Origin of the sequence: Psychrobacillus sp. OK028, from assembly GCF_900103605.1 — a bacterium.
Classification (GTDB): Bacteria; Bacillota; Bacilli; order Bacillales_A; family Planococcaceae; genus Psychrobacillus.
This window is the reverse complement of sequence record NZ_FNHY01000005.1, coordinates 115,343-173,013: the sequence shown is the minus strand read 5'-3', so window position 1 is coordinate 173,013 and position 57,671 is coordinate 115,343. Positions and strand designations below refer to the sequence as shown.

60 protein-coding genes (2 of these 60 running past the window's edge) are annotated in these 57,671 nt (G+C 37.0%); 38 read left to right on the top strand and 22 right to left on the bottom strand.

Features of this window, described 5'->3' with window-relative positions:
• From BLR36_RS10540 to BLR36_RS10515, 6 genes are all read left to right on the top strand, one after another.
• Nucleotides 1–979, top strand: partial view of a CocE/NonD family hydrolase gene (locus BLR36_RS10540; protein ID WP_093061705.1) — the final stretch only. 1,067 nt of this gene lie to the left of the window's left edge; the window shows 979 of its 2,046 coding nt (coding positions 1,068–2,046); its start codon lies off the left edge, out of view; it ends in the stop codon at nt 977–979.
• A gap of 30 nt (nt 980–1,009) precedes the next feature.
• Nucleotides 1,010–1,522, top strand: a complete 513-nt coding sequence (locus tag BLR36_RS10535; protein WP_093061704.1) for a DUF2179 domain-containing protein — start codon at nt 1,010–1,012, stop codon at nt 1,520–1,522.
• A 91-nt stretch (nt 1,523–1,613) separates the two neighbouring features.
• On the top strand, nt 1,614–2,039 hold the full coding sequence (locus BLR36_RS10530; protein ID WP_093061703.1) for a DUF1801 domain-containing protein: 426 nt from the start codon (nt 1,614–1,616) through the stop codon (nt 2,037–2,039).
• A gap of 103 nt (nt 2,040–2,142) precedes the next feature.
• A complete protein-coding gene (locus BLR36_RS10525) occupies nt 2,143–2,859 on the top strand; it encodes a YebC/PmpR family DNA-binding transcriptional regulator (protein WP_093061702.1) in 717 nt (238 codons plus the stop codon).
• Nucleotides 2,860–2,980: 121 nt separating this feature from the next.
• Complete coding sequence (locus BLR36_RS18825; protein WP_175454040.1) at nt 2,981–3,502, top strand: hypothetical protein; 522 nt, start codon at nt 2,981–2,983, stop codon at nt 3,500–3,502.
• Entirely contained in the window at nt 3,432–3,848 is a 417-nt protein-coding gene (locus BLR36_RS10515) for a hypothetical protein (RefSeq protein ID WP_254771370.1), read from the top strand. The genes BLR36_RS18825 and BLR36_RS10515 overlap by 71 nt, the downstream gene beginning before the upstream one ends.
• A 35-nt stretch (nt 3,849–3,883) precedes the next feature.
• On the opposite strand, the gene BLR36_RS10510 is transcribed toward BLR36_RS10515, so the two are convergent.
• Both BLR36_RS10510 and abc-f read right to left on the bottom strand, forming a co-directional pair.
• Nucleotides 3,884–4,306 (bottom strand): DUF4395 domain-containing protein, encoded by a 423-nt coding sequence (locus BLR36_RS10510; RefSeq protein ID WP_093061701.1) that lies wholly within the window; start codon nt 4,304–4,306, stop codon nt 3,884–3,886.
• Nucleotides 4,307–4,484: 178 nt separating this feature from the next.
• On the bottom strand, nt 4,485–6,140 hold the full coding sequence (abc-f, locus tag BLR36_RS10505) for a ribosomal protection-like ABC-F family protein (RefSeq protein WP_093061700.1): 1,656 nt from the start codon (nt 6,138–6,140) through the stop codon (nt 4,485–4,487).
• A 431-nt stretch (nt 6,141–6,571) separates the two neighbouring features.
• On the opposite strand from abc-f, the gene dapD reads away from it, so the two are divergent.
• Both dapD and BLR36_RS10495 read left to right on the top strand, forming a co-directional pair.
• Entirely contained in the window at nt 6,572–7,285 is a 714-nt protein-coding gene (gene dapD / locus BLR36_RS10500; RefSeq protein WP_093061699.1) for a 2,3,4,5-tetrahydropyridine-2,6-dicarboxylate N-acetyltransferase, read from the top strand.
• 11 nt (nt 7,286–7,296) lie between these two features.
• Nucleotides 7,297–8,421, top strand: coding sequence for an N-acetyldiaminopimelate deacetylase (locus BLR36_RS10495; protein ID WP_093061698.1), 1,125 nt, complete (start codon nt 7,297–7,299; stop codon nt 8,419–8,421).
• Nucleotides 8,422–8,589: 168 nt separating this feature from the next.
• Here BLR36_RS10495 and asnB read toward each other — a convergent pair whose 3' ends face one another.
• The 3 genes from asnB to BLR36_RS10480 form a co-directional block, all read right to left on the bottom strand.
• On the bottom strand, nt 8,590–10,434 hold the full coding sequence (gene asnB / locus BLR36_RS10490) for an asparagine synthase (glutamine-hydrolyzing) (protein WP_093061697.1): 1,845 nt from the start codon (nt 10,432–10,434) through the stop codon (nt 8,590–8,592).
• 107 nt (nt 10,435–10,541) lie between these two features.
• Nucleotides 10,542–11,777 (bottom strand): ABC transporter permease, encoded by a 1,236-nt coding sequence (locus BLR36_RS10485; protein ID WP_093061696.1) that lies wholly within the window; start codon nt 11,775–11,777, stop codon nt 10,542–10,544.
• A complete protein-coding gene (locus BLR36_RS10480) occupies nt 11,770–12,669 on the bottom strand; it encodes an ABC transporter ATP-binding protein (protein WP_093061695.1) in 900 nt (299 codons plus the stop codon). Before BLR36_RS10480 ends, BLR36_RS10485 begins: the two co-directional genes overlap by 8 nt.
• A gap of 130 nt (nt 12,670–12,799) precedes the next feature.
• Between BLR36_RS10480 and BLR36_RS10475 the strand changes: the two genes are divergently transcribed.
• Nucleotides 12,800–13,687, top strand: coding sequence for a stalk domain-containing protein (locus BLR36_RS10475; RefSeq protein WP_175454039.1), 888 nt, complete (start codon nt 12,800–12,802; stop codon nt 13,685–13,687).
• A gap of 80 nt (nt 13,688–13,767) precedes the next feature.
• Here BLR36_RS10475 and BLR36_RS10470 read toward each other — a convergent pair whose 3' ends face one another.
• Both BLR36_RS10470 and aroD read right to left on the bottom strand, forming a co-directional pair.
• Nucleotides 13,768–14,682, bottom strand: coding sequence for a DNA-3-methyladenine glycosylase family protein (locus tag BLR36_RS10470; protein WP_139185086.1), 915 nt, complete (start codon nt 14,680–14,682; stop codon nt 13,768–13,770).
• Nucleotides 14,683–14,878: 196 nt separating this feature from the next.
• Nucleotides 14,879–15,631, bottom strand: a complete 753-nt coding sequence (aroD, locus tag BLR36_RS10465) for a type I 3-dehydroquinate dehydratase (protein ID WP_093061693.1) — start codon at nt 15,629–15,631, stop codon at nt 14,879–14,881.
• 66 nt (nt 15,632–15,697) lie between these two features.
• Here aroD and BLR36_RS10460 point away from each other — a divergent pair, with 66 nt between their 5' ends.
• Both BLR36_RS10460 and BLR36_RS10455 read left to right on the top strand, forming a co-directional pair.
• Nucleotides 15,698–16,549 (top strand): GNAT family N-acetyltransferase, encoded by an 852-nt coding sequence (locus BLR36_RS10460; protein WP_093061692.1) that lies wholly within the window; start codon nt 15,698–15,700, stop codon nt 16,547–16,549.
• Nucleotides 16,550–16,616: 67 nt separating this feature from the next.
• The gene (locus BLR36_RS10455) at nt 16,617–17,636 is read left to right on the top strand and encodes an STAS domain-containing protein (protein ID WP_093061691.1); all 1,020 of its coding nucleotides are present in this window, start codon (nt 16,617–16,619) and stop codon (nt 17,634–17,636) included.
• A gap of 78 nt (nt 17,637–17,714) precedes the next feature.
• On the opposite strand, the gene BLR36_RS10450 is transcribed toward BLR36_RS10455, so the two are convergent.
• Nucleotides 17,715–18,287 (bottom strand): hypothetical protein, encoded by a 573-nt coding sequence (locus tag BLR36_RS10450; RefSeq protein WP_093061690.1) that lies wholly within the window; start codon nt 18,285–18,287, stop codon nt 17,715–17,717.
• A gap of 202 nt (nt 18,288–18,489) precedes the next feature.
• Entirely contained in the window at nt 18,490–19,338 is an 849-nt protein-coding gene (locus tag BLR36_RS10445) for a TetR/AcrR family transcriptional regulator (protein ID WP_093061689.1), read from the bottom strand.
• A gap of 99 nt (nt 19,339–19,437) precedes the next feature.
• Here BLR36_RS10445 and BLR36_RS10440 point away from each other — a divergent pair, with 99 nt between their 5' ends.
• The gene (locus tag BLR36_RS10440) at nt 19,438–22,527 is read left to right on the top strand and encodes an efflux RND transporter permease subunit (RefSeq protein WP_093061688.1); all 3,090 of its coding nucleotides are present in this window, start codon (nt 19,438–19,440) and stop codon (nt 22,525–22,527) included.
• 750 nt (nt 22,528–23,277) lie between these two features.
• Here BLR36_RS10440 and BLR36_RS10430 read toward each other — a convergent pair.
• Nucleotides 23,278–24,324 carry a DUF4097 family beta strand repeat-containing protein gene (locus tag BLR36_RS10430; protein ID WP_093061686.1) on the bottom strand — a complete coding sequence of 349 codons (1,047 nt, stop codon included), beginning with the start codon at nt 24,322–24,324 and terminating at the stop codon, nt 23,278–23,280.
• A complete protein-coding gene (locus tag BLR36_RS10425) occupies nt 24,317–24,640 on the bottom strand; it encodes a PadR family transcriptional regulator (protein WP_093061685.1) in 324 nt (107 codons plus the stop codon). Before BLR36_RS10425 ends, BLR36_RS10430 begins: the two co-directional genes overlap by 8 nt.
• A 151-nt stretch (nt 24,641–24,791) precedes the next feature.
• Here BLR36_RS10425 and BLR36_RS10420 point away from each other — a divergent pair, with 151 nt between their 5' ends.
• Both BLR36_RS10420 and BLR36_RS10415 read left to right on the top strand, forming a co-directional pair.
• On the top strand, nt 24,792–25,121 hold the full coding sequence (locus BLR36_RS10420; RefSeq protein ID WP_093061684.1) for an MGMT family protein: 330 nt from the start codon (nt 24,792–24,794) through the stop codon (nt 25,119–25,121).
• A gap of 19 nt (nt 25,122–25,140) precedes the next feature.
• The gene (locus BLR36_RS10415; RefSeq protein WP_093061683.1) at nt 25,141–25,569 is read left to right on the top strand and encodes an NUDIX hydrolase; all 429 of its coding nucleotides are present in this window, start codon (nt 25,141–25,143) and stop codon (nt 25,567–25,569) included.
• A 152-nt stretch (nt 25,570–25,721) separates the two neighbouring features.
• Here BLR36_RS10415 and BLR36_RS10410 read toward each other — a convergent pair whose 3' ends face one another.
• Nucleotides 25,722–26,480: a MerR family transcriptional regulator gene (locus BLR36_RS10410; RefSeq protein WP_093061682.1), complete on the bottom strand. Its 759-nt coding sequence runs from the start codon at nt 26,478–26,480 to the stop codon at nt 25,722–25,724.
• 116 nt (nt 26,481–26,596) lie between these two features.
• On the opposite strand from BLR36_RS10410, the gene BLR36_RS10405 reads away from it, so the two are divergent.
• Both BLR36_RS10405 and BLR36_RS10400 read left to right on the top strand, forming a co-directional pair.
• Nucleotides 26,597–27,187 (top strand): histidine phosphatase family protein, encoded by a 591-nt coding sequence (locus BLR36_RS10405; protein WP_093061681.1) that lies wholly within the window; start codon nt 26,597–26,599, stop codon nt 27,185–27,187.
• Nucleotides 27,184–27,678 carry a cupin domain-containing protein gene (locus BLR36_RS10400; RefSeq protein ID WP_093061680.1) on the top strand — a complete coding sequence of 165 codons (495 nt, stop codon included), beginning with the start codon at nt 27,184–27,186 and terminating at the stop codon, nt 27,676–27,678. Before BLR36_RS10405 ends, BLR36_RS10400 begins: the two co-directional genes overlap by 4 nt.
• Nucleotides 27,679–27,792: 114 nt before the next feature.
• Here the strand turns inward: BLR36_RS10400 and BLR36_RS18820 are convergent, their stop codons facing one another.
• The gene (locus BLR36_RS18820; protein WP_175454038.1) at nt 27,793–27,948 is read right to left on the bottom strand and encodes a hypothetical protein; all 156 of its coding nucleotides are present in this window, start codon (nt 27,946–27,948) and stop codon (nt 27,793–27,795) included.
• Nucleotides 27,949–28,117: 169 nt separating this feature from the next.
• Between BLR36_RS18820 and nagZ the strand changes: the two genes are divergently transcribed.
• Nucleotides 28,118–29,752: a beta-N-acetylhexosaminidase gene (nagZ, locus tag BLR36_RS10395; RefSeq protein WP_254771369.1), complete on the top strand. Its 1,635-nt coding sequence runs from the start codon at nt 28,118–28,120 to the stop codon at nt 29,750–29,752.
• Between the two features lie 4 nt (nt 29,753–29,756).
• Nucleotides 29,757–30,533 (top strand): alpha/beta fold hydrolase, encoded by a 777-nt coding sequence (locus BLR36_RS10390; RefSeq protein WP_093061678.1) that lies wholly within the window; start codon nt 29,757–29,759, stop codon nt 30,531–30,533.
• 56 nt (nt 30,534–30,589) lie between these two features.
• On the opposite strand, the gene BLR36_RS10385 is transcribed toward BLR36_RS10390, so the two are convergent.
• Nucleotides 30,590–31,297 (bottom strand): YetF domain-containing protein, encoded by a 708-nt coding sequence (locus BLR36_RS10385; RefSeq protein ID WP_093061677.1) that lies wholly within the window; start codon nt 31,295–31,297, stop codon nt 30,590–30,592.
• A gap of 219 nt (nt 31,298–31,516) precedes the next feature.
• On the opposite strand from BLR36_RS10385, the gene BLR36_RS10380 reads away from it, so the two are divergent.
• A complete protein-coding gene (locus BLR36_RS10380) occupies nt 31,517–32,731 on the top strand; it encodes an MFS transporter (protein WP_093061676.1) in 1,215 nt (404 codons plus the stop codon).
• A 42-nt stretch (nt 32,732–32,773) separates the two neighbouring features.
• Here the strand turns inward: BLR36_RS10380 and BLR36_RS10375 are convergent, their stop codons facing one another.
• Entirely contained in the window at nt 32,774–33,454 is a 681-nt protein-coding gene (locus tag BLR36_RS10375; protein WP_093061675.1) for an adenine nucleotide alpha hydrolase family protein, read from the bottom strand.
• Nucleotides 33,455–33,798: 344 nt separating this feature from the next.
• On the opposite strand from BLR36_RS10375, the gene BLR36_RS10370 reads away from it, so the two are divergent.
• From BLR36_RS10370 to brnQ, 8 genes are all read left to right on the top strand, one after another.
• Complete coding sequence (locus BLR36_RS10370; RefSeq protein WP_093061674.1) at nt 33,799–36,213, top strand: Na+/H+ antiporter subunit A; 2,415 nt, start codon at nt 33,799–33,801, stop codon at nt 36,211–36,213.
• The gene (locus tag BLR36_RS10365) at nt 36,200–36,625 is read left to right on the top strand and encodes a Na(+)/H(+) antiporter subunit B (protein WP_093061673.1); all 426 of its coding nucleotides are present in this window, start codon (nt 36,200–36,202) and stop codon (nt 36,623–36,625) included. Before BLR36_RS10370 ends, BLR36_RS10365 begins: the two co-directional genes overlap by 14 nt.
• A 2-nt stretch (nt 36,626–36,627) precedes the next feature.
• Entirely contained in the window at nt 36,628–36,966 is a 339-nt protein-coding gene (locus BLR36_RS10360) for a Na(+)/H(+) antiporter subunit C (RefSeq protein WP_093061672.1), read from the top strand.
• Nucleotides 36,959–38,443 carry a Na+/H+ antiporter subunit D gene (locus tag BLR36_RS10355; RefSeq protein WP_093061671.1) on the top strand — a complete coding sequence of 495 codons (1,485 nt, stop codon included), beginning with the start codon at nt 36,959–36,961 and terminating at the stop codon, nt 38,441–38,443. The genes BLR36_RS10360 and BLR36_RS10355 overlap by 8 nt, the downstream gene beginning before the upstream one ends.
• A 15-nt stretch (nt 38,444–38,458) precedes the next feature.
• Entirely contained in the window at nt 38,459–38,941 is a 483-nt protein-coding gene (locus BLR36_RS10350; RefSeq protein WP_093061670.1) for a Na+/H+ antiporter subunit E, read from the top strand.
• Entirely contained in the window at nt 38,941–39,225 is a 285-nt protein-coding gene (locus BLR36_RS10345) for a Na(+)/H(+) antiporter subunit F1 (RefSeq protein ID WP_093061669.1), read from the top strand. The genes BLR36_RS10350 and BLR36_RS10345 overlap by 1 nt, the downstream gene beginning before the upstream one ends.
• Complete coding sequence (locus BLR36_RS10340; protein WP_093061668.1) at nt 39,203–39,562, top strand: Na+/H+ antiporter subunit G; 360 nt, start codon at nt 39,203–39,205, stop codon at nt 39,560–39,562. The genes BLR36_RS10345 and BLR36_RS10340 overlap by 23 nt, the downstream gene beginning before the upstream one ends.
• Before the next feature lie 576 nt (nt 39,563–40,138).
• A complete protein-coding gene (gene brnQ / locus BLR36_RS10335; protein ID WP_093061667.1) occupies nt 40,139–41,497 on the top strand; it encodes a branched-chain amino acid transport system II carrier protein in 1,359 nt (452 codons plus the stop codon).
• A 70-nt stretch (nt 41,498–41,567) separates the two neighbouring features.
• On the opposite strand, the gene BLR36_RS10330 is transcribed toward brnQ, so the two are convergent.
• Nucleotides 41,568–42,212 carry a GntR family transcriptional regulator gene (locus BLR36_RS10330; RefSeq protein ID WP_093061666.1) on the bottom strand — a complete coding sequence of 215 codons (645 nt, stop codon included), beginning with the start codon at nt 42,210–42,212 and terminating at the stop codon, nt 41,568–41,570.
• 84 nt (nt 42,213–42,296) lie between these two features.
• On the bottom strand, nt 42,297–42,923 hold the full coding sequence (locus BLR36_RS10325; protein ID WP_093061665.1) for a YfbR-like 5'-deoxynucleotidase: 627 nt from the start codon (nt 42,921–42,923) through the stop codon (nt 42,297–42,299).
• Between the two features lie 191 nt (nt 42,924–43,114).
• Here BLR36_RS10325 and BLR36_RS10320 point away from each other — a divergent pair, with 191 nt between their 5' ends.
• From BLR36_RS10320 to BLR36_RS10310, 3 genes are all read left to right on the top strand, one after another.
• Entirely contained in the window at nt 43,115–43,600 is a 486-nt protein-coding gene (locus tag BLR36_RS10320) for a TraR/DksA C4-type zinc finger protein (protein ID WP_093061664.1), read from the top strand.
• 431 nt (nt 43,601–44,031) lie between these two features.
• Complete coding sequence (locus BLR36_RS10315) at nt 44,032–44,421, top strand: thiol-disulfide oxidoreductase DCC family protein (RefSeq protein WP_093061663.1); 390 nt, start codon at nt 44,032–44,034, stop codon at nt 44,419–44,421.
• 23 nt (nt 44,422–44,444) lie between these two features.
• Nucleotides 44,445–45,434 carry an NAD(P)/FAD-dependent oxidoreductase gene (locus tag BLR36_RS10310; protein ID WP_093061662.1) on the top strand — a complete coding sequence of 330 codons (990 nt, stop codon included), beginning with the start codon at nt 44,445–44,447 and terminating at the stop codon, nt 45,432–45,434.
• Nucleotides 45,435–45,538: 104 nt separating this feature from the next.
• Here the strand turns inward: BLR36_RS10310 and BLR36_RS10305 are convergent, their stop codons facing one another.
• Nucleotides 45,539–45,913, bottom strand: a complete 375-nt coding sequence (locus BLR36_RS10305; protein ID WP_093061661.1) for a nucleotide excision repair endonuclease — start codon at nt 45,911–45,913, stop codon at nt 45,539–45,541.
• A 134-nt stretch (nt 45,914–46,047) separates the two neighbouring features.
• Between BLR36_RS10305 and BLR36_RS10300 the strand changes: the two genes are divergently transcribed.
• The 5 genes from BLR36_RS10300 (at nt 46,048) to BLR36_RS10280 (ending at nt 49,836) form a co-directional block, all read left to right on the top strand.
• On the top strand, nt 46,048–46,548 hold the full coding sequence (locus tag BLR36_RS10300; protein ID WP_093061660.1) for a DinB family protein: 501 nt from the start codon (nt 46,048–46,050) through the stop codon (nt 46,546–46,548).
• 33 nt (nt 46,549–46,581) lie between these two features.
• Complete coding sequence (locus BLR36_RS10295) at nt 46,582–47,526, top strand: dipeptidase (protein ID WP_093061659.1); 945 nt, start codon at nt 46,582–46,584, stop codon at nt 47,524–47,526.
• A 145-nt stretch (nt 47,527–47,671) separates the two neighbouring features.
• Nucleotides 47,672–48,145 (top strand): hypothetical protein, encoded by a 474-nt coding sequence (locus BLR36_RS10290; protein ID WP_093061658.1) that lies wholly within the window; start codon nt 47,672–47,674, stop codon nt 48,143–48,145.
• Nucleotides 48,146–48,158: 13 nt separating this feature from the next.
• Nucleotides 48,159–48,536, top strand: coding sequence for a DUF3221 domain-containing protein (locus BLR36_RS10285; RefSeq protein WP_093061657.1), 378 nt, complete (start codon nt 48,159–48,161; stop codon nt 48,534–48,536).
• 127 nt (nt 48,537–48,663) lie between these two features.
• The gene (locus BLR36_RS10280; RefSeq protein ID WP_093061656.1) at nt 48,664–49,836 is read left to right on the top strand and encodes an MFS transporter; all 1,173 of its coding nucleotides are present in this window, start codon (nt 48,664–48,666) and stop codon (nt 49,834–49,836) included.
• 52 nt (nt 49,837–49,888) lie between these two features.
• On the opposite strand, the gene ade is transcribed toward BLR36_RS10280, so the two are convergent.
• Nucleotides 49,889–51,640 carry an adenine deaminase gene (gene ade / locus BLR36_RS10275; RefSeq protein ID WP_093061655.1) on the bottom strand — a complete coding sequence of 584 codons (1,752 nt, stop codon included), beginning with the start codon at nt 51,638–51,640 and terminating at the stop codon, nt 49,889–49,891.
• A gap of 100 nt (nt 51,641–51,740) precedes the next feature.
• Between ade and BLR36_RS10270 the strand changes: the two genes are divergently transcribed.
• Nucleotides 51,741–52,820: a hypothetical protein gene (locus tag BLR36_RS10270; protein WP_093061654.1), complete on the top strand. Its 1,080-nt coding sequence runs from the start codon at nt 51,741–51,743 to the stop codon at nt 52,818–52,820.
• 18 nt (nt 52,821–52,838) lie between these two features.
• Nucleotides 52,839–53,444: an alpha/beta hydrolase gene (locus BLR36_RS10265; RefSeq protein WP_093061653.1), complete on the top strand. Its 606-nt coding sequence runs from the start codon at nt 52,839–52,841 to the stop codon at nt 53,442–53,444.
• A gap of 100 nt (nt 53,445–53,544) precedes the next feature.
• On the opposite strand, the gene BLR36_RS10260 is transcribed toward BLR36_RS10265, so the two are convergent.
• Nucleotides 53,545–55,674, bottom strand: a complete 2,130-nt coding sequence (locus BLR36_RS10260) for an MMPL family transporter (RefSeq protein ID WP_093061652.1) — start codon at nt 55,672–55,674, stop codon at nt 53,545–53,547.
• Between the two features lie 105 nt (nt 55,675–55,779).
• On the opposite strand from BLR36_RS10260, the gene BLR36_RS10255 reads away from it, so the two are divergent.
• Nucleotides 55,780–56,412, top strand: a complete 633-nt coding sequence (locus BLR36_RS10255) for a pentapeptide repeat-containing protein (RefSeq protein WP_093061651.1) — start codon at nt 55,780–55,782, stop codon at nt 56,410–56,412.
• A gap of 167 nt (nt 56,413–56,579) precedes the next feature.
• On the opposite strand, the gene BLR36_RS10250 is transcribed toward BLR36_RS10255, so the two are convergent.
• On the bottom strand, nt 56,580–57,578 hold the full coding sequence (locus BLR36_RS10250; protein ID WP_093061650.1) for an inorganic phosphate transporter: 999 nt from the start codon (nt 57,576–57,578) through the stop codon (nt 56,580–56,582).
• Between the two features lie 12 nt (nt 57,579–57,590).
• Nucleotides 57,591–57,671 carry the end of a DUF47 domain-containing protein gene (locus tag BLR36_RS10245; RefSeq protein ID WP_093061649.1) on the bottom strand. Its footprint extends 540 nt past the window's final position, so only the last 81 of its 621 coding nucleotides appear in the window; its start codon lies off the right edge, out of view; its stop codon occupies nt 57,591–57,593.

Below are 57,671 nucleotides of genomic sequence, written 5' to 3'. Positions count from 1 at the left end.
AACCTATTATTTTGGAAATCAGCATTTAGTTGAAACACCAAATACCGGAGTAGAACTGTTAAAAACACAACAACAGCATGGTCTGTATGCGGGAGTCTTTTGTCCATTTGGTCAGGAGGGAGATATGGCATCGGACCAAAGTATAGAAAATGGATTATCTACAACATTTACAAGCGTTGAACTGACAAATGAACTTTCCATTTTAGGATTTCCGAAGGTTCAAGTTAAACTAAAATGTGATAAAAAACAAGCAAATATTGCTGTGCGCCTAAGTGATCTTTCACCTGAAGGAACTTCTAAATTGATCACCTGGGGTCAGTTAAACTTAACTCACCGAAATAGCCATGAGTTTCCAGAAGATGTACCCACTAACGAAGCGTTTACGGTAACGATTGAGTTGGATGCAATAGGTTATAAGTTGCCTGTTGGACATAAGCTTCAAGTGTCCCTTTCTCCAACTAGTTGGCCACATGTATGGCCGTCTGCTGAAGAGGCTACGATTGAAGTAATTAAAGATGAAGACTCAAAACTTATTTTACCTGTGTATAGTAAACCAAATGACATACAAGATATAATTCCTTTTGAACAACCTGAAACTGCAGAAGTAATGGAACGTGAAATCTTAAGAGAATCAAGCAGGACGAGAGAAATTAGACATAATACGATTACGAATGAGTGGATATTAGATGATTTTTCTGATGAAGGCTGTCGACGACTTCCATACAATGGCCTTGAATACGGAAGTGAAAATCGTAATGTTTATAAAATTGTCGAAGGGGATCCCTTATCTGCGTTTATTCAATGTGATTGGAAACTAAATGTGGGTAGAGAAGAATGGCAAACCCGCCTGGAATCAACAAGTACGATGAAGGCTGATAAGAATAAGTTTTATATTACAAATCACTTAATAGCTTATGAGGGAGAAAAAGCTATTTATGACGAGCTTAAAACATTCGAGGTGGAACGTGATTTTGTGTAATGAATACATTTAAAGAAAGCTGGAAAAAATGTGGATTCAATTGTACTGCTCATTATTGTTATTAATGTAACTTATATGACTCTTACTACGTTGAGATTAATTTTAGTTATAAAGGGTTATAGGGTAATAGCTTCATTTTTATCAATGGCAGAGGTATTTGTTTATTTGATGGGTTTAACGATGGTTCTAGATAATTTAGATAAGCCATTAAATATTATTGCTTATTGTATTGGGTGGGGTCTTGGTGTATATCTTGGCAGTATTATTGAAAACAGACTTGCTTTAGGGTATGTAGTATTTGAGGTTATTGTTGATTCCATAGAAATTGAACTTGCTAGTAGGATAAGATCCAAAGGTTATGGAGTAACATCCTGGGTTGCTGACGGCATGGGTGGGAAGAGACTTTGTATGAAGGTTTTAGCAAAAAGAAAAAACGAACAAAAGTTAAAAAACTATATAATGTCAATATCACCAAAGGCATTTATCATTTCATATGAACCCACTAGATTTAATGGTGGGTTCCTTGTGAAATTAACTGAATAAAAATTGTGAGTCATTATTCCTTAAGTGGAATAGGCTCTTTTTTTATTGTATGGTATTCTATTGTTAAAATTAGTAATGATGGGGTGGTAAGGTGGCAAAATACGAAGCGAAGACAAAAGAGACAGATGTGGATGTTATTGAATTTATCGAGGCGGTGGATAGTCCAAAGAAACGGGAAGATGCACACAAACTATTAGAAATTTTTGAGCAGACGTCCGGTTATCAAGCTAAAATGTGGGGACCGAGCATTATCGGATTTGGGAGTTATCATTATAAATACGCTTCTGGTCATGAGGGCGATGCTCCTTTAGTAGGTTTTTCACCGAGAAAAGCAAAAATCAGTTTGTATTTTGCAACAGGTGATACAACGCGAGAAGAGACACTCAAACGCTTCGGAAAATATACGACGGGAAAATCATGCGTATATATAAACAAAGTCGATGATATAGATGTAGATGTTCTAAAGGAAATGATTACCCAATCTATAGCATTTCTACAAGAATTATATCCGAATTAATAGCATTGTACTGGAAGTTAATGTATTTATTTTGCTAGTTTATATGGGTTTCATGTATAATATTACAGTATAAAATTTAGCTATGCGAAAGAGAGTGGGACTTATGGGTCGTAAGTGGAATAATATTAAAGAAAAGAAAGCTTCCAAAGACGCTAATACTAGTCGTATTTATGCGAAATTTGGTCGTGAAATATATGTTGCTGCAAGACAAGGTGAGCCTGATCCTACTTCTAACCAAGCATTAAAAGTAGTACTAGAACGAGCAAAAACATACAGTGTGCCTAAGCATATTATTGATAAAGCGATTGAAAAAGCAAAAGGTGGATCCGAAGAAAGCTTTGATGAGCTTCGCTACGAAGGGTTTGGACCAAGCGGTTCTATGGTCATCGTTGATGCACTAACAAACAACGTAAACCGTACTGCATCCGATGTACGTGCTGCATTTGGTAAAAATGGCGGTAATATGGGTGTTAGTGGTTCGGTTGCTTATATGTTTGATGCAACTGCAGTTATTGGTTTAGAAGGTAAAACTGCTGATGATGTACTAGAGATCTTGATGGAGGCAGACGTTGACGCTCGTGATATTTTAGAAGAGGAAGATGCAGTAATTGTCTACGCAGAGCCGGATCAATTCCATGCTGTGCAGGAGGCATTAAGAGCTGCAGGTGTGACAGACTTTACAGTTGCAGAGTTAACAATGCTTGCTCAAAACGATATTGCATTAGATGCAGACGCTCAAGCACAATTCGAAAAAATGATTGATGCAATTGAAGATTTAGAAGATGTTCAACAAGTTTATCACAATGTGGATTTAGGATAATCAAAGAAAATTAGGCTGTTTCAAAGTAATATTCTACTTTGAAACAGCCTTTTTATTGAACAATTATAATGAAACAGAAATAGAGCTAGAACGTCCAATGTTTTTAAGGAGTGTTTATTATTTGAATAGTAGAAAAATATTTAAACTTGGTATTGTCTTTGTTCTTACTGCATCTTTTTTATTTCCATTGAAGTCATTAGCTGATTGGGCATATGCATTTGTCGTATGGGATGACTACGTATATGTAATCACGACTGAACAGGTCAATGAGGTCGTTAAAAAAGTTGGTCATGTAACGAAGTATTCCGACAGAGAAGGAACCTACTCTGGTAATTTCTCAAATGCCTATCCGAAAGGAACTAAGTATTATTCCATCCAAGGGATAAGCACGGATGAAGCTATTGCTATACTGAAGGATGATGGAACATTTATTAAGGCGACGAGAGACGGGGAGTACGCTGGCGATAAATATGGAATAGACAATCTGAGTTCACCATTTTTTATTGGATTGTTTTTAATTGCACTCTTTATTGCTTTTATAAGCATTAATTTTAGTAGAAAGGGAGGACGAGATGAAAAAATTAATCGTTCTATTTATGATACTGTCCATCGTTTTGTTAGTGGGATGTTCGGAAGAAAATGAAACAATAGAAAAGTTGACAAGAGTAGACGTTTTTAAAGTAACTGAAGATGGTAATTATGCAGATGAAATAATTATCGCTGATCTGAATAAAGTCGAACAGTTAAGCCAAGCATTCGAACAGATTGAATGGGAAAGAAATGTAGTGCCACAAATGGCGAGAAAAGAGGATGTTAAAGCAGTTCTTTTTCTGGAAGATGACGTTAATATGCCTGAACGTTTAGTGGAGTATTATATTTGGTTTGAAGTTAACGGAACTTCTACGATTATTGAAGGCGACTCCTATGGGAGATTAGACGAAGAAGGAACAAGTAATTTAAAAAGTATCTTCGAATTTGAAGAGAAATAAACAGCCTTTCCTGTTTGTTGGAAAGGCTGTTTTATCTAATTTACTGCTGAATTTTTTCTGCGATAGTTCCATTGTTGAAATTGGAATCGGACGAAGCAACCGATGCAAAATCCTGCTATTGCGATGGATGCAGCTAGGCCGACCATGATAGTTGCGAAATTGAATAATAACAACCAGCTTAGGAAAAAGCTAATGCTAGCGACGAGTAAAAAGCCTACTGCCAACCACTGATTAAATCTAAGTTGTACATAGTCTTCTTGTATATATTGATTGGCAGGTTTAGATAAAAACCTTTTAGCCAAAATTAGTATTGGGTGAAAACCTATTAATAAACTCGATAAATTTGCGACTAACGGGATAAGTAAGGTCCACGCAGATTGAGTTATTAACGCAATGAGTACAGATAAAACAATTGTCCATTGATGGACCATTACAAGTGGTTTGGGAATTGTTTTCATTTTAAAACCTACTTTTCTTATTGGATTTACTTTATTATATGTCCAATTCAACAGAAAGTAAATAAAAGAACACACATCCAGACATATTTCCCGGGAAATCGACACAACATGATTGGAAACTACATTCTTAGAAGACCGCACAATAAAAGCAGCTCTTGGGGAAGAACTGCTTTCGAGGTTATTTGTTTTTTAATTCATTTATCTTCTTCGTTAATTCATTAAATTGTATATCTAACTTACTATATCTAGGGTCATTACTCTTTAAAAAACTAAGTTCTCCAAGCACGGCCTGTCGTTCTGTTTCTAGTGTTAATAGTTCTTTTTCAAGTAATGATTCATTGTTTTTATACATCCATTCGCTATAGTTCATTTCCACTTTTCGAATCGATTTATCTTCAAAAATAAGCAATTTGTTCGTTAACTTTTCTAGGAAATATCGATCATGTGTTACAAGTAAAATGGTTCCTGGAAAAGTAGATAGTGTCTTTTCTAATTGCTCACGGGAAGGAAGATCTAAATGGTTAGTCGGTTCATCTAACAGTAATACATCCTTTTGGTCGAGCATGAACTCCATTAACTTCAGCTTCACTCGTTCTCCCATGCTCATTGTTGAAATAGGTCGTGACCAGTGTTCTTTGGAAAAACCTAAGTTCGTCATGAGTGTTTGGATAAGTCCTCTAATCTCAAAATCAGTTGGTCCAAAAAATTCAAATGGCGTTTGTTCTTCAGGTAAGTCAAAAACAGTTTGACGTAAATAGCCAATATTCATAGATTCTGATTTCCAAAGGTCTCCTTGGAAGCTTTCTTCCCCTAAAAGCATACGGAAAAAGGTCGATTTTCCGCTACCGTTAGAACCTAATAATCCCACACGTTCCTTTGACTGAATGGTGAAAGAAGCGTTCTGTAAGAGTATTGTTTTACCGAACTCTTTTCTCAGATTTTTAGCTTCTATGACACGTTTACCTTTTTTCTTGTTTCCTTCTATGGAAAATGATACATCTTTTTCTTCGTCTGGTTTTTCTACAGTATTTTTGGTAAGTTCCAATTCTAGTCGTTTCTTTTTGGACCGTATCTGGACGTCCATTTTTTTCGCTTTAACCCTGTAATACTCTTTGTTGAATTCATGCTTAGTCGAGTCTGCATGAGCTTTTGATGACCAGTTTTTCAACTCAGTAATTTGTTTCTCGACCTGCTGTATTTTTGATTGTTGGGCGTCGTATAACCTTTGTTGGGTTAGGATTTTCTCGGCTTTTTTATCTCTATACGTCGAATAATTTCCAACGTATATCGTCAATTTTTTATTTTCAACTTCCCAAATATAATCAGCTACCTCATCTAAGAAGTAACGATCATGTGAAACTAAAAGGATTGTGCCATTGTAGGAAAGAATCTGTTTCTTTAAGAAGGCTAAGCTTTCTTGATCTAAATGATTAGTAGGTTCATCTAGCAATAAAACCTGAGAGTTCTCCGCAAATACACGAGACAGTCTTCTTTTCATCTTTTCCCCGCCACTTAGGTGGGCATATTCTCTTCCTTCTGGCACAGTCCATTTACTGAAGTAGGTCCATTCATCGTGCTCATATTCTGTTTGACTAAAGTGCTCATCTTCCTGTTGAAAGTAACTTATTGAGGGGGAATTCCCAATCCACTCTACCTTCCCACTAGCAGGAATTGCTTTATTGGAAAGAACGGAGAGTAACGAAGATTTACCTTCACCGTTTCCACCAACAATTCCAATCACAGCATCTGATGGAATATCTCCTTTTGCGTTCTGTAGTACTTCGTCGTCTCCAAAAATAATGCTTATATCATTTATTTTTCCTAATAATGTCATACTAACCACTCCTCTTGGAGGAATAAAAAAATCCCTCCGAATAATACGGAAGGATGTTGCTGACCATAAAAAATATACGAAAAAACGCTACACATTCATTAGTGTAGAGAAAATCAATCGTATCGTACTGAAAAATGGGCAGACTAATCCTATTTCCGTTTGCGCTTAAAATATTTTGTTCTGCACGAAGCAGCAAATATTATGCGAGAAATAAGATTATATAATCATTGTCCACCCATCGTCCCTTCAAATTTGTTAATTGGATTATAGCATATTATATATTTAATTGTCTCAGAGTATGAAAAGATAACGTAGTTTGTAAGTTATCCGAAAATATGAATTTTCAATTTTATTTTGAAGTATGTATTTAAATTCGTGATTTTTAATAAAAATTCCTGTAGAATAATTACATATTTGAGGAGGTAGGAAAAATGAAACATCTAGATGCACATGAAATTATTTCATATATTCAACACGCAAAGAAATCAACACAAGTGAAAGTATACATAAAAGGAAATGAGATAGATCAGATTTCCTTCGGGGAAAATACAAAGGTGTTTGGTGAAGGAAATTCCCTAGTATTATTTGGAGAATGGTCTGAAATTGAAACCGTTATAAATGAAAATAAAAATCAAATTGAAGATATTGTAGTAGAAAATGAAAGTCGTAACTCTGCTATTCCACTTTTAGATTTGAAGGGAATAAATGCTCGAATTGAGCCGGGCGCAGTTATTCGAGATCAGGTTAGTATTGGAGATAATAGCGTTATTATGATGGGCGCACTTATTAATATTGGTGCAGTAATCGGAGAAGGAACGATGATCGATATGGGTGCTGTTCTTGGTGGGCGTGCAACCGTAGGGAAAAACTGTCATATTGGCGCCGGTGCAGTGCTAGCGGGAGTAATCGAGCCACCTTCTGCAACTCCGGTTATTATTGAAGATGATGTATTAATTGGCGCAAATGTTGTAGTTTTAGAAGGGTGTAGAGTTGGTAAAGGTGCAGTTGTAGCAGCTGGTGCCATTGTTACTAAGGACATCCCGCCATATACAGTAGCTGTTGGAGCACCTGCTAAAGTGATTAAAGAAATTGATGATCAAACAAAATCGAAAACGGAAATTATGCAAGAATTGCGTCAGTTGTAAGTTGGTGGATGATGAAAACCTTACAAGATATTCGGAGAGATTTACATCGCATACCTGAATTAGGTTTTGAAGAAGTAAAAACACAAAGCTATTTACTGGAACAGATCCGTTCACTTCCACAGGATAGACTGTCCATTACTATTTGGAAAACAGGTATCGTTGTGAAAATAGAGGGCACTAAACCTTCACAAACGATTGGTTGGAGAACGGACATTGACGGACTTCCGATAATAGAGGTGACTGGACTGCCATTCGAATCCAGTCATCCTGGGAAAATGCACGCCTGTGGTCATGATGTGCATATGACTGTGGCATTAGGTTTACTAAGAAAATTAGTAGAAACCCCTATAAAAGATCATGTAGTTATTCTATTTCAACCAGCAGAGGAAAGTCCGGGTGGCGCACTACCTATGCGAGAATGGTTGAAAAAAGAGCAACCGGCATTAATGCCTGATAAAATATTTGCTTTCCATATAGCACCAGAATACTCTGTTGGAACTGTGGCTACTCGTCCAGGTTTACTATTTGCCAATACTTCTGAATTGTTCATTGACGTAGTTGGCAGGGAAGGGCATGCGGCATTTCCTCATCAAGCTCGAGATATGTCTGTCGCAGCAGCTACTCTATTATTACAACTACAGACAATCGTAAGTCGTTCTGTTAATCCGATGAATCCTGCAGTTCTTACGATAGGAAAGTTCACCTCAGGAACTGTGCAAAATATCATTTCTGGTCATGCTCGGTTAGAGGGCACTATTCGTACAATGGATGCAGAAACGATGACGATTATTAAAGAAAAAATTCAGTCGTTCTGTCGAGCAGCAGAAGTTGCTTTTGAATGTGCCATTCATATAGACTACGGTTCATCCTATTATCAGGTGAAAAATGATGCTTTGCTTGCGGATGAATTTTTAGCATTTGCAGAACGAGACCCAGCTACTAACGCGATTTTATGTGATGCAGCCATGACTGGCGAAGATTTTGGTTATTTTCTACAAGAAATACCAGGTATGTTGTTTTGGGCTGGTGTTAACTCACCTTATGGGTTGCATCATCCAAAGCTAAGTCCTGATGAAGCGGTCATAGACTATCTCGTGCCGTTTATAGATGCTTATTTTCGTGAGATTTCAAGCTAATACAAAAGGATTTACTCTGTTTGGAGCAGAGTAAATCCTTTTTTTATTGTTTACTTTCTCTGGCGTTTCAATTACTCGGGATCAACCAGCATTTACTCGCTCTCGCCGATTGATTACTCACTCTCGGTAGTGATTTACTCTTATCCATTTTCTGTTTGATGAATACTTTCAATCCACCAGTTGTACATCATAATCCTTAAACCAAATATGCATCTGCACTAAATAGGCAAGAAGCTGTGGACCAGACATTAACTGACCAAACCATGGTACTTTAAATGCTTCTCCATTTGATTCGACTAAATCTTTCAACCGTTGCTTTTGAAAGAGTTCATGAAGAATGGAGTTTTTATCCTCCAATTGCTCTTTTAACATAGTACTCACAATACCGGTATAAACAGGATTATGTGTTTTTGGATAGGGACTTTTTTTGCGATAAAGTACATCAAATGGCAGACTGCCTTCAAATGCCTTTCTCAGAATTCCTTTTTCCTGATTGCCAACCATTTTGTATTCCCAAGGAATATTCCATGCATATTCAACTAGCCGATGATCGGCAAATGGGACGCGTACCTCTAGACTAGCCCCCATACTCATCCGATCTTTTCTAACTAAAAGAGTTGTCATAAACCACGTCATGTTCATATAAAATAGCTCACGTCTTTTTGCTTCTATTGTTGTTTCTCCTTCTAAGAGCGGAGTTTCAGATAAAGTTGTTTTATATGCATTTTGAACGTATTCTTCTATTTGTAATTTACCTTGCCAACTATCGTTCAATAATTGTACACGTTCCGTGCTAGATCGTATCCAAGGAAATCCTTTTTCCGAATTTCCTACCTGGTGGAACCAAGGATAGCCACCGAATATTTCGTCTGCACATTCTCCAGATAGGCCCACAGTAAAGTCGTGCTTTATTTCTCTGCAAAACCATAGTAAAGAAGAATCGATATCTGCCATTCCGGGAAGGTCTCTCACGTGAACAGCTTCTCTTAAATGTTCTGCCAGTTTTTGCTGACTAATAATGGAGAAATGATGTTTCGTATCGAGATGGTTTGTTACCTTTTGGATCCAAGGGAGGTCGTTTGAAGGTTGAAAGGTGTTGCCTTGGAAATGCTTGTCATTGTCTTGATAGTCAATGGAGTAAGTGTGCAGTGGGGATATAGAATCCTCTGAATAGGATTTGGCAGCAATGGACGTAATAATACTAGAATCCAAACCACCAGAAAGGAAAGTGCAAAGAGGTACGTCTGATACAAGCTGCCTTTCTACAGCATCGGTTACTAGGAAGCGAACTTTTTCGATTGTTTCATCTAAAGAATCTGTATGTTCTTTGCTTTCTACATTCCAGTAACGCCAAGTCCGGAGCCCGTTCCGAGTTAAGCTTAATGCATGGGCTGGGCGCAATTCTTTTATGTCCTTGTACACACCCGAACCAGGGGTATACGATGGACCTAATCCAATAATCTCAGCAAGACCATCTCTATTAAGAATTGGAGAAATAGCAGGGTGTGCAAAAAGCGATTTTTGCTCAGAACCAAAAAGGAATCCTCCATTTTTCTCGGTATAAAAAAGTGGTTTAACTCCTAGACGATCTCGTGCAATAAACACTTTTTGTTCCAACTGATCCCAAATAGCAAATGCAAATATACCGTTTAAATAGTTAAGACATTTTTCCTTCCATTCGATATAAGAGGTCAATAAAACCTCGGTATCTGAATGACCAGAGAAAGTATGCCCACGTTTCAATAATTCTTTTCGGAGATCCTCCGTATTATATAATTCTCCATTATACGTTAGTGTATATTCATTTGATTGATAATTTTTGGTCATTGGTTGCTTTCCACCAACAGGATCTACTACTGTGAGTCGACGATGTCCAAACGCGGCGTGCGGAGAACTCCATATATTATCGTCATCTGGACCCCGTTTCTTTAAGGTTCCTGTCATTTTTACAACTGCTGACAATTCGTTTCTCAAATCCCTTTGAAAATGAATCCAACCAGTAATTCCACACATACATGCATCCCTTCTTTCATCCATTATTTTATGCAAGTGATCAAGAATTGTATAAAAAAACAATCGCAAAGATACATTCGCGATTGTTTTAATGAAATGAAGTTTTGTTAAGTCGTAACCTTTAGCACGGTTTTGATTTTTTGGATTATTCCTCCGCTACTATAAGTTAATACACTTCGTTTATAGAAGGATAAGCTTACTAAGAACAGAAGAATTACAGTGCCGATTAATATAGACATGGAAAGAATTGGTTCGAATGAAGAAATATCCGTTGCCCCAATCCGAAGTGGCATGACCATACCAGATGTGAAAGGGATGTAAGAGAATACTTTAATGAGCATCGTGTCGGGGCTTGCCATCCCAGATATTAGGACATAGAATCCGATAACTCCAACCATCATCGCAGGCATCATAGCCTGACTCGATTCCTCCACCTTAGAGACTAAAGAACCTAATAATGCACCTAGAATTAAATATAAAATAATTGTTATCAATAAAAACGCTACGGAGTATCCGATAAATGAGTAGGATAATTCGTTGACCAGTTCTTGCACAACCTCCCATTTCGAGCCTCCGTCAATCAGTGCAAATAACAAACCTTGAACGACTAATAATGTTGCAATTTGGGTTAATGCTAAAAGAAATGTCCCAGTTAATTTTGCCATAAAGTGTGTAGATGGTTTTACGCTCGCAAGTAAAACTTCTAAAACACGAGAACCTTTTTCAGAAGCAACATCCGTTGTAATCATCGATAAAAATGTCATAACAAATGAATAAATTAAAAATCCTACTAAAAAAGAAGCTCCTATTCCCGCAGCCTTCTCATCCTCACTTTTACCTGAGGTAGATTCATCAAGGCTTTTCATCGTGATGTTAGTTTCGGATTGAAGGATTTTGTTAGCTTGCTCCGCAGTTAAATTCAGCTGCTGCACTTCATAAATTTTCCCTGCGTATTGTAAAGTAGCAGAAAGGCTTTGCTGATCATTAAACGTCAGTGGTTCGAAGGTGGCGATTTCTGCTGTAAGTGAATTATCTTGATCCTCCACGAAAATTACAGCCGCAAAGTCCCCGTCTATTACTTGTTCTTCTACCTTTTCTACTTCGTCTGTAGGGAAGGTAAATTGGATATCACTAGTCGATTCAAACAAAGCTTCGATTTCTACATCTGTCTCGTTGATTAAAGCAATTTTTAGAGCATCTTCCTGGAAAAACGCTTCTTTAATATCGGACCAAAACATAACACCACTAATGACAGCAACATATAATACGATAGAAAATATAAATGATTTCGCTTTAACTTTTTGAACATAAAGCTGCTTCACTAATAACCAAAACTTAGACATGCGTAGCACCTACCTTATCCTTGAAAATTTCATCTAATGATAAATAATCCAAACTAAATTTCTCTATATACTTTCCACTAGATACATAGTCAAAGATTGATTGTGCATACGATTCATCCTCAAGTGTTAATGTATAATGGTCTCTACCAACTTGAATATCCCTTACGCCGTGTAATCCAGCTAAAACCTCTTTAGGTACATCTGTACGAATAGCCAGTTTTGTTTTTCCGTATTGTTTCTTTAAATCAAGTAACCTACCTGAAAACAGAGATACTCCACGCTTTAAAAGGCATAAATGGTCACAAAGCTCTTCCACATTATCCATCTGATGACTAGAAAACAATATGGTAGTTCCTTTATGCTTCAAGTCGAGAATAGCTTGTTTTAGCAAATCCATATTAACAGGATCCAATCCGCTAAATGGCTCGTCTAATATAAGGAACTCTGGCTCATGTATAAAGCTTGCGATTAATTGAACCTTTTGTTGGTTTCCTTTGGATAAGGTCTCTGCTTTTGCTTTTCGTTTATCTTCTAATTCAAAACGATTAATCCAATAATCTACCTCTTTCTTTAAGTCTTTTCTATGCTTACCCCTAAGCTCTCCAAAGAAGTATAATTGGTCCTCTACTGTCATGGCAGGGAAGATGCCGCGCTCTTCAGGTAAATAACCTAGAATATCCCGATTAATCGAATTTATAGGCTGCCCATTCCATGTAATACTTCCTTCTGTTGTTTCCTGTAAGTCTAAAATCATACGGAATGTCGTTGTTTTACCAGCACCATTCTGACCGATTAATCCAAAAATTTCTCCTTTTTCAATTGTAAAGGACAAACCGTTAACAGCGACAAAGTCTTGATATCTCTTAGTTACTTGATTAATTGATAATGTCATATTCAAACTCCTAACTATTTTTCTCTTTTCATCTTATACGAATCAATAGTAAGAATGTTTCATTTAAATTGTAACGTTTTTGTAAATGAGACCGTCAAATGGAAAGAGAAACAAAAAAAGGAGTGGTTTGATGAAGAAAATTTGTGGAGTTATCGTACTGATATTAACGTTAGGGCTTATATGGAGCCAAGGAGTGTATGCACAAAGTGGGGATGCAAAAGTAGAAGCAACTAATTTTGTAAAAGCATCTGGAGTTATTACAAGTGTAGAAACTAAAGAGGATACTGTCACATTGACGGTAGAAACAATTAGCAATGAGCCGCAGATAACTTTTTTTAACGTAACGGACGAATCGCTTGTATTCAATAGTGGATCCACGAAAAAGATTGAGAAATCAGCATTCCAAAAAGGACAGCAAATAGATGCTTACTATGACAAAGATAAACCGATGATTATGATATATCCAGCGCAAATATCTCCAGAATTAGTGATTGTACATGATGAAAAAACATTCGGTTCCGTTAAAGTAGGGAAATTCGATGAAGAACTACGTAGTTTAGATAATGAATTGAATTTGAAAGTGGATAATAAAACTATCCTGGAAAATACTGCAGGAGAAAAGTTAGAACTTCCAGATTTAAGTGGTAAGGAACTTATTGTATTCTATACGATGGCTACAAAAAGCATTCCAGCCCAAGCAATTCCAACGAAGGTTGTCGCTTTAAACTATATTTCACCCGAACTGAAACAAATTATTATTAATGATTATTTTATACAAGATGGGATAAAAATGATTCCTCTTCGTAAAGTAGCTGAACATCTAGGGTATGAAGTGAAAAGTTATTCTACCTCTACACAAAAAAAAGTAACCCTTACAAAAGGGAACAGTTCTATCCAAATAATTCGTGATATGAAAGTCTACAGCTACAATAAAAGTTTGCAATTATTTTTAGCACAACCAGTGTTAAAAGATAAGAAAACATATGTATCTGATGAAATCCTAGATATATTAAAATAAGCAAAAGCATAAACCCATCCTTTTATGAATGAAGAAGGATGGGTTATTTTTAGATTGAGAGTAAGGTTAGTTTTGCGTTATTAGTAAAGCAATCTCCATAAATAAAAGGTTGCATATGCTTCCCAACCTTTCCAGTTCTGAGCTAGCAGCATGATTTCGCTTTTAGTAGGCTTGGTTTGGGAACCATTTGCCTGTTTAATAGCATTATGTAGTCCCACATCATCAATTGGAAAAGCGGAAGTAAATCTTAAACAACGCATTAATACGTAATTAGCGGTCCACGGGCCAATCCCACGGATTTGAGTAAGAATCTTTTCTGCTTTTTTTACATCATTTGTTTCAAGGAGCATTTGCTTTGTAAGGACACCGTTATGGATTAAGTTTGCCACTTCTATTAAATACTCACACTTTTTTACGGTCATCTTTAACCCACTTAAATCCTGTACGGTCAGGTTCGCAATAGCATCGGGTGTTGGAAATAACCAATAGTCGTGGCCTTCAAAACGAACAGTGCGACCGAAAGTTTCAACTAAACGGCGCTTTAATGTATAAGCATATGTTAGATTGATCTGCTGACCGAGTATCCCCCATGCCATTGCTTCGAACAAATCAGGAATGCCCATAATGCGTAATCCTTCAAATTTTTTTATCGCGTGTGACAATATAGGATCACCGGAAGCTAATTGATAAAATTCCCGCAAATCGACATTTAGATCAAACCACTCAATTATATAGGCTACGAGCTCTTCGCGACTGCTTTTATTTTCTGGACGTGTATGATTTAAAAATTCAATTGTTAGTATTTGATCTTCGCACTCGCTGATCTCTATTAATGGAGTGCAGGTTTCTAGTGATACTGCTTTTCGGATTTTGTTGTCCTGAATAAGAAACAAGCATTCGTTGGTTGATCTGGAGAGATAATGAAGATTCTTAGAAAAGCTAAATCCAGACGGGGTATGCAATAGTATTTTGTCCTCTATTTCTTCCCAATACAAATTTATTACACCTCATTAATTTTGCAATTAGAGTATTTACAAGTTGGAGGAGGGTACCAGATAGTCTAACGACGTCCGACCAACATCCCAAAAATCACTTGGCAATAATAGAGCAACAAGTGTGTCTAAAAAAGCCCTTCGAAAACGATAGAAATAGGTTAGACCTTGAAGGATTAGTCATTTTTCGACCTGTTTTTTATTTTGTATGTAGTAATTCTAAAATATGTTTAAGGTCATTTGCTGGAATTTGACCAGGAGCAGAGGCCTCTACACCAGCACCGAATGTTGCGGAAGAGCCGAAAACCTCTCCAGCTAATCGACTGATTGCTCCAGTAGAAGCCATAGACATGGTGATCATCGGACGGTCTGCATATAATGACTGCATTGTGTAAGTTGCATCTAGCAGTGTCAGAACATCTGCTGGATTGTTTGGCATTACGGCAATTTTAGTTATCTGTGCATCTAACTCCTGCATTCTTTTAAGTCTCCACATGATTTCTTCCTTGGCTGGAGTCTTTACGAAGTCATGATTAGACATAATGATAGTAACATTTTCTTCTTTTGCAGCTTCCATAATTTCTGTCACTTTAGGCGAGAATAACTCTACATCTAGCAAATCTATTTCTTTCGTTTTCATCATTTCTATTAGAAGTGTCTCGTAGTACGAGTCTTCTATGGCTTTGTTCCCACCTTCACGATGTGTTCTAAAAGTGAACAGAAGTGGGATAGGATATAGTTCTTCTCGAATGACAGCAAGTGTTTGTTTTACTTTAGCTATATCTTCAATATCCTCAAGTAAATCTGCTCTCCATTCAACTATATCCAAATTTATTTGTTTAATTGTTTTTATTTCCAAAAGGAGCTCATCTAGAGTTCTTCCCATTAGTGGAACAATGACTTTTGGTGCACCTTTTCCTATGTGAATATCTCTAATCGAAACAACTTTCATAAAAGTATCCCCTCCGGCAGTGTTTTAGGTTATATTAACATACAAAGAGAAATGGAGGTCATTTATATGAATTTTCAGCATTATGAAAAAGTAGACAAATTTGCAAGTAGAGTTACACCTTTTTTGGAGAAAAACCAAGATAAATTCAGCTTATTTCTAGGTGTTCTAGAAAGTATAAAAGCCGGGGTATACGATAATCCGTACATGGCTACTATTGAAGAAAATGGTCAAATATTAGCAATTTTTCAAATGACACCTCCACATCCTTTAAATATTATTTTTGTTGATGAAAATCAAATCTCTACTTCCACTAACATATGTATAAACGAATTAATCACTCATGCTGTACCAGTAGAATCAATAATCAGTGTGAAGGAGTGGGCTGTTCTATTTGCTAACAAGTGGCAAGAAAAAACAGGGGGAAGCTACTCTTTATTGATGGATCAAGGGCTTTATCGACTAGACCAGGTAGAGGAAACACTAGAAATGAGTTCAGGCATGTGGCGTTATGCAACGGAAAATGATGCACTGCTTATAGAGAAATGGTACGCACAATTTGAGCAGGATGCTGGCTTATCCTCATCAGCTCCAGTAGAAATAAAAAAACGTGTGAAATCTATGTTAGAGCGACAGGAAGTCTTCCTCTGGGAAGACCATGGAGAAGTTGTTTCCATGATGAAAAAGGCAAGGCCAACTGCAAATGGAATTACAGTTTCTCTTGTTTTTACTCCCCCCGAAAAACGAAGAAAAGGGTATGGTCGAACTATGGTTGCTGCAGTAAGTAAAGAGTTACTGAAGGAATTTGAGTTTTGTGTGTTATATACAGATATGCTCAATCCAACATCCAATAAAATCTATCAGGAAATAGGCTATAAGAAGCTTGTAGATTCAGTTCATTTAAAATTAGAAGCAATATAAATAGTGTCCTTTCCCTGTTAGAGTAGTAGACTAAGTATAAGACTTTAACATGGAAGGGGATTTTACATTGGACAAGCAAGCTGGGATTGATATAGGTGGCATTCATTTTAATTGGGATTTAGAAAAAGGAGAATTTCTCTTTGAACAGCAGGATGCTGTTCTTTTTTGGGTTACCTCTGCGATGAAGTCCTTCTTTGATACTATAGAAGAGATTTCGGGAGATGAAGCATCTGCTTTAGTTTTTGAGGCTACCGGATTTCGTCAAGGCATATTAGTCGGAGAGTATTTTCAGGATATGAAAAATGTTAGTGTTCAAGAAGCTGTTGATCTAATAACAAATACATATGCATCCGCTGGCTGGGGATTAGCAAAAGTAGAAAACCTGAATATCGAAGAAAAGACTTTCACGGCTAAATTTAAAAATAGCTGGGAATATAAAATAAATATAGCGCAGGAAAAATCAGAGGGAGGAAAGTATATGCCAGCGCACTATGCCGGTATATTCTCCGGACTTCTGAATGAAAAGATTTGGTACGAGGTAGTAAAAGATCAATTGCAGGGTGAGGAATTTACTGAAGTAAAATACTTCCCATCTACAATTACAGTAAATAGTAATATTCGTCAGCTTGCTCGAAAAACAGAAATGAATGAAATTCTTCATCTAGAAGCAGTAGTGGAAGATAAAGTAAGAGACTTAACTGAATTAGTGGAAGAACTGTCCTCACCAATTATCCCAGTTTTGGATGGGATAGTCGTAGTACCGTTGATAGGTAAGTATGACGAAGATCGTTCAGAGGCATTATTAGAGAAAACATTAACTAATTTACCTTCATACAGAGCGAATTATCTAGTACTTGATTTAACAGGACTTAATGAAGATATTAGTCTGCATACAGCGAGCTTTATCGAAAGAATTGGCTCAGCCTCTTCCTTAATAGGGGTTAAGACTGTACTTGTAGGAATTTCAGCACAGCTAGGTATTATTATTGCTCAGTCAAACGTTTCGTTATCCCAATTTGACTGCTTTCAGACATTGCAACATGGTATTCACTATGCATTAGGGCAAATGGGCAGAAAAATAATTTAATTTAAGATTCAATACTTAAGAGGCTAGGAGAAGGACAGGGAAAAGTCGTCCTCTCCAACTCATTTTAGCGTTTCTCTATTATCTTTCTTCTTTTTTCTTATCCTCTATTTCTTCCATAGTTTCTTGGTATTCCTCTTCAATATCGGTTGTTTTGTATATAAAAGGTTCGTGGTTGTAATCGGTCCGTTTTCCGTATCGAAGCATTTCATAAATAATCATGCCGTTATTTGGCATGCCATTTACTGTTCTCATCGGAATAATATCAAACAAAACATAATAAAATCCATAAAATATGAAACGATTCCAAAACGTTTTATGTTCTTCTAACAGACCGTTTGCTAATAGTGCATTTAAAAGAAGAGCAACCGAAAGATTCATGAGTATAGGACCTGCGTAAATACATACATAGGCTAGCTTACTTTCCCTTCTTAAAGCATCATAGGAAAACCAACTAAATAAATGGTAATATTTTCTGATATCAATTATCCAAAACTTGAAAACACGAGGGCCAGAGCCAATAGTCAGCCTTGGGTTCTTTACACCGAAAATCTCACTAACTATCAAGTAACCTGCTTCTCGCAGGAATACAACAACGGGTAAGATGATAAAAGCTGAAATTACTAAAGACAGTAAATCTGAAAATCCAAACATTTTATCGCAACTCTCTATTAAAAGTGATGTAGTGTATAAGTACCCGAATAGAGCAAGACCGAACCTTGAAATAATCTCCAGCTAGCAATTACTGTTTAAAGGTTAATTTAAATATTGCAGGCCTCGAAAGTTCACGCTTCTTCATAAACATATAAAGCCCCTGTAAAAGTTACACGAAGGATAAACTTTCCAAGGGCCTTCACTATTTATTTTCGGTAAATTCAAGTGCAAAATAATTCCGAAGTAAATAAGCAATCCATTTGCAATTAGGGTATCCTTGAATATTTTTTAAAAGACCTTCTATGAGAACTTGACTTAGAGAAGGCTCTAGCAAGTGTTGTTTTAACAAGCTAAGCGATTCTTGTTCAAGCAGTTCTTCTGCTTCGCTTAAACTTTGCTCTAAAATTTCGAGTAGTTGATCTTTAGTTACTTCTTCATGGGACAACCGCTTTAGTTGGAATATTTCCTTGGTGACAAAAGGAGTTGTAATCTGTGTAGCAAGTAAGTTTGTTTTTTCTACTAATGAATGTGCGAGCTGTTCTAAATTTACCGGGACATTATTGAATAATATCAATTCCGAATAAATACTAATGAAACCTTTAATACAATAGACTAAGTCATGTTTCGTGTTTTCAATCTTTTCCCCAAATAACCCTTCCATCATGGTGAGGATAGTTTTTTCTAGTAACCGATCATAATGGTGAAATTTACTAACAAGTTCCTTATTAAATGATTGAGACTGTTCTTTCATCAAAATTTTAGCGAAATTAGAGTGCTTTTGAGAGGATTTGAACATCGTAAAGTAAAATTCATATAATGTTTTCTCATCATTTTGGTTTTTTGTGACCTGATAGTCAGTATCTGAAATCATTTGACTCATAAATTGATCTATTAATGCTATTATCAATTCATCTTTAGACTTGAATGACAAATAGAACGCGCCTTTAGAAATGCCGCAGTGTTCTGTAATTTGTTGAACAGAGGTTAATTCAAAACCTTGTTGTGCAAAAAGTTCTACTGCTTTTTCCATGATTAACTGTTTTTTACCCATTTAAAACTATCGCTCCTAGTTCATATTGTTGACAACTGACTAATTAGTCATTATTATAAGTAATTGAGAAATAAAAGTCAATTAGGGGTAGGTGTAAGAGTGAAAGGTTTAGTCAATTTTGTTCTTCATAATAAATTAGCAGTATGGTTACTTACAATTATTATCACTGTGTCCGGTATTTATTCTGGAACACGTATGAACATGGAAACAATTCCGGATATTTCTATTCCGTATTTAATGGTAATGGATGTATATCCAGGTGCAACACCTGAACAAGTTATGGAAGATGTATCTATGCCCTTAGAGAAAGCAATTGAAAACCTTGCAGGAGTCAAATCCGTATATTCCAATTCCAATTCGAATATGGCCAGTATTCAAGTGGAATATGATTATGGAGAAGATATGGCAGAAGCAAATCGTGCGTTAAAATCTGCATTAGAGGCTGTAAAATTACCTGAAGGAGCCCAGGAACCAATTGTTACCGCTATTAGCATGAATATGATGCCTGTAGTGGCGTTGAGTGTTAGTAGTACGACAGAGGATATTGTGGAGTTAACATCTACAGTTTCCGAGCTTCTAGTTCCAAAAATCGAGAAAATCAATGGTGTAGCTTCTGCAACTATTGCAGGACAGCACATTGAGGAAGTCAATCTTACGTATAACGAAGAAAAAATGACTGAACTTGGCTTAAAAACTGATGACGTAAAACAAATGATTCAAGCAAGTGATCTAGCAGTATCATTGGGTCTATATGAATTTGAAGAAGGCGAAGAAGCTGTTTCTGTAGATGGTAAGTTCATGACTTCTGACGAGTTAAAGGAAATGTTAATCCCTGTTACACCATCTGCAACGAATTCATCTCCATTTGTGAAACTTAGTGAAATTGCTACTATTGAAGAAGTAGGTAGAGTTCAATCAGTGTCACGTACAAATGGTGAGGATGCAATTTCTATTCAAATTGTTAAAGGACAGCAAGCAAATACAGTTGATGTTGTTAATAGTGTGAAAGAACTGATTAAAGAAGAGCAGCAAAATATCGATGGTCTTGTTATTGATGTGTCTCTTGACCAAGGTGAACCAATTGAAGAGTCAGTAAACACCATGATTGAAAAAGCGCTATTTGGTGGATTAATTGCCGTTTTAATTATATTACTGTTCTTACGAGATTTTAAATCAACGATAATTTCAATTGTATCTATTCCAGTGTCTATTTTTATGGCGTTACTATTATTAAACTGGATGGATATTACGTTGAATATTATGACACTTGGGGCTATTACAGTTGCCATAGGACGGGTAATAGATGACTCCATTGTAGTAGTAGAAAATATTTATCGTCGTATTCATTTAAAAGATGAGAAATTATCAGGACGTGCGCTTGTACGTGAAGCGACAATTGAGATGTTCAAACCTATTCTTTCCTCAACTCTAGTTACCGTTGCAGTATTTGCACCATTACTATTTGTCGGTGGAATGGTCGGTGAATTGTTCTTACCATTCGCATTAACAATGACGTTTGCACTTGGAGCATCCTTAATCGTGGCTATTACGATCGTTCCGGCATTGTCTCATTTCCTATTTAAAAAGAAGTTATATGGTGAAAAGAAAGAAAGTAATCATAAAGAAGCTGGTAAACTAGCTAATGGTTATAAACGTATATTGGAATGGACGCTTAATCATAAAATAATTACTTCTATCGTTTCCATTGTTTTATTGGTTGGTAGTTTAGCTTTAACTCCGTTAATCGGCTTCAGCTTCTTAGGTAGTGAAGAAGAAAAAGTTATGTATTTAACGTATACACCAGAAGCTGGTGAGTTAAAAGACGAAACGTTAGCTAATGTTGCTAAAGTAGAAGAAGAGCTATTAAAACGTAAAGATATTGATATTCTTCAATTATCCGTAACGGATAGTGATAGTGTAGATCCATCTGCTGCAATGATGGGTGGCGGAGCAGGTGGTGCACTAATGTACCTTATCTTCGATCCAGAGATGGAAGACTTCCCGGCAGCACGTGAAGAAGTAGAAGAGTATGTATTTAATATTGGGCAAACAGGTGAGTGGAAGACCCAAAACTTCTCCGCTATGTCGATGTCTTCAAATGAAGTTAGTTATACATTCTACAGTGAAGATTTAGATAAACTAAATGATGCTGTAAAAATGGTAGAAGAAGTAATGAATGACAATGATGGCTTGGAAGACGTTTCTTCTAGCACTGAGGATGCATTCGTAGAGCATACATTTAAAGTAGAGCAGGATGAATTACTAAAATACGGTTTAACAACAGGTCAGATTGTCATGATGTTAAATCCTTTAGCTACACAAGAAGTATTGACGACAGTTGAAAAGGACGGCAATACATTAGATGTGATTGTTCAAACAGAAAAAGCAGAACAACCGAAGTCTATCGATGATATTTTAGCGACAGAAGTTCCTACAGCATTAGGAACGACAATGCCTCTTTCGGAGCTGGTAACAGTGGAAGAAGGAACGACACTAAATACTCTTGCACGCAGTAAAGGGGAGTACTATGCAACTGTTTCTGGAACAATCCTCGGAGACGATATTTCAGTTGCGACATCTGAAGTAGATAAAGCAATTGATAAATTAGACTTACCTAAAGGGGTTACAGTTGGTGTGGCTGGCGTAGCAGCTGATATGACCGAGACATTTACACAGCTTGGAATAGCAATGCTTGCGGCTATCGCAATCGTTTACTTTATTTTAGTTGTAACATTCCGTGAGGGTGTAGCGCCATTTGCTATACTTTTCTCCTTACCATTCGCAGTAATTGGTTCATTCGTTGGTTTACTAATAGCAGGAGAAACCATATCTGTATCGGTAATGATGGGGATGCTCATGTTAATTGGTATTGTCGTAACAAATGCGATTGTACTTGTGGATCGAGTTATTCATATGGAACGTGATGGCATGACTATGCGCGAAGCTATTTTAGAAGCTGGAGCAACTCGTCTTCGTCCAATACTAATGACGGCAATAGCAACGATTGGTGCATTGATACCGTTAGCTTTTGGCTCAGGCGGGGGCGGTTTAATCTCGAAAGGTCTTGGTATTACCGTAATCGGTGGTTTAACAAGTTCTACACTATTAACGCTAATAGTTGTCCCAATCGTTTATGAAATTTTATCAAAAATATTTAAGAAAAACCGTAGAGAAATAGAAGAAAACTAACAAGAAAAGCGCAAGCGCCTTGCAAGGCCCGACAACGATCTTCTGCGACGAGCTTTGCGCAGGAGCAAGCGGCTGGAAGATTTGCAATAAAGGCGCACTTTGCCTTTATTCGCAAATCTGAAGCGACTCGAGGGGCTAGGCGCTGAAGTCTGGACAACAAGAAAAGCGCAAGCGCCTGTGCAAGCCCCGACAACGATCTTCTGCGACGAGCTTTGCGCAGGAGCAATCTCCAACAACGGTCTTCTGCGACGAGCTTTGCGCAGGAGCAATCTCCAACAACGGTCTTCTGCGACGAGCTTTGCGCAGGAGCAATCTCCAACAACGATCTTCTGCGACGAGCTTTGCGCAGGAGCAAGCGGCTGGAAGAATTGCAATAAAGGCGATTTTTGCATTTATTCGCAAGTCTGAAGCGACTCGAGGGGCTAGGCGCTGAAGTCTGCAACAAAAAAACTCTATTTTTAGCCCTTCAGGACATGTGATGTCTTGAGGGGCTTTTATTGCGAAGAGTTATCCGAACAAAGGAACGAGGAAGCTCAGTTGGATGCGGAGAAATTTCTTTAGTTGGAATAATGAGCAGTTTAGTTGGAATAATGGGGGGTCTAGTTGGAATTTTGGTTAGTTTAGTTGGAAAAATGACTAGTTTAGTTGGAATAGTAAAAAATTCCTACCAAAATTGCAGATATCATGCTTTTCATTCAAAAAAGAAGAGAGCGTGACAACGGTCACGGTTCTCTTCTTTTCACATCTATTTTAAAAAGCGGCTGCTTTGCTTTTCTGTTCAACTATAATTTTGCCATTATCCGAAGAAAGACGGACTTTGTTTGTGCCGTTACCGAATACAGTGCGTGAATTTTTTTCGCCGAACACACTTATTTTGCCGAAATCCACTTTTGTATGAATGGATACATCCGTTGGAGCATTTTCTGTTTCAACTAAAATGCTTCCGTTATCCGTCTCCAAATCAATCATGCGATCCAAGCTAGTGGTTAATAGCTCGATTCGGCCGTTATCTGTTTTTCCGATAATACTCCCGTTCACGTGCTGCATAATAATTCTTCCGTTATCTGTCTCCGTGTGAACCTGCTCTGCATCGATATGTCGAAGCTCAATTCTCCCATTATCGGTTTCAGCTGTTAGCTTATCAGCTTGGATTTTCTCCATTTCAATACGTCCATTATCCGTTTTTGCTTCTAGAATGCTTGCAGCTAATTCTTTTAATCCAATACTCCCATTGTCTGATGTTGCCTTAATATTCTTCCCGAGTATTTTTTCTGCTCTAATACGTCCATTATCGGTTTTCATAATTACAGTTGAATACAGCTTTTTAGGTAGAGAAACGTTTACTCTTAGTTCTTTTATTAAGAACAAGAAACTAAAAAATTTAAACTTTTTGGTTTTTAATCGAACGGATAATGTGTCATTTATGACGTCTGCCGTTAGTTCTAGCTTTTCATTTTCTCCGATTAACTCTATAGTAGTTTCGTCTGTTTCTGAAGAGATAACATGTAAAGAGCCGTAGTCAATATCCATCATTATATTCGAAAAATTCGCATGAGGGATTTTAATGACTCTATTCGTAGAGGTACTTTTTTCTGGAATTTGAACCTGGTTTTCGGAAAGCTCCTTAGCTATTTCATTCGGTGATCCTAAGGACGCTGCAATTTCACTATCTGATTTCCCATCCTCTCGTCCATTGGAGAAATGCTCTTTAATGTCCGAAAGAATATCATTTCTCTCCTCAGCTGGAAGTCTTGTTAAAGCAAGCTCTAGTTCATTTAAAAATTGTTGTTCAGTCATTTTTTACACCCTCCTCTATAAGATTGTTGACACCAGTTGTGAAGCTTTCCCATTCTATTATCTGTTCATGTAAGTAAGAGCGACCTAAGTCAGTTAGCTTGTAGTATTTACGAGGGGGCCCTTCTGTGGACTCCTGTAAATAGGTAGTGAAATAGCCTTCTTTCGTCAGTCGTCTTAATAATGGATAAACGGAGCCTTCTGAGATCGAGATCTGGTCAGATATTTTTTGGACAAGTTCATAACCGTATCGATCTTGTTTATCCAATAAAACAAGCACACATAAATTTAATACTCCTTTTTTAAATTGAATATTCATTTTTAACTCCTCCTTTCACTACTAATCATTGAACAGTACCTTAGATAGAATATATCATATGGTACTATCTTATGCAAGGTACTACGTTAAATACAATTATAATTATTAAAATTGTCAGTTATAATAAAGAGAAATGAAAGGAAGTCGCGTGATGAACCAATTTACCGAAAAAGTAATTCAACTAATAAAGTCCATTCCATCAGGCAAAGTGATGACGTATGGACAAATTGCAAAAGCTGCTGGAAGCCCTAGAGGGGCAAGGCAGGTCGTTCGTGTATTACATTCCATGAGTGCCAAATATAATCTTCCGTGGCACCGTGTAATTAATGCGAAGGGTGAAATTGTTATAGCGGATGAAGAAGCGGCTTATTCACAACAAGCAATGCTAGAAGCAGAAGGAGTCTACTTTTTAACCAATGGGCGTGTTGATTTGAAAAAATCACGTTATAATCTTCCATTTACCGAGGAAGATGGGTTTTAGAGAAAGGGAGAGATGACAAATGTTTAGTTGGAAAGGTGCAGCAGGAATTTGTGTAAATGAACAACAGGAAGTTTTAATGGTACTTCAAGCAGCTCCTGGAGAAGATAAGAAATGGACAGTTCCATCCGGGACACTTGAAGAAGGGGAAACATTAGAGGAATGCTGTATAAGAGAATTCAGTGAGGAAACTGGATTCATAGTGAAAACGATGGATAAAGTACATAGCAAAAGTGGAGTTATTAGTGAACATGGTATCTCTTATTATGTAGACTATTTTTTAGTAGAAATAATAAGCGGAGAAATTACACTTCAAGATCCGGATGAGTTTATTCATGAAATTGCTTGGAAGTCATTCGAGGAAATTCAAACCTTAGATCTGGCTTATCCAGAGGATATCCACATGATCGAGAAAGTATTAAAAAAACAAAGTGATGAACTTATAAATTAGAGAGGTGTTTGGATTATTAAGTCGTTAATTTATTAAATACCCTTGAAATTGAAAAAAGATTGTTCAACTGTACTATTGGGTGGCGTTTATGTAATAGATAAGTTATCCAAAGGATATCCACATAAAAAAACTAGAAGGTAAAAAGCAACCTTCTAGTTTTTTGTATAAATAACAATTGCATCTCGCAAAAATTTTGCAGCTCCTTGTTGTACTTTATCATAATAAGCAGTGAATCGTTCGTCAGCGACATACATTTCTGCAAGACCAGCATGAGCTTCTTTGGAGTATTGATCCCAGTAAAAGTAAAGCCATTGCTTATGCAAATCTGCCGCCTTTTGAGCCAATTCTCCGGCAGGGTCTCCACTTGCCATAGCTGATTTTAGCGTGCTAAATAGCTGTTCCTCTATTTTTTGGATTTCCTCATACTGCTCGTTTGTCATACCCTTTACTTTTGCATTAGATTTGTTGACAGCATCTTCACCATATTTTTCTCGAATTTCCTTACCGTATTTCTTCTCATTGTCCTCGACAAGCTTGTTTTTAAAGCCTTCAAATTTTTCTTTATCCGTCATGCGTATCTTCCTCTCTGTTAATTGAATTGATTTATCCACATTGTTAATAAGTGCATCTAACTGCGCACGTTTTTCAAGTAGTTTTTCACGATGATCTCGAAGCGCAACAGTTGCATCGAATTCAGGGGAAGTCATAATTTCTTTAATACTATCTAAATTCACCCCAAGTTCGCGGTAAAACAGTATTTGCTGTAGTCGATCTACTTCAGCAACACCGTAAATACGGTACCCTGAAGAATTGATACGTGCCGGTTTAAGTAGACCGATCTCGTCGTAATAACGAAGAGTCCTAGTACTGATGCCTGCAAGCTGACCAAGCTTTTGCACCGTGTATTCCACTCACACCACCTCCTAATATGTTCAGTTTAAACCTTTACGTTACGTGAAGGTCAAGGGTTATTTGTTCATTTAATTTCTTTTGATTATAATGAAACAATAAGTAAGGGGGAACTCACATGACAACGATTGGGTTTATAAGACATGGTGTCACTGCTTGGAACAAAGAAGGTAGAGCACAGGGGAGTACAGATGTACCTTTAGATGAAGAAGGAATTCAAATGGCAGAGCAAGCAGCAAAAAGAATGCAAGATGAGGAATGGGACGTTATTTATACAAGTCCACTCATCCGAGCGAAGAAAACAGCTGAAATTATTGCGGATAAGCATCGAGGAGTAGATTTTATTCTAGACAAACGGCTTGGTGAAATTGGTGGGGGGATTATCGAAGGAACGACTGAAGATGAGCGGATTGCTAAATGGGGTTCGGATTGGAGAAATCTAGAACTGGGCTTTGAACCGGAAGATGCTATTATTTCTCGTGGAATGTCCTTTATAGAAGAAGTAAAGAAAAAACATTCAGGAAAACGAGTGCTTGTAGTTAGTCATGGTGGCTTCATAAGTAGACTATTAAATGCACTTGTTCCAGACGGAGAATTTACACGAGATATCGGTAATACTTCGGTTACAATTGTGGAGCTCCAGGATCATGAAAATGTTTGTCATTTATTTAACTGTATGAAGCATTTAGAAGTAAAGGAAGTGCAATGATGAAGGATGCTACTTACTATATAAAGAATTTAGGATTAGAACCTCACCCAGAAGGAGGATATTTTCAAAGTAGTTATACTTCCAAGGACTCTAGTGGAAATAGAAAATTGTATACGAGTATCTACTTTTTATTAGGTGTTGGGGAAGTGTCTCATTTTCATCGTTTAAAGTCGGATGAGCTATGGTACTTCCATGCTGGTAGCTCACTTTTGGTACATGTAATCGATGAGGAAGGTAACTATGTGGAACATAAGCTTGGCTTAGATATAGAAAATGGAGAGGTCCCTCAAGTGTTGGTGCCCAAAAATACTATTTTTGGCTCATCGGTTATAGAGGATGGTACATTTTCACTCGTTGGTTGCATGGTAGCACCGGGATTTGAATACGAGGATTTTGAACTTTTTACGCAAAAGGAACTGTTACAAGATTATCCTCAACATAAAGAAATTATTTATAAAATGGCATATGAAACATTGCCGGAGTCTGAATAATTGTAGAAAACGCCCTTCAGCTACTCATTACTGAAGGGCGTTTAAACTTATTTAAAAGAGAAGGAGGGAAACATTTAAAACTAAGTTTTTGATTTATAAGGAGTTTGCTTGGTTCTATTTATCTTTTTCAGCTTGCTCATTTACTGAATCGGAATCATTTATAGGAGATAGGCTAGTTAAGTCAATTAGCTCGATAACAGAACTACTTTCTCCTACAGGACCACAAATTCCTGTTTCTATATCGCATATCATAGTATCTTTATTGGACATAACCTTTCCTCTTTTCATTCGTTTTATGAATACCTTTGTTCACCTAGTACTATATTTGAAAAGTAAAGATAGTACAAATTTAACGCTTATATTTTCGTTAAATTAAAGGGATATTGGTTAGGCTTATGGAAGTTAAGGATAAGTTCATCATTTGCTTGGAGGTTTTATGATGACGAAGAAGGTAGTAATACTTCTAATTTTATTTTTAGTAATTGCTATAGTTATAATGCAAAAAGAACCTAATGAAGATAGAAATATACAGAAGGAAGTGTCTATAGAAGTGTCTTCAGATACGGAAGCTTTTGTATCCCTCTTGTTTGAACTATCGGAAAAGGGACAAACGATTAATTCACCTTTTATCGTGGGGGACACCACCATCCCAAAAGTGCATGAACTATGGGGAGCGCCAGACAAAATTAGTGAGAATGCTAATGCCATTTATGAAGAATTTCTATCAAACGATGCTACAGTTGGATATCAGTCTGAAGTTGTTTTTGATATACGGTCTAGTTCACCTGAGATTCAGCAAATCCATTTCAAAGATATTATATCCATTAAAGGTGAACCAGATAAAATTAAAAGCTATCAGGATAATCAAGTAAATCAAACGATACTTATATACGATGTTACAAAGGACTTTCAGTTGAAATGGATATTGCCTAAGCCATCTGAAGAAAATCCAAATCCTCGGGTTCATCACATTTCTGTTTTCACAGAATTTGAAGAAGCAGTCTCCTTATCCGATTTAAGCCTAGAAGAAAAGGTCGGGCAGATGATATTTGCAGGGATAAAAGGAACGATTATGACAAATGAAACAAAGAAAATTATTTCAACTGATCAAGTCGGCGGTATTATTTTGTTCAAGGACAATTTAAAGGAAGGCCATCAAGCTGTTACCTTATTAAATGCGCTAAAAGAAGAAAATACTAATAATAAAGTTCCGTTATTTTTAGGTGTCGATGAAGAGGGCGGAAGAATTTCAAGGCTGCCAGGGTTAACTAAGCTGCCGACAAACGAAGATTTAGGAAAGCGAAATGACGCAACTCTTTCTTATGACATCGGAAAACTATTAGGAAAAGAAGTAAGTGCATTTGGCTTTAACTTAGATTTTGCTCCTGTTCTTGATATTAATAGCAATCCCGACAATCCGGTTATTGGAAACCGATCCTTCGGCAAAGATACAGAGATAGTAAGTGATCTAGGCATACGGACAATGGAAGGTATTCAAAGTGAGCAGGTTATTTCGGTTGTAAAGCATTTCCCAGGACATGGCGATACGGCAGTAGATTCTCATAAAGAACTTCCAATCATTCAAAAGAGTTTAAAGGACTTACATGCCTTAGAGTTAATACCATTTATGAGAGCTATAGATCGTGGTGCAGAAGTCGTGATGGTAGGACATATTTTGCTACCTAAAATCGACTCTACTTATCCGTCTTCTTTATCAGAGAAAGTTATTACTGATATATTGAGGAAACAACTAGGTTATGAAGGAATTATTATCACAGATGATATGACAATGAAAGCAGTCTTAAATACATTTGAAATAGGGGAAGCAGCAGTATCTGCTGTTAAAGCTGGAAATGACATAGTGTTAATAGCCCATGACTACTCAAATGTAATTAAAGCAAAAGAAGCAATTCTCCGAGCGATAGAAGCTGGAGAAATCACGGAACAAAGAATTGATGAAAGTGTGAAAAGAATTCTCTCTATTAAAAAGAAATATAAATTGAGTAACACACAGCTAGATGGGGTAAACATACAAGAGTTGAACCAATTAATTAATGAAACATTAGGGAGATGATGTAATGAAAACTACTAATTCTAACATTGCTTATAAGGATGAAGGTCAAGGGGAAGTACTACTCCTTATTCACGGATTTTGTGGAAGCTCCGAATATTGGAACCAAGTAATACCTCATCTTTCTGAGAACTATAGAGTTATTGCAATAGATCTACCTGGTCATGGAGCGTCCGAAGGAAATGATAAATTGCAGGAAATAGAACAATACGCATTAGTTATAAAGGATTTTATAGAGGAGCTAAAAATAGAGAAAGTGACGATGTTCGGTCATTCACTAGGAGGTTATATCACACTGGCATTCGCAGAAAGCTATAGTGACTATTTAAATGGCTTTTCGTTGATTCATTCCACAGGTTTTCCAGACTCTAAAGAAGCGAAAGAAGGAAGAACTGCATCTGCTAAAAAAATAGATGAAGAAGGAATCACTCCATTTATCGACAGTCTAGTTCCAAAGCTATTTGCTCCAGCAAATGTGGAAACCCAAAAACAATCGCTAGAGGAAGTTAAAAAGATTGGATATGAAGTACACCCTCAAGGAGCTAAAAATGCACTTCAAGCGATGAAAGATAGAAAAGATCGTACGAAGATTTTGGAGAATACAGAGCTACCAGTACTATTAATAGCAGGAGAAAATGACCAACTGATTCCAGCTGACAAGACATTTACGGCGAGTGGAGAAAATATTAAACAAGTAATGATAAATGGTGTGGGTCATATGAGCATGTATGAGGCGTCAGAAGAACTGTGTAATGCCATTCTCTCTTATATAAGGAAAGCATAAACAAAAGGAGCGACAAAAGTGAATACACATCACATTTTGTTGCTCCTTAAAATTGGTTAAATGCCATTATCTCTTAAGCTAATATGCAACGAGCCGTTTGTTTGTAACTGTGCATAAAATACTTCACTTACTGATTCAACTCCATGTTTTCTCAGTTTCTTCATAACCCATTCTTCGGTTAAATCTAATTCTTCTAGATTTTTTTTTACAATTTTGCCGTCAGCTATTATTTCAGAGGGCATGAACAAAGGAAGGACAATCGGCACCTTTACATCCTGTTTTGTTGCTTCCTGTAACCCGACTTTTTTCATCACGCTTAATTCACCGTTTGTTTCAAGTACAGCATAATGTACATCCTGGATGGAAAAAATAGATTGCTCTCTAAGCAACATTAATAGATCATCCATATGTAAGCGTGCTGATTTTAAAGACTTCGGACTTAATTCACCATCTTTTATAATAATGGTAGGCTCGTCATCAATCCATGTTCTAATGGTAGGGAATTTTAAAGATATATAACTCATTATCATTACGAGAACTGCCCACCAAATAAGTGAAATCAAACCATCAAGAAAAGGCGTTTCCTTTTGAGATGCAATCTCTGCTGCGATGGACCCTACTGTTATGCCGGTAATATAGTGGAAAAATGTTAGTTGGCTCAGTTGTTTCTTTCCTAATAGTCTTGCTAATACAAGTAATGCTACAAAAGACAACGTAGTTCTCAATATCATTTCCCAAAAGTTCAATTCGAAAAAGGTTTCCATATTCGCATATAACCTCATTTCATTCTAGACGTAAAACTTATTGTTGCCACAAATTTTGTTGCTATACCGTTCAATTAAATAATTATGAAATTACTTTAATTTTCATTTTTATCGACATAGTTTATAAAATTGACTTAGATTGACTCATTATTAAATTAATTTGTCGAATTTGAGCTATAATAATTTTAATCATGTATAAATTAGAAAGAACGTGAAAATATGACCAAATTGAACTCTAGTCACAAAATGGGTAATCCAGTATATCCCATCATGTTTGCGATAGGCGTATGTCATCTATTTAATGATACATTGCAGGCGGTAATTCCTGCGATGTTTCCTGTATTAGAATTGGAACTAGGTCTTACGTTTACACAATTGGGACTCATCTCATTTGTATTAAATATTGTCGCATCGGTTCTCCAGCCAGTTGTCGGCTTTATAAGTGATAAAAAACCTATGCCATATGCATTGCCACTTGGAATGACGAGCTCGTTCGTCGGAATGGCGGGATTAGCCCTTGCACCAGAGTATTGGATGATCCTTGTGTCCGTAATATTTTTAGGACTAGGTTCTGCAGTCTTTCATCCAGAGGGTTCACGTGTATCGTTTATGGCAGCTGGTTCTAAACGAGGTCTCTCTCAATCCATTTATCAAGTTGGGGGAAACTCTGGACAAGCCCTTGCACCACTAATAAGTGCTTTTATATTAGTGCCTTTAGGTCAAAAGGGAGCAGCTCTGTTCTTAATAGTAGCGGCAATTGGGATTTTCATATTGTCGAGGATTTCAGCGTGGTATAAAAGACAGTTGGAAGCAGAGAAGCTTTCCAAAAGGAAGAGAACGTTGCTTTCTTCATTACCAGCATTGACTAATAGACAAATCGGAGTTGCCTTAACATTATTGATGGTCGTCATTTTTGCTCGTTCCTTCTATGTTACTAATATGACCAATTTTTATATTTTTCATTTGATGGAGAACTACGACTTGTCTATAAAAGAAGGGCAGTTAATTATCTTTGTTTTCCTAGCATTAGGAGCAGTAGGGACATTGTTTGGGGGACCAATGGCTGATCGTTTCGGAAGAAAAAATATTATATTACTATCAATAGCGGTTCCCATTCCATTATGTCTAGCACTTCCTTACGTTCCTGTTTGGTCCATTATATTATTGCTCATTGCGATAGGATTTTTCATCATGTTAAGCTTCTCGGTAACTGTTGTGTATGCGCAGGAGCTCGTGCCAAGTAAAATTGGGACGATGGCAGGGTTAACTGTAGGTTTAGCTTTTGGTATGGGAGCAATAGGAGCAGTTGTAATCGGTATATTGATGGATTATATAGGTGTATATACGACAATGATTGTCGTGTCGACTCTCCCGATAATAGGATTAGTAGCTTTGGCACTACCGAAGGATCGAAAAATAGTATTACCCAATTAAAAAAAGCGAGTGATCTTGTGATCGCTCGCTTTTAATCTATTCTTATACTTTTAAACTACAACCATCCGGAACTTGCGTTGGGTCAGTAACAAGATTTTCATGTATATGAACTTGGTGCATTTTGTTATTGTGCATAAATTTGAAAATACCGTTATCAAAATCTGTTCCAATTTCTTTGAAGAAAATACCTTCTTGGCACATATTTTTTGCGCATGTGAAGGAAACTTTATAAGAATCTCCGTCAGTCACCAAATAAGCACGGACTCCTTTTTCAAAAATGCCATCTTCTTCATCCTTGATATAGCGAGCAACAGAAACAACATGGAAGTCCACGAAAGGAATTTCTTTTAATAAGACATTCATAAAGGATCCCCTTGTTATTTCTTCCCATCTGCTTTGTGCAGTTTGTCCTATAATAATTTGGGTTATATTTAATCCGTGGGCAACTTCTTTAATAACTTTTGGAGAAGGACGTTTTTCGTTATCACGAATGATAAACTCCTCAACCTCCAATTCTTCTGCTAAAGCTTTCCAATCTTCAATATAGCCAGATTTCTCAGCATCGAATGCATCGTATGGTAGTGGGTCAACTGTTAGTATATATAGTGGGCAATCTAGCATGCTTGCCATTTTATGTCCTCTTCTAATTAGTCGCTCACCATTTGGTCCGTAGTATACGCAGACAAGTATACTCTCATCCATTCGACCTTTTACGCGTTTCACGGTTTTACACACCTCTTCTTTTTTTCTTGTTCTATCTATTATCGTGTAATTTTCTACTGAATAACTATATGCTTCAAAACACTAAAAGTGCGGTGCACCCTACTTTCATGTATAATTATTAAATGCATATATAGAGAACAAATACTAATGTTCTTTACATATTATGCACTTGTTCTTAACACTAGCAAGTTATATATCCTAAATTCTAATGTATTTTGAAGGGTCTCATATGGAATCCTATTATGATACTTCTTGTTAGGATAGTCAAGTCTATAGTTTGAAAAAGTATTTCCACCTCATACCACCCAATCCTAATTCTTACTTAACCAATAGGAGGTTGAATTTTGTTTTCTATAAATTTAGTTATATTAATCCCATTTATTGTTGCCGCACTCCTACCTTTTTCATTCAGGCGATTCAAAAAGAATCACTTAGGTTGGTTTGTTTTAATAGTACCTACTGTTTTGTTTGTTCTTCTTGCTAGGCTAATTCCCTCGGTAGCAGATGGAAAAACATACATCCATACATATGAATGGATTCCCACATTAGATTTTAACTTCACAACATATTTAGATGGTCTTAGTATGATCTTTGCTCTATTAATCACAGGCGTTGGTAGTTTAGTTATTCTATATTCCATTTTTTATCTTTCTTCTAAAGAGTCCTTACAGCATTTTTATTGCTACTTATTATTATTCATGGGTGCCATGCTTGGTGTTGTTTTTTCCGATAACTTAATGGTGTTATATGTTTTTTGGGAATTAACGAGTGTTTCTTCGTTCCTATTAATTGCCTTTTGGAATCACCGTCAAGGATCAAGACAAGGTGCACAAAAAGCTATGCTAATCACTGTAAGTGGTGGTATTGCTATGTTGGTTGGTTTTATCATGCTACATACAATGACTGGCTCTTTCAGTATTCGAGAAATAATTGCCAGTGTGAGTGAGATTAGCGACCATGCTTTGTTCTTACCTGCAATGATATTAATACTACTTGGAGCATTTACGAAATCAGCACAATTTCCTTTCCATATTTGGTTACCAGATGCAATGGAAGCACCGACCCCTGTTAGTGCTTATTTGCACTCGGCGACAATGGTTAAGGCAGGAATATACTTGGTAGCACGATTCACTCCAGTTTTTGGGGCGGATGAAGTATGGTTTTGGGTAGTAAGTATAGTCGGGATGATTACTCTATTTTGGGGTTCATTTAATGCTGTCCGACAAACCGACTTAAAAGCATTATTAGCCTTTTCTACTGTTAGTCAGCTAGGACTTATCATGAGTTTGCTTGGTTTAGGATCGATTGCATTGCAGTTTGGTTATTCAGCGGATTCCGTTTTGTATACACAGGCAACATTCGCTGCTTTATTTCACTTGATTAATCATTCCACCTTTAAAGGAGCCTTGTTTATGGTCGTTGGAATTCTCGATCACGAACTAGGGACTAGGGATATTCGAAGACTTGGTGGATTAATGGCACTTATGCCGTTTACCTTTACGGTTGCTTTAATAGGAAGTTTATCGATGGCTGGGTTACCACCTTTTAATGGATTCCTTAGTAAAGAAATGTTCTTTGCTGCAACTGTTCATATTATGGAAGTGGATATTTTTTCTTTAACTTCATTCGGAATTATTTTCCCGGTTGTAGCTTGGATTGCGAGTGTTTTAACTTTTGTTTACTGTATGATTATCGTTTTTAAAGTATTTCTTGGGAAGCCTCAGCCAGAGAAATTGGATAAACCTATCCATGAAGCTCCTATCGGAATGTTAATATCTCCTATGATTCTTGGAGCTTTGGTGGTTGGCATATTCTTCTTTCCAAATCTATTAGGTCAATATATTTTGCAGCCAGCAATGGGTAGTATTTATCCGACGTTTGGAGATTCTGCATATCTGACACCGAAAATCTCCGCTTGGCATGGAGTAAAACCTGAATTACTCATGACGATAGGGGTTATCATAATAGGTGCTCTTCTATATAAATACCTTAAATTATGGAAACCGTTCGTCTATGGATTTTTCCCTTCCATATTCACATTTAACTCACTTTATAATAATTTGTTAGCATCGTCGGTTAGGAACTCTAACATAGTAACGAATCGATATATGAATGGTCTATTAAGACATTATTTAGTGTATATATTTGTTTTCTTTATAGTGACCGTAGGTAGTTATCTACTCTATTCGAGAGCATTTTCGTTTGATATTTCAACCAATGCATCCTTTCGTGTCTATGAAGTCTGTCTAGTAGCTATTATGGCGGCTGCAGCAGTGTCCATGCTCTTTGCGAAGTCACGTATAACAGCGACATTGTTAAACGGGGTATTAGGGTACTCTATAGCTATCTTTTTTGTCCTTTTCCGCGCTCCGGATTTAGCTTTAACTCAGTTAGTTGTAGAATCTGTTACGACTGCCTTATTTCTACTAGCATTTTCTCATTTGCCAGACTGGAAGAAGGAAAATCTCCAAACACGAACAAAGCTAATCAATGGAATAGTATCTGTAGCAGTGGGATTAATAGTTGTTTTAATTGGTTTATCCGTAGTAGATTTCAATCAATTTGATTCTATATCTAGTTATTTTGAGGATGCCTATGAACTAGCTGGTGGAGCAAATATCGTTAATGCCATATTGGGAGATTTCCGTGGTTTTGATACGATGCTCGAGGTGGTTGTACTATTTATAGCAGGTTTAGGCGTGTATTCCATGATTAAGCTAAGAACAAAAAAGGAGGATGAAAACATTGAAGATCAATGATGTCATACTCCGGACAATTAGTAGGATTGTTGTATTTATCATTTTGACTTTTGGTGTGTATTTATTTCTTTCGGGTCACAATACACCCGGCGGTGGATTTATAGGTGGTTTAGTTTTAGCAAGTGCAATTATACTGCTCTATTTATCTACAGATTTAGAAACGGTCCAAAAAAGTCTTCCGTTAGATTTTAAATATGTTGCTGCGCTCGGCGTGTTTTTAGCTACATCCACAGGCTTTGGCTCTATTATTTTTGGCGTTCCATTTATGTCTCAAACCTTTGCCTATTTTGACTTGCCTATATTTGGTGTAACAGAGCTGACTACGGTAACTATATTTGAAGCTGGTGTAGCATTAACTGTTGTCGGAGTACTAGTAACGATTATTTTTAGCATAAGTGAGGATGGTGGATAAGAATGGAAACATTAATCATTATGTTAATAGGGATTTTAGTTGCTGTTGCCACTTATTTAATCCTCTCTAGAAATATAATTCGAATCATTTTAGGAACCGCTGTATTTTCTCATGCAGTTCATTTGCTCATTTTAACGATGGGAGGCTTAAAGCAAGGAAATGTCCCTTTGTTAAAGGAAGCAAATGCGCCTTATACCGATGCTTTACCACAAGCGCTCATTTTAACTGCTATTGTGATTAGCTTCGCAGTAACAGCTTTCATACTTGTTTTAGCCTACCGTATTTATCAGGATATTGGCACGGATGATCTCGATGAATTGAGAGGGGCAAAAGATGAATAATTTAATTGTTTTACCATTAATCCTACCAATTATGGTTGGGGTTGTATTAGTATTTTTACGACCATATATAAAATTACAACGTGTCTTTAGTTTACTAACGCTGATTGTCACAGCTGGAATAAGTTTACTTCTATTAAATATAGTTCGGACGGATGGAATTATAAGACTAGATTTTGGTGGATGGGAGCCCCCATTTGGGATTCTATTTGTGGCAGATTCTTTTGCTATGTTACTTGTGCTTACGGCAAGTATTGTTACTGCCATTTGTTTAATCTACGCTTTTTCTTCTATTGGAGAAAGACACGAAAAAATGTACTTTTATCCTTTTGTTTTATTTTTAGTTGCAGGAGTTAATGGGTCATTTTTAACCGGCGATCTATTTAATCTATTTGTCTGTTTTGAAGTGATGTTACTAGCCTCCTATGTATTAGTGACATTGGGGGGGACCAAGCGCCAACTGAGAGAAGCGATAAAATATGTAGTAATTAATATTCTTGCATCCTGGTTCTTCCTTGTAGCCCTTGCTTATTTATATGGTACTGTTGGTACTTTAAATATGGCTCATATATCGGAAAGAGTGGCCGAAGCAGGTCAAGGACCCTTACTTACAACAATAAGTATTTTGTTTTTAATCGTATTTAGTTTAAAAGCAGGGTTGTTGCTATTCTTTTGGCTTCCGGGGTCTTACTCAGTGCCACCCACTGCAATTGCAGCATTGTTTGGAGCATTGCTTACAAAGGTCGGGATATATGCGCTTTTCCGGTCATTTACGCTCATATTCTACCACGACACCTTAATATCCCACACATTGATAGGGATAATGGCGGCAATTACACTAATTGTTGGTTGTATGGGAGCCATTGCTTTTAAGGATGTTCGGTTAATCGTTTCCTATAACGTAGTAATTGCTGTTGGATTTATATTAATAGGACTGGCTGTAGGTACGGAAACGTCTATTGCAGGATCTATATACTACGTCATTCACGATATGATTGCTAAAGCCATGCTGTTCTTGTTAGCTGGTACGATGATTTATTTAACTGGAAAATCAAAAATAGATGAAATGAGTGGACTAATACGAAATTATCCTCTATTTGGATGGATGTTCTTCCTAGTCACTTGTTCATTGGCAGGTATTCCCCCGTTAAGTGGATTTGTTGGGAAAATATTGGTTGGGCAAGGTGCAATTGAATCTGGTTCTTACATATTGCTAGCGTTGGCTTTTCTCTCCAGTATTGTTGTACTATATTCACTTCTTCGAATTTTCTTAAATACTATTTTTGGGGAAACTATTATTAGTCTGGAAGATGAAAAACCAATGAAAATGGGAATGATTATCCCAATTGTTTTGTTAGGAATAGCAATGATTTCATTGGGACTTGGAGCAGAGTTTATATCCGACTATGTTACGGATGCAGCTCATACCCTTGCCAATCCATCCGTTTATATTGATGCGGTAATGGGTGGAAATAAGTGATTGAGAGGTGAGAATATGCCAGCACAATTTTTACTAAACCTATTCATCGCATTTTTATGGACAACCTTAAAGGATGAAGATGAACTGAAGATAACAACGTTTTTTAGTGGTTTTATCGTAGGGATCTTCATCATTTTCTTAATGCATCGCTTATTCGGGACTCAGTTTTATTTGAGAAGATTATTCTCCGTCATTAAGTTAATTTTCATATTTATATCAGAATTAGCACAGTCGAGTTTGCTAATAAGTAAACAAATATTAAATCCTCGTTGGGACCTGAAGCCTGGAATTTTCACTTATAAAACGGAGCTTAAGGGAGACTGGGAAATTACGACGTTAGCAATGTTGTTAACGTTAACTCCTGGTTCTGTTGTGATGGAAGTGAATCCAGAAGGGGACATGTTTTATATACATGCAATGGATATAGAGCAGTCTAAAGCGGATGTATTGCGATCGATTACTAAATTTGAAGCAGCAATTATGGAGGTGACCCGTTAATGATTGATAAAATACTGTTGGTTTCACTAACGCTATTTGTTATTTCCATTGCAATTGCACTTTTTCGAATCATTAAAGGCCCGTCTATGCCAGATCGGGCAGTAGCATTGGATATGATTGGTGTAAATCTCATATCGATGATCGCTATTATTTCGATTGTTTTGAAGACCAAGGCATTTTTAGAAGCTATTCTTATCCTAGGTATACTTGCATTTATAAGCACAATTGCTATCTCCAGGTATATCGAAAGGGGCGCTATCATTGAGCATAAGTCAGATAATTGAGCTAGTTGCGGTCATTATCATTTTTTTAGGAAGTATTATGAGTGTGATTAGTGCCTTTGGTATTATTCGTCTTCCAGACGTTTATACGCGCTCCCACGCTGCGACCAAAAGTTCAACGGTAGCAGTACTGTTGTCTCTAACTGGAGCCTTTATATATTTTTGGGTAAGTGAAAATTTAGTAAGCGTTCGTCTTATACTAGGTATATTATTTGTGTTTTTAACTGCCCCTGTCTCAGGGCATTTGCTAACGCGTGCAGCATATCGATCGAAAGTAAAGCTTACCGAAAATTCCTCAGACGATGCTTTAAAGGAAGTATTATTTCCTGAGGATAAATAACAACAAAAAGCTATACGATTGGAGAAATCTCCGATTGTATAGCTTTTTTACAATGCGTGGTATTCAGAGTAGTCGGATTTATGTGTTGGACGTTGTAGATTCTTAGAAGCTTAACAATCAGTTCCTATAGTTGAAGGATTGCTCAGAGAGAAAAAGATTATGTCCTTATAGGTAAATGGTAATTTCATAGCTTTATAAATTCCAGTAATTGGATTTAATGTTTTAAATTTTTGCATATTAGGTCTAGTTTTAACTTAGTAATTTATGGAACTAGTTAGTCGGAACTGAAAGACTCATAAACCAGAATGAATGTGAGGAATCCTTTATAGAACAGGGTTTTAAAGATTCAAAATAGCATTTTAGAATACGTTAATTTATTTAATTCTATTTATTTAAATAAAATAAATGTTCAATTAATTTCGTCTAATATATTGCATTCTACCAAATTCCATAGTATTATCAACTTTGATATATTGCATACGGCGTGATTAGGAACAATCATTTGTATAGCATTCATAACAAACATCCAGAAAACACAAGAAATGATTATTTCTTATATCACAGGAGGAACAAAAAATGAAAACTAAGTTGTCATTCTCTAATCATTTAGTGATTGGGGTTATGCTATTTGCATTATTTTTTGGAGCAGGAAATCTAATTTTTCCAGCTAGTTTAGGTCAAAACGCAGGAACACAGGTATGGATAGCAGTTATAGGATTTTTACTAACAGGAATTGGGTTGCCGTTTTTAGGTACTTTAGCGATGGGATTCTCTGGAAGTAAAAATTTACAGGAGCTTTCAAGTAGAGTACATCCCGTTTTTGGGGTAATCTTTACCTCACTGCTTTATTTAACAATAGGACCATTTTTTGCTTTACCCAGAACAGGAGCCGTTTCATTTGAAATTGGTATTCTGCCATTTATGAATCAGGATTCTGCACAAATTGGTTTGTTAATATTTACGATTATCTTCTTCGGACTCACGTTATTGCTGTCACTGAATCCATCTAAAATTGTTGATAATGTCGGGAAATTTCTTTCTCCAGGAATAATAATAGGATTATTCTTCTTATTGTTATTTGTAATTTTTAAGCCAATGGGTAGCTTTCAGGAACCACAAGGGAACTATGTAACAAATGCATTTATGACTGGATTTACAGAAGGATATAATACGATGGATGCATTGGCTTCCTTAGTTTTTGGTATTATCGTCATCCATGCAATCCGTTCCATGGGTGTAACGTCGACAAAGGGAATTTTAGTTGCTACAGCGAAATCCGGTGGGATTGCCATTTTGTTTTTAGGTTTAATATATGCTGGGATAGCATACTTAGGGGCGACTAGTGTACAAACATATGGCCTGTTTGAAAATGGTGGGCCAGTATTAAGTGCTGCATCGGAGCATTATTTCGGGTCATTTGGCGCTATACTTTTATCCATTATCATATTCTTAGCTTGTTTAACGACAAGTATTGGATTGACTACTGCATGTGGGGAGTACTTCCATACGTTAATGCCGAAAATCAGTTATAAAGCTTTTGTTATTTTCTTTAGTGTTTTCACATGTATAATTGCAAACTTTGGATTGTCTAATATTATTACGTATTCTATTCCAGTTTTAATGTTATTATATCCACTAGCGATTGTATTGATTTTCTTAACATTCTTGTCACCATTGTTTAATCATGCGAGAATTGTTTATGTTAGTGTAATGTTCGTGACGTTTTTAATCAGTATCGTAGATGGTTTTAAAGCTCTTTGTGGATCGTTAGAAATCGAATATTATAGCTGGCTGAAGCCAATTGTTAGTTTTTATGAGAACGTATTGCCATTTTATAATGTTGGATTAGGATGGTTAATACCATTTATCGTAGTAATACTTGTAACGGGAATTATTTCAAGGTTTGAAAAAACAGAAGTAAAATCTGCTAAATAAAAATAAAAAAGGTGGTTCGGAAGATTGTGAATAACACAACGCTTTCTGCCACCTTTAATTATCTTCGTTTTTAAAACTCTTCGATTGTATAAATCCAATTGGAGCGCATTACTTCTGCTAGTTCTTTGGTGTTTTTTTCGCGGAATGCGCGAATTAGATTCGCATGTTGCTCAATAGAATATTCTCGTAGGATAATTTTTTCATAATAAAATAGTCTACGTACATGTGCTTGAAGCATTTCTACCATGGAATGTATGTATGGATTATTAGCTGTGTCTACAATAAGTTGATGAAATTCTTCATCCACTCTTAGGGCTGTAGAAAATTCTTTTTGCTGTAGAGCGTTTGCGAATTCTCTATTTTTTTCTTCTAGTAGACTTAGAACTTCCTCATCCATATTAAGAACGGCTATCTCAGCTGCGAGCGCTTGCAATACTGCCAATGGTGGTAAGAGATTATTAATATCCTCTTTCTCTACGGCGGTGACTTGCGTTGCTCTACCAGGGTGCATTGTTACAAAACCTTGAGATTCTAGAAGTTGTAAGGATTCTCTAATAGGCGTTCTACTCACCCCTAAAGCTTGGGCGAGTTCAATATCGTTTAGCTTCTCTTCGGGTTGTAAAGTTCCGTCGATAATCCACTGCTGTAATTGGTTAAAAGCATGCAACTTGGCAGTTGTACGAACGGGTTTAGTATGATTAACCGGAATTGGCATAATGATTCCCTCCTTTCAATTGTCTTAATAGTTCAACAATATTATACAACATATTATACAATATATCGCATAATTTGGAAAAGATTATTCTACTAGTAATTGTACGGTAATAGATTTTACATCTATAACGGATTCTTCCTTCATAATTTCCTGCAAAATAACCTCTTTAAAGTAATTGATACTTGTATTTAATGGGATATGAAGAATCTTTCTTAACGCAGTTTCGTACATATTCACAAATTCTGCATCCGTATTTCCGCGCTGCAATTCAGCAAAAGCTTCGTATACTTGATCCAATTTGTCTGCTAACTCGAGTAAACGACCTTCAATCGTATCGTCTTTCCCTTCTTTCATACGGTCAAAAAATACTGGCTGAAATTCTTTTGGAATTTCATCTAATATGAACTTCTCCATCATTTTTTCTTCAACATGTGCAAGCATTTGTTTAAGCTCAGGAGAAGCATGTTTCACTGGTGTTTTAATATCGCCGATAAAAATCTCTGCAAAATCATGGTTAATCGTTTTTTCGTAAAGTGATTTCCAGTTAATTGTTGCACCGTTATTCTCTTCTAGTGTTGCGAAAAACATAGCGTATTGGGAAACCTTCCAAGAGTGAGCAGCAACATTATGCTCTTCAAATTTAAAACGTCCGGGACAGCGAATAATTCTTTCTAAATCGTTCATGCTCATAAAAAATTTATGTATACCCATTCACAATCACTCCCTAAATATAATCATACTGGAAAAATTTAAAAAATACCATACTAAATCACTATGAATTAAAGTGTAATGGTCCTTCTATTTGATTATATAGACAAAAAGGTAATTTCTAAACGTTATGGCAGATTGTTTTATTTCGCTCTTATTTGGGTAATCCTTAAGTAACCCAAGGAGGAATTTACATGACAAAATACGATAAATTTAAAAATACATTAGAAAAACGTTTTGAAGAGTTAGAGCATCAAAAACAAAATGAAGAGGAGTTTGAGACAACGGAGTTATCCAACTACGATAATCACCCTGCGGATAATGCAACTGACTTAACTGATCAGCATACGCGTCTAGCGTTAAATAGACATTTTGATGAGGAAATGGAGGACATTGAAAAAGCGTTAGCTGCTATCGAGGAGGGTACATATGGAAAATGTGCTGAATGCGGAGAAGAAATACCACTTGCTCGATTAGAAGCGGTGCCGACTACTTTGACATGTGTGGAGCATGCGCATCAAGGTGTATATGAAGACAGTCGTCCAGTTGAAGAATCACTTCTAAACTCTTCAACAGATCAGCCAGTTGAGGACGAAGATGATAGACTTCGCGATTACTCCAATAGCTTTGAGACACTAGAAGAGGTCGGTTCATCTGATTCACCACAAGACAAACAATGATGAGAGTGATGCCTGAAAGTTCTAGTGGACTTAAGGGCATCTTTTTTGTTCCAATTATAAGATCTTTGGCATGTACCGCCGGAGTCTCCATCTGTAACGAAGATCAATTAATGTGTAGTACTACACGGAGAGATTTATCAAATCCATTCAAATTACCGGTAATCTTTTTGTAGTCCATTAATAGGTGTAAAAGGCAAACTTTCATTTCATGTGATATTGTATAGAACTTTCCTTATATAGAATAGTTTAATATTGAGTGTAGCGCAGGTCGGTGCCTCCTGTTGGAAAGCATCCGACCTTCGCTACAATCAACGGCACACAGGTTTTTATTCTTAAAGGACTTGGCGTTTTTTTGCCCGGTCTTTCTTATATAATGCCGACAAGCGCATTTCAGCAGTGATTATAGTACACTAGGGGAAAGGGGGAGTCCGATGCCAGCTATCATTTTGTTTGACGGAGAATGCAATTTTTGTGATGCAAGTGTGCAATTTATTATTAAACGTGATCCAAAAGGCTATTTCCAATTTGCAGCCCAGCAAAGCGAGATAGGAGAAGCACTTAAACGTCAGTATGCTATACCTGAAGCTATGGATAGTTTAGTCGTTGTTGACCATCATAAAGTGTATTACTCCTCGGACGCTGCTCTCCACATTACCAAACACTTAAGTGGACTATGGGGGTTTTTATATGTGTTGAAGCTAGTTCCTAAACGACTACGTGATCTAGTATATAAATTTGTAGCAAAAAATCGGTACGCATGGTTTGGCAAAAAAGATAGCTGTTCGATTCCATCTCCCGAGATACGAAATCGATTTCTATAATAATGTAGTTATGAGGTGAAAAAGTGGATAGTGAATTATATGATGTAACAATTATAGGAGGGGGTCCAACAGGTTTGTTCGCTTCGTTTTATGGAGGACTACGTGATTTGAAAGTGAAGATTATCGATAGCCTTCCCCAACTAGGTGGACAATTGATGGAGCTTTACCCTGACAAGTATATTTATGATATTGGTGGCATTCCGAAAGTTTTAGCAAAGGATTTAGTAGCAAATTTAGTAGAACAGGCTGCTTATAGTAATCCAACCATCTGCTTGGAGGAAACAGCAATAGCGCTAGAGAGACTACCAGATTATTTTGCGCTGACAACGGATAAAGATGTACATTATTCCAAAACGATTCTACTTACTTCTGGCATTGGTTCTTTTCAGCCACGTAAGTTAAATGTTCCAGGAGCTTCTGAGTATGAAGGGAAAAACCTTCATTATAAAGTAAAGAGTCTGGAGAATTTCAAAGGTTCTGATGTACTTGTATTAGGTGGAGGAGATTCTGCACTCGACTGGTCACTAATGTTAGAGGGGGTTGCTTCGAAAGTGACCATTTGCCATCGAAGAGAGTTTACTGCACATGAAATGACCATTCAACAACTTCAAAATTCAACTGTACAAGTCAAAACACCATATGGAATAAAAGAAGTCATTGGTGATGGAGAAAAGATTGAAGAAGTAGTAATAATGAGTAAAGATAAAACGGAGGAAAGAATCACAGCAGACCATGTTTTAGTGAACTACGGAAATGTTGCATCACTCGGGCCACTAAAAGAATGGGGTCTTGAAATGGAAAAGAATTCAGTAGTAGTCAATGAAAAAATGGAAACAAGTGTAGAAGGAATATATGCTGCTGGCGATGTATGTACGCATGATGGAAAAGTAAAACTGATTGCCGTAGGATTTGGAGAGGTTCCAATTGCTATTAGTCATATTAAAGCATTCATAGATCCAAAAGCACGCGTACAGCCAAAGCACAGCACGAGTATTTTTGAAGAAGTAAAGTAACAAAAGCGCAAGCGCCTATGTTTTGGAAGGCAGTCTCATTTTTGCTGCATTGACAGAAATAAATCCCATGTTCTCTTTTAGGAGAACATGGGATTTCATTAAACTTATCTAAAAAATGCTTTATCGATATTATATTTGGCTTTTTGTGTATTGATCGCATAGGTTTCGTAAATTTCACGATCCATTGCTTCTTCTACTATACATACACTAATTTTGTACACTTCATCACGATGTTTAATCATTGGCGAAACGTTGTCTTCAAAGTGTTTTTTAATACGCTGTCTAATTTTACGCGCTTTACCGACGAATAAAAGCTCATCGTTCTTATTGTAGAAAAAGAAAATGCCGCCTTTATCACGAGGGATTTGGTGAAAGTCGATAAATCCATGAATTGCTGGGATTTCTACATCGCCTTCTTTAAGTACTTGTTCACGCTGTGTAATTGTTACAGTTGGTTTTGGTAATTCAATTTTAATCATTCGCTCACGTCCTCTTATTGTCTATCCTTTACTATATCAGAACTGGTCCGCAATATCTATTCGAAAGGTATTTTGCAGGATTATTTAAAGCAAGTGACGAAATTAGTTACATTATACTGTTTGGAGGAATGAACATGATAGGAAGCCTAGAAGACTTTTTCGCTGATTGGCAGCATGAAAGTGAATCAACACTTAAAATTTTAGAAGCATTGACAGATGAGTCATTAAAACAAAGAGTTTCTGAGGACGGTCGTACCCTTGGAAAGCTCGCATGGCATATTATTACAAGCTTAGATGAAATGATAGGAAGAACCGGATTGCAATTTTCAGCAACTCCTCATGAAGCGATCCAGCCATTAACGACGAAAGAAATGGTGGAAGCCTATAAACAGTCTAGCCATTCTATCGTTTTGGCTATGAAAGATCAATGGACAGATGAAACCCTTTTAGAAGAAAAGGATATGTACGGGGAGCTATGGACAGTGGCGACTGTATTGCAAGTTTTAATCTACCATCAAATACATCACCGCGGTCAGATGACGATACTTATGCGACAAGCTGGTTTGCCGATTCCGGGAATGTACGGACCATCGAAAGACGAGTGGTTGGCATTTGGGGAAGAAGCACCAGAATGATTATAGAAGTGCACAATATTTTAGGAGGATAAGATGAAAGTATATGATTTACACTGTGATGTGCTTTATAAATTAGCAAAAGCGGAGGAACCTCTTTCTTTTGCTGACTCATCGAAGCTACAGGCTAGCAAAAAGTCTTTAGAAGCTGGAGAAATAGCACTTCAGGTGTTTGCAGTATTCGTTTCGGACGGTTTTCCAAAGGAACGGCTATTTTTAGAGGCAATTCGTCAAATTGAGTTTTTTCACAACGAAATTGTGGCCAAGGATGACAATATAATACCTATATATGAGTGGGAGCAGCTTGAATCATTACAAGAAGGACAAATTGGGGCTGTATTATCATTAGAAGGACTTGATATGATAGACGGCGATATGCATAAGCTGAAGCTACTTTTATCGCATGGAGTGAAATTAGTCGGGTTGACTTGGAACGGGGCTAATCAAGTAGCAGATGGGTCTTCCGAGGAATCTGGTACTGGGTTAACTCCATTTGGAGAAGAAGTCATATCCTTGTTGAACGAGCTAAATATAATTGTTGATGTCTCTCATTTGAGTGAGCAATCTTTTTGGGATGTACTTCCTAAGGCAAAATGGCTAATGGCAAGTCATTCTAATACAAGAGCTCTATGTGACTCACCAAGAAATTTAAGTGACAGTCAAATAAAAGCACTAATCGCTAAAAACAGCCCGATTCATGTGGTGTATTATCCACCATTTATAGATGCTACCAAAAAGTCAGTAGAAATACAGGACTTGGAGAAGCATATAGAGCATATCGTTTCACTTGGAGGTAAACATCTTACAGGATTAGGTTCTGACTTTGATGGGATTAGTGAATGTGTTGTGGGTTTAGAGGACGCATCCAAAACACAAAATTTAGTAAGGAAATTATTAGAAAGCTATACAAGCGAGGAAGTAGAAGGATTCACATCAAAGAATTTCGAACGATTTGTGATGCGAATTTGTAGGGAGGCATAAATTTGGGGAGCTTACCAGATTGGTTTTTTGCAGTAGTCATTGCGGTAGTTATTTGTTTTGTTATATTAGCGGAATGGTGGACGCGAAGAGGATAAAGGATATGCTATACTAGATAAATGAAAAAACGTATAGGAAGAGGAATCGCATGCTAACATTTGAAGAAAAAGAAGCAATTATTCAAGAATTTACAGAGCTTACTCGTAAAGAAGTATCAATGAAACGAGTAAATTATCATTACGAAAAAAGTTTATATGAAAAAACAACGGTTATTTATCACCTCCATCCGAATGGAAATGGCTTTGTTTACGTAGGAGACCTTCCTCAATATGAAGCAGCTGACGATAAAGGACTATTGAATATTCGTGAAGCTTCGGCCGATGAGCTAAGAAAGATTATTAAAGACTCTATAACTTATCTTTCAACAGAGGAAGAAGAGCTACAAGACGAGGAAATAGAAGAAGTTTGGAAAAACAAAGAAGATTCTAAGCTGACATTGTTACAAGAAGATACACTTTGGAATATATATCACGGGTATAACTTAGAAGAAAGCTTTGGCTCTTATAGTGAAGCAAAAGCGTACCTTTTAGAAGAAGGCTTCCGACTAGCAGAGAAAAAGTAAGGAGGCTTCTATTATGAAGGGAAAGTATACAGTAGGAATATTGATTGGTATTTTATTAATGGCGGTTGGTGCAAGCTTTTATTTTATCATGCAATTTTTTGAGAATAATCCCACTCAGCCACAGCACCCAACAGGCTACATAGAAGGAATTATTATTGATATTCAAGACACTACTATTTTAGTCGTTGGTGGATTAACAGCTGATGAGGCAAAAAATATGTCGGTGGATGAAGCACTAGCAACTGAAAATGAAGCTACGTGGTTTTCAATGACCATGGATCAGCGTAGTCGATTGAAGTTATTTGATGAGGTAAAGGTTGGATACACTGCCCTAGATGAATCATATCCTGCTAGAGGAACGGCCAAGACAATTGAAAATTTAAATGAATAAATACTTAAACAGAAGCTATCTGCCACCGGTTTCCATTGGTGAAAGGTAGCTTTGTTGTTTACTTATTTGGATAAGGCGTGTTAATCTATTCCTTATGTATTGATACTGTAGATGAAAGAGGTATGTGATGACGAAGGAACAACGAAAAAAATTATTTATACTAATGATTAATATGTTTATTGCTATAGGGAGTTTCGGTATTATTATTCCCATTTTACCCGCTTATTTAAAATCCATCGATCAAGGGGGGATGGCAGCGGGTTTAATGATATCTATATTTGCAGGCGCACAGCTTTTGATGTCTCCGATTGCTGGGAAATGGGCAGATAAATACGGGAGAAGAATTATGATTATTGCTGGTCTTAGTGGGCTTGCTTTATCTATGTTTGTATTTTACTTCTCCGATTCTATCGGTATCTTGTATGTTTCTCGTGTCATAGGTGGAGTCGGTGCAGCGTTATTAGTACCCGCTATTTTTGCATATGTGGCAGATATTACATCAATGGATCAGAGAGCGAAGGGAAATAGTTTAATATCTGCTGCAATGTCCTTAGGTATAGTAGTAGGACCAGGGATTGGTGGTTTTTTAGCGGAATTTGGCTTAAAAGTGCCACTGCTCGTTTCAGCTTTAGTTGGCGTTGTGGCTGTTGTCTTTTCTGCTTTTGTATTGAAGGAAAGTAAACTAGTAGGTGTTGGTGCACCAGAGGTTAAATCAGAACCGATGGTAAAAGAAATTGCTCAATCGTTTAAAAAGCCATACTTCATACCGCTTGTGATAACGTTAGTGATGAGCTTTGGTTTGCTTGCCTATGAATCCGTTCTTGGACTTTTTGTCGATGATCAGTTTTCAGCATCTCCACAGGACATTGCCTGGATGATTACTGGAACTGGAATCGTGAGTGTCATTATTCAGCTATTTGTTGTGGATAAAGTTGTAAGGCGTTTTGGTGAAACAAATGTATTAAGAATCTTTTTAGCTGTCGCTGCATTTGGTTTCCTTCTATCTATTCTAGTTTCAAGCTATGCATTTTTCTTTGTCATTACGATGATTATCTTCCTTTCTACTTCAATTTTACGTCCAGTCCTGACAACATTAATATCAAAGTTAGCTGGAAATGAGCAAGGGTTCGCAATGGGGATGAACAATGCGTATATGAGTATTGGAAATGTATTAGGCCCATTGCTTGCTGGGGTACTATATGATGTGAATATTATTTACCCGTTTATATTAGGACTGGTCGTATTAGTAATAACGACAATTGGTTCTATTATTTGGAAGGGTACGAAGAAAACAGCGTAAGAAAAGCTGCTCCGAAATGGAGCAGCTTTTTTGGTTGTTTGGTTGGATAACTTCAATCTACTTGAATCGGGATATGTTTGAATCGGACGACATCAAAAAGCCCACTATCCGTTAGCTTCAGTTCTGGAATTACCGGAAGGCTGATAAAAGATAACGTTAAGAACAAGTGAAAATCCAAATCTGGATGAAGTATATGAAGAGCTTCATGCAGTTTCTTCAATTCTAGTGCAACTTCTTTAGCGGGACGATCTGTCATTAAACCTGCAATGGGTAAAGCAAGGGAGGCGTGTACCCGTCCATCTTGGACGATTACAAATCCGCCATTAATACGTTCTAATTCCTGGCTAGCTATTAACATATCCTCATCGTTCGTTCCTAAGACAATGAGATTATGTGAGTCGTGTGCGATAGTAGTCGCAATGGCACCTTGCTTCAAACCGAAGCCATGTACAATTCCAAGGCCTATTGTTCCGAGAGCATGGTGGCGTTCAATAACGGCAAGCTTAAGTAAATCCTGTTCAATACTTGTTGTGAATAAACCGTTTATCACTGGAACTTTCATTACTTTTTTCTTCGTAGTAATTTGGTTTGGCATAATCTCCATAACATTAGCTGTTCCGTCATTGTTAAAAGGAATGGCAAAAGAATTTGACGACAAATTAGGCAGTTTCACTGTATTGGTTATGCCAGTGGATGGTTCCTGTTTCTTGTATTCTTTCATAAGCATTTCTTGATGTTGTGCTACTTTGACTCCATTTTTCCAAACGGCAATAGCTTTTAGATCCTCTAAGCTTTCAACTAATAAGAAATCGGCTATAAAACCAGGCGCAAGAGCTCCTTTATCGGTTAGTTGGTAACATTCAGCTGCGTTAAGTGTCGCTAACTGAATGGCCTGAAGAGCCTCCATTCCTTCCTTTATAGCTAGGCGGATAGCATGATTGATACTGCCTTCCTCAATAAGTTCATCTAAATGCTTGTCATCTGTACAAAATAAAAATCGTCGAGCGTTATGAGCATTAACGGCAGGTAGCAAATCCCGTACATTTTTTGCTGCAGAGCCTTCTCTCATTAATACATACATTCCTTGGGAAACTCTGTCTAATGCTTCATCGGCTGTAACGCATTCATGATCTGTTTGAATACCCGCTGCCCGATAACCTCTAATTTGCTCCGAGCTAAGTCCCGACCCATGACCATCAATTATTACTTTCGCATCCATGGCCATTATTAGTTTGTCCATCATACTAGACTCTGTAGATAGTACAGCGGGGAAGTCCATAACTTCCGCAAGCCCTAGAACTGCATCGTTTTCAAGGAAAGGATGTAAGTCACTTGCATGAAGAACTGCACCTGCGTTCTCCATAGTTGTAGCGGGAACACTGGATGGAAGCATCACATGAATATCCATTTCGCAATTTGTTGCATCATCAAGCATAAATTGAATACCTTCCACTCCAGCTACATTTGCTATTTCATGCGGGTCAGTAATAACAGTTGTAATACCATGAGGGAGTAATATCCGGCTGAATTGGGCAGGAGTTATCATGGATGATTCTATATGAATATGCCCGTCGATTAAACCGGGAATGACAAATTTTCCTTCTGCATCTTCTTCGAGCACTGCTTCATAATTTCCAGTAGCATCAATTGCAACAATCATGCCAGCTGAAACGACTATGTCTGCCTTTAGCCATCTCAGTGAAAATACATCTGCCACAGTAGCATTTCGGAGGATAAAATCTGCGGATAGTTTTTGTTGAGAAACTAAGATTCGCTTTTCAAGTTGGTCTTTTTCTATGGTCATACAATTGTGCTCCTTTTTTGAATAGTTCTACATATTATACTGGTGTTCTGTAAAAACAGAAAGTTATAATATAGGCAGGATACATAAAGGAGGGAATTCTATGGTTTATCGTAAAACCATGTATGCAAATATAGCAATTGCTTTATTATTCTTAGTTCTATTATCCAATCTTCTTATCTATCAATCCTCTGTTCAGGACTTTTTGTCTCTGCAACTAAATAGTGGTGCAGTAATGGGGTCACTCATAGATTTTGCTATTATCGTTCCACTTTTAATGCATGCAGCCTTTAGATTATCTTTCAAGCAAACAATTGGAATAATCGTGGTCGGTCTAGTTATAGCTAGAATACTCATACCTACCGAATTGTTCTCTCCGTTTACTGGAATACTGTACGCTGGCATCGTGATAGAAATACTTTTAATAGTTGCAGAAATTTCCTTAATCTTCTTAGTCATTTGGAAAATACCCAAAATTCGATTACAAATGAAAAAAGTGAATGAGAGAGCACTATTTAGCCTACTGCCATCTGTTGAAACGGTAGTAACCAAAAATATTCTAGTTCGGATAGTAATGTCCGAATTTCTAATGATGTATTATGCATTTTTTACATGGAAGAAGAAAGCTCCAATTCATGAGGGAGTTGTAACCATGCATAAAAAAACAAGTGCAGTAGCCTTCCATATGATGGTAATTCATGCCATCCTAATTGAAACTATTGGAATTCATTGGTGGTTACATGATAAATCACTTATACTTTCAATGATTCTATTAATATTCAATATCTATTCGGTATTCTTCTTTATGGCAGAAATTCAAATTATGAAATTACATCCTTTGGAAATTAAAAATGAAAATCTATACATTACAAAAGGACTTACCACTAGAATCGTTGTGCCTCTTCATATAATTAAAGAAATAGAATGGGGAGCAAAAACACCTAATAAGAATACTATACTATTTGCTTATAAAGATTTTGAGCCTGTTGAACCCCAAGCAGTTATACACCTAAGTAGACCAATAGAAGCGACAATGTTCATGGGGATGAAAAAAAGCATTACAGAATTTGCAATTCGGGTTGATGAACCGGAGCAGTTAAAGTTAATGCTTTTAAATGAAGGAGAGCGCTATAAGTTGACCTTAAAAAAAGCATCCGTTATAATTACCTCAAATTCAAGATAATCGAAAGGGAGTTTTAACGTGAAACATGTTTTTTATAAGGGTGAGGATTCTTCCAAACCAACGTTATTATTATTACACGGAACTGGTGGGAATGAGCATGACCTAGTAGGTCTTGGTAAAGAAATAGATGCAACTGCTAATATTTTAAGTGTACGTGGAAACGTTTCTGAAAATGGTATGCCACGATTCTTTAAACGTTTAGCCGAAGGAATCTTTGATTTAGAGGATTTACAGCTGAGAACAGAAGAGTTGAAAAATTTCATCGATGAGGCCTCAGGGAAGTATGAATTTGACCGAGATAATGTAGTTGCTATTGGTTACTCCAATGGAGCTAACATTGCTGGAAATCTTTTATTTGAATATGAACATGTATTAAAAGGAGCAATTTTACATCATCCAATGGTCCCTAGACGTGGCGTGGAATTACCGGAAATGCCAAAAACACCTGTATTCATCGGTGCTGGTAAGAATGATCATATGTGTCCGGCAGCAGAATCTGAGGAGCTACAGGATTTACTGCAAGGAGCAGGAGCGGAAGTGGAGCTATACTGGCACGCCTATGGTCACCAATTAACACAGGACGAAGTGCAAGCTGCAAAACAATGGTATCAATCGAAGTTCTAGTATAAAAGCCAAGCAGATTTTAGCTGCTTGGCTTTTATATTGCTTAATATGGTTAACTTTCTACAAGTGAATGTCCGTACAGGATCCAGAGCTCTTATTCTTAATGTAATTGTTTTGCCTTATACGGTCCTTTTCTAAAAGGTAGCCACCAATTCCATTTGCCGAAGAGTTTCATTAAGCTGGGAACGAGCAATAGCCTAATAATAGACGCATCTATTGCCACAGCAATCGCTATACCAACACCAATTTGCTTGACTGGCATTACATCTGTAAATGCAAAAGCTCCTGTAATAACGATCATGATTAAGGCAGCAGAAGTAATAATTTTACTAGTCGAAGTTAAACCATCAACCGTTGCCAGTGTATTATTTTGGTGCTTTAAGTATTCCTCTTGTATTCGGGAGATTAAAAATACCTCATAGTCCATACTTAGACCAAATACAAGACTAAACACAATAACGGGAATGATTAATGCAATCGTCGTTTCTTCCATTCCAAAATGTCCGTATTGGAATATATATACGAGAATTCCAAATGTGGAAGCTAGCCCAATGACGTTCATAATAATCGCTTTTAACGGTATTAAAATGGAACGGAATGCAATCATTAAAATGATGAAGGTAGAACCTAGAATGATTGCTAATAGCCATCCTACTTTGTTGAATATTTCATCGAAAATTTCTTGGTTGAATTTAGGGTGGCCGCCTAGCATAAAGTCAACGCCTAAATCTTTTTCGGACCATTCTCTCACCCAGTTTTGTGCCTCTTCAGAAGATCCATTTAAATTTAGAGTCACTGGTACGAATAATTTATTGTCTTGAACAAATGTGTCAAACAAAGGAGTTAACTGAGCATCAATCTCAGGCACCATTTGGCTTTGCTCCCACTGCTCTACAGTTGGAATTTCACTTGCTGTGAAAATCGTATCAACCGATTGAACATTCTTATCTGCAAGTAATTTATCTTCAATATTCTTTATGTCCTCTAAACCTGCACTATTATCCCAACCATCTGAACGCTCTGCGATCATATAAACAGTCGATTGTTCGCCTAAGCCAAATTCTTTATCCATTAGATCATAGGCCAGCCTTGAATCGTAGCTTTCTGGTAGGGAGTCCACTTGCGGAATAGTCAACTCTATATTCTTTACTGGAATAATCCCAATTCCTAATATTATTAATGCAACAAGTACTAACGTCACAGGACGCTTCATAACAAATGAAGCAAAATTGCGCCATCTAGTTGTAGCACCAGGTTTTACACGAATAAGAGTCCATTTATTGATACGTTCCTTTAACAGCATTAATAGAGCAGGAAGTAGTGTAATTGAAGCTAATACAGCTATTGTCACGACAAGCATCCCACCAAGTGCAATGTTTTGGAATATCTCTACCTGCATAACTAGCATTGCACCTAAGCCAATAAATACACATATTGCAGAGAAAATGATTGATCGACCAGCCGTTTGAATAGCGATATGTACAGCTTCCTCAATCGAATTTTTAGCTATTTCCTCTTTATAACGATTGATGAATAACAAGGCAAAATCGATACTTAGTGCCAATCCAAGCATTGGGATAATATTCATCACAAAAATTGATAAGTCCATCGTCTCGCTAAATAGGGTCATTACGCCGAAAGCAGAAACTACTGTAACGATCCCTATAGCAAGTGGGATGAACGCTGCAACGACACTACCAAAAGCAAGGAGTAATACGATAATAGCTATTGGTAAACCAATTGCCTCGGCGCTTGCTAAGTCTTTTTGGCTTGCACTATTAATGTCTTTGTTGATAGCTGCACCGCCAGTTAACGTAACGCCCTGTTCACCACCAATAGCTTCGCGGATATCATCAACTGCACCTGACATGTCAGTATCTGACTCGAAGTGAAGCATGGCATAAGCTACGTGGTCTTTGTATAATGAATCATCCTCTAAAGGTGATTGAATAGATTCTGCAAGTTCCAGCTGTTCTATTTTTTGTAACGTTTCTTCGATGGTACTGTCGGATGTTTGATCAAATACGACGAATAGGGACTCTGCTGGAAAGTCGAATGTGTTCGTTAATTCTTCCATTACTTCTGCATGTTCTCCGTCTGTACTAAACCCGTCGCCTTCTAATAGACCGGGTAAACGAATAGCTAATACAGCTAAAACAACAAACAAAATGGACCAAATACTCAAAACCACCTTATAGTGACTAGTCACTATATTGGATAAGCCTTTCATGTAATTCCTCCTCAAATAAAACCTAGTACTATTGTAAAACAAAGTGATAGAAAGATACTAATATAATGATAGAATATGGGTAGTAATTTCATTGGGGGAATCGCATTGAAGATAACCGCACCAAAAATAGCCAAATCATTGCAAGAGCTGGATGTTCAAAAAGCTCTATTAGAAGATTATTATGTATCAGATGGACTAGTTACTAGGCTAGAGTTAGAAGAGGAGCAAGAAGGTAAAATAATTTTTGATCAAATTCATTTTCAAGATATCTCCATGGATGGTGTACGTTTTCAACAAGTGGAGTTCGTTGACTGTATTTTTGAAAAATGTGATCTATCCAATGTCGATTTTGGAAATGCGGTATTCCATCGAGTAGAAATCCGTAGTTCTAAGCTTGTTGGAGCCAATATATCCGAAAGTAGGATGACGGAGGTAAGGGCAGTCGATTCGATTGCAAACTATGTCACGATGAGCTTTTCCAAATTGAAAAAAGTAGCTTTCATTAAAACTACATTTAATCGTGCAGATTTTATTGAAGCGACATTGGAGAAAGTGAGTTTTGAAGACTGCGAATTAAACGATGCGAATTTTACAGACACCGCTTTAGCCGGCATCGATTTAAGCTCGAATACGTATGAGCAACTAACTGTATCATTAGATAAAATGAAAGATTGTACGGTCTCCTCAGAACAAGCAATAGGCTTCGCAAAATCATTAGGATTAACGATTAAGGAATAGACTTGGTTATTTAAGGTGAAACACCGCAATGTTACAGGAAATCACCGGAAAGTAATGAATAATCACCTGAATACAACGGAACATCACCTGAATACCTCAAATAATCACCTGAATGCACTAGTTAATAAGAAAAGAACCCTTGTCCAAAAAGACAAGGGTTCACTATATTAAAAGAATAAATTTAAAAGTTGGAAAATAACACCGGCCATTACAGCTGAAATTGGTAAAGTAATAATCCACGTTAAGACAATTTTCTTCGCAACTCCCCATTTCACACCTTTCACACGTTGTGCTGCTCCAACCCCCATAATAGCGGAAGAAATAACATGTGTAGTGGAAACTGGCAAATGTATCGTAGTAGCACCGAAAATAATCATTGCAGAAGACAAGTCAGCCGCAGCTCCGTTAATAGGACGTATTTTCATGATTTTACCGCCAACAGTTTTAATAATTTTATAGCCACCAATAGAAGTACCAAGCCCCATTGCAGTAGCAGCAGCAATACGAACCCATAACTGAATATCATCATTCGTTTGCCACTGCGCCGCGATTAGAGCCATCGTAATAATACCCATCGCTTTTTGCGCATCATTCGTACCATGCGTAAAGGATTGTAGGGCTGCCGTACCGATTTGGAATATACGGAACCTCTTGTTTGTCCCATATAAACTCCCGTGTTTAAAAATAACCTTAAATAATGACATCATTAAGAAACCAACAGCAAGCGCTAGAAATGGTGAAATAATTAACGCTTGGATAATTTTAATGAAGCCTTCCCAGTTTAAAATTGCAAAGCCTGCAGATGATACAGCTGCTCCGGCTATAGAACCGATTAACGTATGAGATGAGCTGGATGGTATACCAAAATACCAAGTTAACAAGTTCCAAATAATAGCTGAGAGTAATGCGGCCAATATGATAAGAGAACCATTTTGCAGCGCAAAAGGATCGACAATGTCTTTTGTAATAGTTTTAGCCACACCCGTAAATGTCAGGGCACCGACAAAGTTCATAATTGCTGCCATTAGTACTGCAACTCTAGGTTTTAGTGCTCTAGTAGAAACGGATGTAGCAATCGCATTTGCCGTATCATGAAATCCATTGATAAAGTCAAATGCAAGAGCGAATATAACTACTAGAATAGTTAATATAAATATTGTTTCCATAAGCGTATACTCCTACGCATTTCGCATGATAATTGTTTCTAACGTATTCGCTACGTTTTGGCAATAATCTGCGATTTCTTCGAGCTGTTCATA

Excerpts from the sequence above, each read along its gene's own strand:
- aroD (WP_093061693.1), bottom strand. The coding sequence starts at position 15,631 with ATGAAAGTTGTTTCGATTAGAGATATTCACATAGGAAAAGGTGCACCA.
- BLR36_RS10405 (WP_093061681.1), top strand. The coding sequence starts at position 26,597 with ATGACAACGATTGGGTTTATAAGACATGGTGTCACTGCTTGGAACAAA.
- BLR36_RS10380 (WP_093061676.1), top strand. The coding sequence starts at position 31,517 with ATGACCAAATTGAACTCTAGTCACAAAATGGGTAATCCAGTATATCCC.
- BLR36_RS10315 (WP_093061663.1), top strand. The coding sequence starts at position 44,032 with ATGCCAGCTATCATTTTGTTTGACGGAGAATGCAATTTTTGTGATGCA.
- BLR36_RS10430 (WP_093061686.1), bottom strand. The coding sequence starts at position 24,324 with ATGACTGAACAACAATTTTTAAATGAACTAGAGCTTGCTTTAACAAGA.
- BLR36_RS10285 (WP_093061657.1), top strand. The coding sequence starts at position 48,159 with ATGAAGGGAAAGTATACAGTAGGAATATTGATTGGTATTTTATTAATG.
- dapD (WP_093061699.1), top strand. The coding sequence starts at position 6,572 with ATGAAACATCTAGATGCACATGAAATTATTTCATATATTCAACACGCA.
- BLR36_RS10425 (WP_093061685.1), bottom strand. The coding sequence starts at position 24,640 with ATGAATATTCAATTTAAAAAAGGAGTATTAAATTTATGTGTGCTTGTT.
- BLR36_RS10485 (WP_093061696.1), bottom strand. The coding sequence starts at position 11,777 with ATGTCTAAGTTTTGGTTATTAGTGAAGCAGCTTTATGTTCAAAAAGTT.
- BLR36_RS10415 (WP_093061683.1), top strand. The coding sequence starts at position 25,141 with ATGTTTAGTTGGAAAGGTGCAGCAGGAATTTGTGTAAATGAACAACAG.
- BLR36_RS10250 (WP_093061650.1), bottom strand. The coding sequence starts at position 57,578 with ATGGAAACAATATTTATATTAACTATTCTAGTAGTTATATTCGCTCTT.
- BLR36_RS10300 (WP_093061660.1), top strand. The coding sequence starts at position 46,048 with ATGATAGGAAGCCTAGAAGACTTTTTCGCTGATTGGCAGCATGAAAGT.
- ade (WP_093061655.1), bottom strand. The coding sequence starts at position 51,640 with ATGACCATAGAAAAAGACCAACTTGAAAAGCGAATCTTAGTTTCTCAA.
- BLR36_RS10350 (WP_093061670.1), top strand. The coding sequence starts at position 38,459 with ATGCCAGCACAATTTTTACTAAACCTATTCATCGCATTTTTATGGACA.
- nagZ (WP_254771369.1), top strand. The coding sequence starts at position 28,118 with ATGACGAAGAAGGTAGTAATACTTCTAATTTTATTTTTAGTAATTGCT.
- BLR36_RS10385 (WP_093061677.1), bottom strand. The coding sequence starts at position 31,297 with ATGGAAACCTTTTTCGAATTGAACTTTTGGGAAATGATATTGAGAACT.
- BLR36_RS10260 (WP_093061652.1), bottom strand. The coding sequence starts at position 55,674 with ATGAAAGGCTTATCCAATATAGTGACTAGTCACTATAAGGTGGTTTTG.
- BLR36_RS10495 (WP_093061698.1), top strand. The coding sequence starts at position 7,297 with ATGAAAACCTTACAAGATATTCGGAGAGATTTACATCGCATACCTGAA.
- BLR36_RS10445 (WP_093061689.1), bottom strand. The coding sequence starts at position 19,338 with ATGGGTAAAAAACAGTTAATCATGGAAAAAGCAGTAGAACTTTTTGCA.
- BLR36_RS10480 (WP_093061695.1), bottom strand. The coding sequence starts at position 12,669 with ATGACATTATCAATTAATCAAGTAACTAAGAGATATCAAGACTTTGTC.
- BLR36_RS10355 (WP_093061671.1), top strand. The coding sequence starts at position 36,959 with ATGAATAATTTAATTGTTTTACCATTAATCCTACCAATTATGGTTGGG.
- BLR36_RS10330 (WP_093061666.1), bottom strand. The coding sequence starts at position 42,212 with ATGCCAATTCCGGTTAATCATACTAAACCCGTTCGTACAACTGCCAAG.
- BLR36_RS10320 (WP_093061664.1), top strand. The coding sequence starts at position 43,115 with ATGACAAAATACGATAAATTTAAAAATACATTAGAAAAACGTTTTGAA.
- BLR36_RS10450 (WP_093061690.1), bottom strand. The coding sequence starts at position 18,287 with ATGTTTGGATTTTCAGATTTACTGTCTTTAGTAATTTCAGCTTTTATC.
- BLR36_RS10295 (WP_093061659.1), top strand. The coding sequence starts at position 46,582 with ATGAAAGTATATGATTTACACTGTGATGTGCTTTATAAATTAGCAAAA.
- brnQ (WP_093061667.1), top strand. The coding sequence starts at position 40,139 with ATGAAAACTAAGTTGTCATTCTCTAATCATTTAGTGATTGGGGTTATG.
- abc-f (WP_093061700.1), bottom strand. The coding sequence starts at position 6,140 with ATGACATTATTAGGAAAAATAAATGATATAAGCATTATTTTTGGAGAC.
- BLR36_RS10270 (WP_093061654.1), top strand. The coding sequence starts at position 51,741 with ATGGTTTATCGTAAAACCATGTATGCAAATATAGCAATTGCTTTATTA.
- BLR36_RS10460 (WP_093061692.1), top strand. The coding sequence starts at position 15,698 with ATGAATTTTCAGCATTATGAAAAAGTAGACAAATTTGCAAGTAGAGTT.
- BLR36_RS10525 (WP_093061702.1), top strand. The coding sequence starts at position 2,143 with ATGGGTCGTAAGTGGAATAATATTAAAGAAAAGAAAGCTTCCAAAGAC.
- BLR36_RS10280 (WP_093061656.1), top strand. The coding sequence starts at position 48,664 with ATGACGAAGGAACAACGAAAAAAATTATTTATACTAATGATTAATATG.
- BLR36_RS10475 (WP_175454039.1), top strand. The coding sequence starts at position 12,800 with ATGAAGAAAATTTGTGGAGTTATCGTACTGATATTAACGTTAGGGCTT.
- BLR36_RS10390 (WP_093061678.1), top strand. The coding sequence starts at position 29,757 with ATGAAAACTACTAATTCTAACATTGCTTATAAGGATGAAGGTCAAGGG.
- BLR36_RS10510 (WP_093061701.1), bottom strand. The coding sequence starts at position 4,306 with ATGAAAACAATTCCCAAACCACTTGTAATGGTCCATCAATGGACAATT.
- BLR36_RS10290 (WP_093061658.1), top strand. The coding sequence starts at position 47,672 with ATGCTAACATTTGAAGAAAAAGAAGCAATTATTCAAGAATTTACAGAG.
- BLR36_RS10345 (WP_093061669.1), top strand. The coding sequence starts at position 38,941 with ATGATTGATAAAATACTGTTGGTTTCACTAACGCTATTTGTTATTTCC.
- BLR36_RS10420 (WP_093061684.1), top strand. The coding sequence starts at position 24,792 with ATGAACCAATTTACCGAAAAAGTAATTCAACTAATAAAGTCCATTCCA.
- BLR36_RS10360 (WP_093061672.1), top strand. The coding sequence starts at position 36,628 with ATGGAAACATTAATCATTATGTTAATAGGGATTTTAGTTGCTGTTGCC.
- BLR36_RS18820 (WP_175454038.1), bottom strand. The coding sequence starts at position 27,948 with ATGTCCAATAAAGATACTATGATATGCGATATAGAAACAGGAATTTGT.
- BLR36_RS10515 (WP_254771370.1), top strand. The coding sequence starts at position 3,432 with ATGAAAAAATTAATCGTTCTATTTATGATACTGTCCATCGTTTTGTTA.
- BLR36_RS10325 (WP_093061665.1), bottom strand. The coding sequence starts at position 42,923 with ATGGGTATACATAAATTTTTTATGAGCATGAACGATTTAGAAAGAATT.
- BLR36_RS10400 (WP_093061680.1), top strand. The coding sequence starts at position 27,184 with ATGATGAAGGATGCTACTTACTATATAAAGAATTTAGGATTAGAACCT.
- asnB (WP_093061697.1), bottom strand. The coding sequence starts at position 10,434 with ATGTGTGGAATTACTGGTTGGATTCATTTTCAAAGGGATTTGAGAAAC.
- BLR36_RS10305 (WP_093061661.1), bottom strand. The coding sequence starts at position 45,913 with ATGATTAAAATTGAATTACCAAAACCAACTGTAACAATTACACAGCGT.